The sequence below is a fragment of the Faecalibacterium sp. I4-1-79 genome (assembly GCF_023347235.1).
Lineage (GTDB): Bacteria > Bacillota > Clostridia > Oscillospirales > Ruminococcaceae > Faecalibacterium > Faecalibacterium tardum.
Genome location: NZ_CP094467.1, coordinates 1 through 56152 on the forward strand (window position 1 = coordinate 1; position 56152 = coordinate 56152).

Here is a 56152-nt window from a genome sequence, read left to right on the forward strand (position 1 = left end):
ATGGATTCTTTCAAGGACGTTTTAGAAGCGGCCCAGATGTACTGCAAGGCGCAGATGGCCGAGCCAACGTACAATCTCTATATCGACGGGTTGGAGCCCATCAGCTTTGAGGACTCCAGCCATATCACCCTGTCGGTGCGCAACGATTTTATCTGCAAGATCGTCACCGACCGGTACCTTGGCCTGCTCAAGGAGGCCTTCAAGTCCGTGCTGGGCTTTGATGTGGACATCACCCTTGTGGTGCCCAGCACCCCGCCCCACGAAGTAGTGCTGGCCCAGCAGTACGAGGCAAACCCCGCCTCCCCGCAGGGCAACTACGAATTCACCTTTGAAAACTTCATCAAGGGGCCGTCCAACCAGTTTGCGTTTGCTGCTGCGCAGGCTGTGGCGGCAAACCCCTCCGGGGCGTATAACCCCCTGTTCATCTACGGTGGCTCCGGTCTGGGCAAGACCCATCTGCTGACCGCCATTCAGACCGAGATCAAACGCACCCACCCCGATTTCGTCATCATGTATGTCACCTGCGAGCAGTTCACCAACGAGCTGATCGCCGCCATCCGCGCCGGCAGCACCGAGGACTTCCGCATGAAGTACCGCGTGGCAGATCTGCTGCTGGTGGACGATATCCAGTTCATCGCGGGCAAGGAGTCCACGCAGGAAGAATTCTTCCACACCTTCAACTCCCTGCACGACGCCCACAAGCAGATCGTCATTGCTTCCGATCGCCCTGCCAAGGAGATCAAGAGCCTCGAAGAGCGTCTGCGCACCCGCTTTGAGTGGGGTCTGACCGCCGATGTGCAGCCGCCGGATTTTGAGACCCGTGTTGCCATCGTGAAGCGCAAGGCAGAGCTGCTCCATCTGGACCTGCCCGAGGACGTGGCAGAGTTCATTGCCAACCACCTGAAAAACAACATCCGCCAGCTGGAGGGCGCGGTGAAAAAGCTGAACGCCTATTATATGCTGGAGGGCATCCAGCCGGTGATCAGCGTGGCGCAGAACGCCATCAAGGATATCCTCAACGAGACCCAGCCGGTACCGGTGACCATCGAAAAGATCATCGGCGAAGTGTCCCGCACCTTCAACGTGTCCCCTGCCGACATCCGGGGCACCAAGCGCAACGCCAACGTGGCTTCTGCCCGGCGCGTTGCCATCTATATCCTGCGGGAAGTCACCGGCATGAGCATGGAGGAGATCGGGCGGGAATTCTCCGGCCGTGACCATTCCACCATCGTCTACTCCCTCAAGACCATGGAACGGGACATGAAGAACGACCAGCACCTGCGCGAGACCGTGAGCGATATCATCAAGAACGTGAAGGCCTAAACCGGGGAAAACCGGGCAAAAGTCATACTCATTTCAGGGCGTGACCCCAAAATATGGGGAGAAACCGGAACAAAAAGGGGAAAATACGCCTATATCTTGTGGCAAAAAGGCGAAGCTTTCCACACTTTCCACTTAGTTTTCAACATTTAACATCAGTTCTTCACATCGGCTGTGGAAAGAATCACCGTTCCCCACCTTTCAACATTTCCTTCACGAGCCTTCCACAACCCGGTGGAAAGCCAAAGCCCCGCATCCCGGCAAGACATTTCCGGGTTTTCAACATCTTCCCCACCCCCTACTACGGTTACTACAACAAGTTCAATATATTACAGCCTTCCGGCAGCAGCCCAAAGGACAGATATCCCGCCGGAAGTGTGAAAAAAGGAGAGATACTGTTTTGAACATCGTCTGCGATAAAACGCTGCTCAGTGCAGCCATCGACGGCGTTTCCAAAGCTGTCACCATGCGCTCGTCCATCCCGGTGCTGGAGGGCATTCTGCTGAAGGCCGAAGGCTTTCAGCTCACCCTGACCGGCTACGATCTGGAAATGGGCATCGTGACCACCATCGAAGCCAACATCAAAGAACCCGGTGAGATCGTGCTGAATGCAAAACTGCTCAGCAGCATGATCAGCCGGATGCCGGCAGGTCAGATCAGCATCGTGGCTGCCGATAACGGCAAGACCACCATCCAGAGCGGCGTGGCACAGTTCGAGATCCAGTCCATGCCCGCCACCGATTTCCCGGATCTGCCCAACACCGGCGCAGAGCAGACCCTGACCATCAAGACCGGCGTGCTGCGGGACATGATCGAACGCACCTTGTACGCTGTCAGTCAGGACGAGAAAAAACCCGCCCACACCGGCGAGCTGTTCGAGATCGAGCTGGACAAGCTGACCATGGTGGCGCTGGACGGCTACCGCCTTGCCATCGTGGAGCGCCCCATCACTGCCGTGAAGGATATCCGCATCATCGTGCCCAGCAAGACCATGACCGAGGTGTCCCACCTGCTGGCCAACGATGACGAGGAGGATGTGCACATCAGTGCAAACCGCCGCTATGTGGTGTTCACCACCGCCGGTTACACCATCATGAGCCGCCTGATCGAGGGCGAATTCCTGAATTACCGCAATGTTATCCCCGCCGGAAGCCGCACCCGGGTGACCATCGACACCAAGGACTTCATCTCCACCATCGAGCGCGCCTCTCTGATTATTACAGAGCGTTTAAAAAATCCCCTCCGCATCTCCTTTACAGAGGGTAAAGTTGTGGTGCGCTGCCAGACCAACCTCGGCCGCGTGGTGGACGAGTTCAGCGCCGCCTGCGAGGGCGACGAGGTAGAGATCGGCTTCAATAACCGCTATCTGCTGGATGCGCTGCGCAACGCCCGCACCGAGCAGGTGCGCATGGAGATCAGCGGCCCGTTGAGCCCGGTGAAGGTGCTGCCGGTGGAAGGCAACGACTTTTTGTATCTGGTACTGCCGGTACGCTTTAAAAACGACTAAGGAGCGCGTTTTATGCAGAAGATTCTTATTCATACCGAGTTTATCAAGCTGGATGCCCTGCTCAAATTTGCCGGCCTGTGCGAGACCGGCGGCGAAGCAAAAGAGCTGGTGCAGGGCGGTGCCGTAAAGGTGAACGGCGAGGTGTGCACCATGCGGGGCAAAAAGTGCCGCGCCGGGGACGTCATCGAGCTGGACGGGCAGAGCGTAGAGATCGGGCAGGGTCAGTAAATGCGTCTGCTTTCGCTGGAAGTACAGAACTATCGCAATATTTGTGCGGCACGGCTGGAGCCCGGCCGGGAGCTTACCGTCATCTGCGGCAATAACGGCCAAGGTAAAACGAACCTTTTAGAGGCCATCTGGCTGCTGACCGGCGGCAAAAGCTTCCGGGGCGGCAAGGACGCCGAGCTTGTGCGCCGGGGAGAAGCATTTGCGGTGCTGGAAGCTGACACCCAGCGGGACCGGCCGGAAGGCTGTGAGCCCGCCGAGCCTGCCCACATCCGCATGACCGTGGGCACCCCGGAGGCCGCAAAGCCCGGCCGCTATGCGGCGGTGAACGGCGCAGCGCCCAAGCGGGCGGCGGCACTGGCGGGCAGCTTTCCGGCGGTGGTGTTCGACCCCGGCCACCTGAGCCTTGTCAAAGGGGCTCCGGAGGGGCGGCGCAAATTTCTGGACGCTGCGCTGTGCCAGCTGTACCCCGGGTATCTGGCCAGTTACCGCCGCTATGTACGGGTTTTGCAGCAAAAAAATGCGCTGCTGCGCCACTCTGCAACCGGGCAGGAGCGCCCCTATGCGGAAAAGCGCACCCTGCTGGAGGTACTCAACACCGAACTTGCCGCGCAGGGCGAAGCCTTGCAGCAGCGGCGGCGGGAGTATCTGACACTGCTGGCTCCCTGCGCCTGCGCCAACTACGCAGAGCTTTCCCACGGGGCGGAGCGGATGAGCATCCGCTATGCCGCCCAGTTTGCGCCGGGCGGGCTTGCCGACCTGCTGCGTCAGCGGCAGGAGGAGGAGCTGCGTGCCGGGCAGAGCCTGTGCGGCATCCACCGCGAGGACTTGGAGCTGCTGCTGGACGACCAGCCTGCCCGGGTGTATGCCAGTCAGGGACAGCAGCGCAGCGTGGTGCTGAGCCTGAAAATGGCGGAAGCCGCGGCGGCGGCGCAGATCACCGGGGAGCACCCGGTACTGCTGCTGGATGATGTGCTGAGCGAGCTGGACGAAGGGCGCAAGCAGTATCTGCTCACCTGCATGAAGGAAAAGCAGACCTTTGTGACCAGCTGCGATGACACGGACTTTTTAAAGACCGACGGCGAGGTGTACCGCATGGACGGCGGGGTGTTGAACCGGGTCTGACAGTATGGAGAAATGTTGTAAGCGATACTGCATAAAAGCTGAATTTTCGTGGACTTTATGCAAACAAAAGACACGGGAGAAAATACAGTATGTATATTCATCTGGGGCGGGACTATGTTCTGAACGACCGTGATATCATTGGCATCTTTGATCTGGAGACCACCACCACCTCCCCCCGGGGGCGGGAGTTTTTGAACTACGCCCAGAAGAACGGGGCGGTGGTCAGCCTTTCGGACGAGCTGCCCCAGTGCTATGTACTGGCAGACGGAGGGCTGGTGGATGCGGTGTATCTTTCGGAGCTGTCCAGCGCCGCCATGCGCCGCAGAGCGCAAAAGATGGTGGAGTGAAATTTGCGGAAAACGGGCGGAAGATCCACAGAAAAAAGAGGGATGGGAAAGCCCCGGAACCGCCCGGAAAGCCGCACCGTGCCAGCCGGAACGCCCGCTGCGGGCAGCGCGTGAAAACACAACAAAACGGCGAGAAAAAAGTACACCATGGTGTACCGGTTCCCGCTTTGCTATAATTTGAAAAAACAAACGCAAAAATGAACAAAAGGGAGAAAGGATATGGCAGAAGAAATCATTACCAGTACAAATGCCGATACCGCGACCGACCACGAGTATAACGCCAGCGAGATCCAGGTGCTGAAGGGTCTGGAAGCGGTGCGCAAGCGCCCGGGTATGTATATCGGCTCCACCGGTGAGCGCGGTCTGCATCATCTGGTGTACGAGATCGTGGACAACGCCATTGACGAGGCGCTGGCCGGTTACTGCAACCACATCGAGGTCAAGATCCTGAAGGACAATATCATTCAGGTCACCGATAACGGCCGCGGCATCCCCGTGGACATTCAGGCCGATACCGGTCTGCCCGCCGTCACCGTGGTGTACACCATCCTGCACGCCGGCGGCAAGTTCGGCGGCGAAAACTCCGGCTACAAGGTGGCCGGCGGTCTGCACGGCGTGGGCGCTTCGGTGGTCAACGCCTGCTCCGAGTGGCTCACCGTCAATGTGCGCCGCGACGGCAAGGAGTACGAGCAGACCTTCCGGCGGGGCGACCCGGACGGCGCACTCAAGTGCATCGGCACGGTAGCCGAGGGCGTCACCGGCACCCGGGTCACCTTCAAGCCCGACCCGGAAATGTTCAAGGACACCACCGTCTACGACTTCGACACGCTGGAAAAGCGCCTGCGGGAGGAAAGCTTCCTGAACGCCGGTGTCAAGATCACCCTGACCGATGAGCGCCAGCTGTATACCCCCGTGCTGGAGGATGGTCAGGAGGGTGAGCCCTGCTACCGCTCCGAGGTGATGTGCTACGAGGGCGGCATCAAGAGCTTTGTCACCTATCTGGGCGAAAAGCGCAAGCTGGAAGTGCTGCACCCCAACGTCATCTACCTCAAGGGACAGACCGACCGCGGCGTGGCAGAGATCGCCTTGCAGTACAATTCCAGCTACAACGAGCTGCTTCTGAGCTTTGCCAACAACGTCAACACCCCGGACGGCGGCACCCATGAAGAGGGCTTCAAGGCCAGCCTGACCCGCGTGTTCAACGATTACGGCCGCAGCCACGGCCTGCTGAAGGACAAGGACGAGAACCTGTCCGGCGCAGACGTGCGCGAGGGTCTGATCTGCGTCATCTCGGTCAAGCTGCAGGAGGCCGAATTTGAAGGCCAGACCAAGGCAAAGCTGGGCAATACCGAGATCCGCACCCTCGTTTCCAACATGGTCTACTCCAAGCTGATGGAGTTCTTTGAGGAGAACCCCGGCGTGGCAAAGGCCATTTTTGAAAAAGCAACGCAGGCCGCCCGCGCCCGCGCCGCCGCCAAAAAAGCCCGTGAGCTGGTGCGCCGCAAGAGCGCGCTGGAGACCAGCCGGATGCCCGGCAAGCTGGCAGACTGCCGCGAGAAAGACCCCAGCCGCACCGAAATCTTCATCGTCGAGGGCGACTCTGCAGGCGGCTCTGCCAAGATGGGACGCGACTCTGCCATTCAGGCCATTCTGCCGCTGTGGGGCAAGATGCTGAACGTGGAAAAGGCCCGCGCCGATAAAATTTACGGCAACGACAAGCTGATGCCGGTGGTGCTGGCGCTGGGCTGCGGCATCGGTGACGAGTTCGATATCTCCAAGCTGCGGTACGACAAGGTGTTCATCATGGCCGATGCGGACGTGGACGGCTCCCACATCTGCACCCTGATGCTGACCTTCTTCTTCCGCTATATGCGCCCGCTGATCGAGCAGGGGCATGTGTATGTGGCACAGCCGCCCCTGTTCAAGGTGCAGAAGGGCAACACCATCAAGTACGCCTACAACGACGCGGAAATGGCCATCCTCTCGCAGGAGATGCCCGGCGCAAAGGTGAACCGCTATAAGGGCCTTGGTGAGATGAACCCCGAGCAGCTGTGGGAGACCACCATGAACCCGGACAACCGGGTCATCGTGCAGATCACCATCGAGGATGCCGAAAAGGCCGATGAAGCCTTTACCATCCTGATGGGCGATCAGGTGGAGCCCCGCCGCCGCTTTATCGAGACCAACGCCCAGTACGCAAAGCTGGACGTGTAAGACACGGAGGAACAAATGGAAGAAGATTATGTGATGATACCGGGCAGCGGAACCAAAAAGATCATCCGCGACGTCAAAAAGGAGATCGAAACGGCCTTCCTGGATTATTCCATGTCGGTCATCGTGTCCCGCGCCCTGCCCGATGTGCGGGACGGCTTGAAGCCTGTCCACCGCCGCATTCTGTACACCATGCATGAGCGCGGCAACGACCCCAGCCATGCATACCGCAAATCTGCCGATACCGTCGGTGCGGTGCTGGGCTCTTACCACCCCCACGGCGACGCATCGGTCTACGACGCCATGGTACGTCTGGCACAGGACTTCTCGCTGCGCTATCCGCTGGTGGATGGTCAGGGTAACTTTGGTTCTGTGGACGGCGACCCCCCGGCTGCTTACCGTTACACCGAGGCCCGCATGAGCCGCATGGCGGTGGAGATGCTGACCGATATCGAGAAGGACACCATCGACTGGGACCCCAACTTTGACGAGACCAAAAAGGAGCCCAGCGTGCTGCCCTGCCGCTTCCCGAACCTGCTGGTCAACGGCAGTCAGGGCATCGCGGTCGGTATGGCCACCAACATCCCGCCCCACAACCTGAGCGAGGTCATTGACGGCTGCATCGCTTATATCGATGACCCGGACATCGACCTGCCCGGCCTGATGGAACACATCAAGGGCCCGGACTTCCCCACCGCCGGCATCATCATGGGACGCAGCGGCATCCGCGCCGCCTACGCAACCGGCCGCGGCAAGATCACCCTGCGCGGACGCGCCACCATTGAGGAGACCAAAAACGGCCGCACCCAGATCGTCATTACGGAAATTCCCTATATGGTCAACAAGGCGCGTCTCATCGAGCACATGGCAGACCTTGTCAAGGAAAAGCGCATCGAGGGTATCACCGGCCTGAACGATGAGACCAACCGCAAGGGTATGCGCATCGTGGTGGATATCCGCAAGGACGCCAATGCACAGGTCATCCTGAACCAGCTGTACCAGTACACGCAGCTGCAGGATACCGTGGGCGTCATTATGCTGGCTATCGACCATAAGGTGCCCAAGGTGCTCACCCTGAAGCAGATGCTGCAGAAGTATGTGGAGTTTCAGGACGAGGTGGTGCGCCGCCGCACCCAGTACGACCTGAAAAAGGCCAAGGAGCGCGCCCACATTCTGGAAGGTCTGAAAAAGGCCACCGACATCGTGGACGAGCTGATCGCCACCATCCGCGCCTGCAAGGGCGGCATGGCAGAAGCTAAAGCTGCCATCATGGAGCAGTTCGGCTTTGACGACCCGCAGGCAGACGCCATCGTTAAATTGCAGCTGGGTCGTCTGGCTGGTCTGGAGATCTTGAAGATCGAGGAAGAGCTGGCAAGCCTGCAGGCCAAGATCGAGGACTGGGAAGCCATTCTGGCCGATGACGCCCGGGTGCTTGCCATCGTCAAGGACGAACTGCTGGAAATGAAGAAGCGCTTCGGCGACGAGCGCCGCACCGAGATCCAGTCCGTGACCGGCGAGGTGGATATCGAGGATCTGATCGCCGAGGAGCAGTGCGTCTACACCCTGACCGAGGCCGGTTATATCAAGCGTCAGCTCAAGGCCACCTATCAGGCACAGCGCCGTGGTGGACGCGGCATCTCCGGCATGACCCGCAAGGAAGAGGACATCGTGCAGGAGATGTTCGTAGGCTCCACCCACGACTATGTGCTCTTTGTCACTGACCGTGGCCGTCTGTTCCGCATCAAGGGCTACACCATCGCCGAGGGCAGCCGCACCAGCAAGGGCATGAACATTGTCAACCTACTGCAGCTGGCTGAGGGCGAAAAGGTCACCAATATGATCTGCCAGAGCAAGGACGCTGAGCAGTCGGGCGGCTATGTGACCATGGTCACCAAGCAGGGTCTGATCAAGCGCACCCCGCTGGAACAGTACGCCAACATCCGCAAGAGCGGCCTGATCGGCATTGCCCTGAACGAGGGCGATGCCTTGGCATGGACCCGCCTGACCTCCGGCCACGATATGCTCATCGTTGCCACCCGCAACGGTCAGGCCATCCGCTTCAACGAGGAGGATGCCCGCCCGATGGGCCGTAACGGCCACGGCGTGCGCGCCATCCGTCTGGCGGAGGGTGATGAAGTTGTCGGCGTGTGCATCTGCCGCGAGGGCGGCACGGTGCTGACCGTGACCGAGAACGGCAAGGGACGCCGCTCGGATATCGACACCTACCGCATCACTGCCCGCGGCGGCAAGGGCATCCGCAACTACGATGTGAGCCGCGACAAGGTTGCCGCCGTGAAGATCGTGGACGATGTGGATGACGTGCTGCTGAGCAGTCAGGAGGGCATCATCATCCGTCTGCACGTCAACGAGATCCCGCTGCAGAGCCGCTATGGCTCCGGCGTGCGGGTGATGCGTCTGGGCGAAAACGACAAGGTGATGGTGCTGGCACGCACCGACCACGACGACGAAGCACAGACCGAGAAGATCGACGCTTCTGAGGCTGATGCCGAGCCCACCGCCGAGCAGCTGGCCGAGATGGAAGCCGCCGATGCTGCCGCCGCCACCGAAGCCCCGGAGGCAGACCCCGAGGAGAAGGAATGATTGACCTACCGTCAGGTTTGTCTGGACTTCCCCTTGAAACTGTGCTAGAATAAACGAAATCACAATACCCGTGGGGGAGTAGCAGGCGCTTTGCAGAGCGCAGCAAGTCAACATAATGACCGCTTTCCGGTCTGGCTTGCTTTCATTTGCGAGACTCATGTGTTTTGGTGCGTGTTTGCTGCGCCCGTGCACATGGAGTGGATCTCAAAAAATCACCCGGTCCCGGACGTACAATGCGCCCGGGGCCGGGTTTTGTTTTGGTTTGGATCACGGTCAACAAACAGGAGGCAGACAGAATGGAATGGAGTTTTGTGTTTTTTCTCAACAGCGTTTTGCTGGGCGTGGGGCTTGCGATGGATGCGTTTTCGGTGTCCATGGCAAACGGCCTGCACGACCCTAAAATGAACAAGGGCACCATGTGCAAAATTGCGGGCACTTTTGCCCTTTTTCAGGCTGCAATGCCCATGATCGGCTGGGTGTGCGTGCATACCATCGTGGAGCTGTTCTCGTCCTTCGAGACTCTGATCCCGTGGATCGCGCTGGCGCTGCTGAGCTACATCGGCGGCAAGATGCTGGCAGACGGCATCCGCGGCGAGGAAGCCGAAGAAGCGGCAGAGCTCAGCGCCGGGGCGCTGTTCATGCAGGGTGTCGCCACCAGCATTGATGCCCTCTCGGTGGGCTTCACCATCTCGGAGTACGGCTGGATGATGGCGCTTACCGCTGCCATCATCATTGCGGTGGTCACCTTCTTCCTCTGCATGGCGGGTCTGCGCATCGGCAAAAGATTTGGCACACAGCTTTCCGGCAAGGCCAATATCCTGGGCGGTGTCATCCTTATCGGCATCGGTCTGGAGATCTTCATCACCGGGGTGTTCTGAATATCAAAAGCCCGGAGCGTCTGCGGATGCTCCGGGCTTTTGCTTTTGTTTTAACTCCCTCAGTCGCGGCGTGCGCCGCGACAGCTCCCTCGGAGAGGGAGCCTCTGGCGAAACCGGAAACTTCACGGTTTGACAGAAAAGTTTACCGTCATGCCAAAGGCCCCATCCCAGAGGGGGCTGTCGCCGTAGGCGACTGGGGGATTTTTTTCTCTTTGTTCCCCGTGGAACAATTTGGCTTATTTCACATTTTCCGGCTCAAAAAAGTCGGCGTATTCCTCGGTCAGCTTGCTGCCAAGGCGGCGGATACCGCCGTACAGATGCCGCTCCACCAGCGGCTCAAAGGCGGCAAGGTCGCACCGCTCGATGGCGTTCAGCAGGTTGCGGTGGTCTGCGATCACCTCGTCCAGCCCGCCGGTGGTCATGGTGTCCAGCATACGGAACCGGCTGTAATCGGCGTGGGCGTTCTGTAAGGTGCTCCACAGGTACATCTTGTCCATGGCGGCAAACCATGTCTCGTGCAGGCGGCAGTCCACCTCGTACAGCTTGTTATAGTCCGGGTTCTCGGCACGCGCCAGCGCTTCGTAGGCGTCCACCCGTGCGCGGATCTGCGCACGCTGCGCCGGGGTGGCGATGGGGGCAAAGTCCCGCAAAATGCGCCCCTCCACGGCGGTGCGCTCGTAGATCAGCTCGTCCACGATGCGCCGGTTCAGCCGGGTGACGGTGGTGCCCTTGTAGGGCACGATGCGCACCAGTCCGTTTTCCTGCAATTTTTGCAGCACCACCCGGATCAGGGAGCGCGGCGCACCGAACCGGGCGCACAGCGGGTTCTCGCTCAGCGAAGAGCCGGGACGGATGGTCAGGTCGATGATCTCCCGCTCCAGCACGGTGTAAATTTCGGCATCAGTCTTGTATTGCTGTTCCATATCACTCACCTAATTCCAAAAACTCCCTCCACGGTGCAGCGGCGGGCAGGGGCAGAGAAAAGGCCATGGGCTTGCCGGTGTCCGGGTGCACAAAGCGCAGGCCGCAGCTTTGCAGGGCGATGCTGCCCTTCTGGCGGCTGCCGTATTTGCCGTCGCCGTACAGCGGGTGCTTGCGGCTGGCAAACTGTACCCGAATCTGATGGGTGCGCCCGGTGTGCAGGGTGATCTCGGCAAGGCTATTCTCCCCTGCCGTGGCAAGGATGCGGTATTCCAGCACCGCTTCCCGCACCCCCTTGCGGGGACGGCTGACCGGGAACACCCTGCCCTTGCGGCTGTCCTTGAACAGGTAGTCCCGCAGCACCCCTGCGGCGGGCAGCTGCGCGTCCGGCGCACCGGCAATGACTGCGCGGTACTGCTTAACGAACTGCGGCGCGGCGGCTTTGCCCTCGGCGCGGCCATCCTGCACGGCGTAGGCGTCCTGACTTTGGGTCACCTGACGGCTCAGGGCGGCGGCAGCCGCCGGGGTGCGGGCATAGACCATCAGCCCGGACACCCCGGTGTCCAACCGGTGCACCACCCCCACAAAGGCATCAGGTGCGTTCCAGTGCGCCCGCAGCGCGGCGGGCACGCCCTCCTCGCTGGAAAGCCCGGCAGGCTTGTCCAGCACCACAAGGGCGGCGTCCTCGTATAAGATCACAGCTTGCCCTCGGCCAGCAGAGCCTTCAGCTTCAGGATGCCCGCAATGGTCTTGCCGTCCTTGATCTCGCCGCTCATGACCATCTGATATGCCTTTTCCAGCGGCACACGGTCGGGGGTCAGAAACTCGTCTGCATCAAGGTGCATCTTGGTCTCGTGCAGACCGGTGGCTACCCAAGTATAGATGACCTCGGTATCGTAGCCCACGGTGGGGTAGAATTCGCCCAGAGAGATGTAGTTGTCGGCGGTCAGGCCGCACTCCTCTTCCAGTTCCCGCTTGGCGGCTGCAAAGGGGTCCTCGCCCTTTTCCAGCTTACCGGCGGGCAGCTCCCACAGCTGCTGCTGCATGGCATAGCGGAACTGCCGCACCATGCAGATGGTGCCGTCTGCAAAATAAGGCAGGATGCAGGCACCGCCGTGGTGATGCACCACCTCGCGGGTAGCGGTCTTGCCGTTTTCCAGCAGTGCGGTGTCCTTGGTCAGGGTGATGACCCGCCCCTCAAACAGGGTCTCGCTGGAGAGAGTTTTTTCAAAGTGTACTGTATCGTTCATTTGTTTTACGCCCCTTTTCCGGCGCAGCGCCGGTTTTATGCTCTCAGTTTACGGCAAAGTGCGGTTTGTTGTCAATAAAGATATGATAAATACAAGAGGGCGGGACGATTTGAAATGCGCTCCGCGTTCGCTTTGCGCATATTCAGCGGAAAGAATATTTATAATTTCGCGTTTGGCGCGCTCTGCGGAGCGCTCCAAACGCTATTTTCACGGGAGGGGTCGTAACGGCAAACGGCATTTGCAGCGCCGCTTTCTGCGAAAGCGCGGCGCTGCGGACGTGCCCGCTCCCCCGAGAGGGCCGACTTCCCCCGGCCGGGGGAAGATGTCACCGCAGGTGACAAAAAGGGGAATCTGTCGCGCAGCGACTGAGGGGCTATAAATGGAGAAGCGAAAAAAGCGTTAAAGCGATAGCGCCGACTGGCGCAGCGCTAGCTTTTTTGTGCTTCGACTTCTTCTTTAGGATTGTCAAGGGCGAGCAGCCCTTGGCCTGTTGCGGGGTGGGTGGAGTCCAGAGGTAGGGAGGGGGGAGTCGGAACACCCCTCCCTGCCTCTGGCCCAGCGGAGCGTCCTTGCACGCTGACGGCAGGCAAAAACTTTCCATCCAAACCGCAAACCTTCCGGTTACGCCAGGGGCTCCCTCCCCGAGGGAGCTGGCAAAACCGTCAGGTTTTGACTGAGGGAGTTCCCTCTTGCGAAAAAAATCACAATTTCTGGAAGCGACGGTGGGCAAAAACCGAAAATCAGCATCACTGCTTGCTTTAGCGCACTAAAGAAAGTACAAAACCGCTAAAAAATTTCTTAATTTTTGGTGCGTTTGTCGGGCGGTTTGCGTTTACTTTATTGCCGGAATCTGCTATTATAGTATACAAGCAATAGTGCCTTTTATGGGGTTCTCCGGTCCCAGCGGGCATATTGCCCCGCGCAAAAGGTACCAAATTCTGAATAATGGAGGAAGAAAAATGCCTAGAGCAAAGCAAACTATGGATGGCAATACCGCTGCCGCCCATGTAGCGTATGCCTACACGGACGTGGCTGCCATCTACCCCATTACCCCGTCTTCTCCGATGGCTGACTCTGTGGACCAGTGGTCTGCAGCCGGCCAGAAGAACATCTTCGGCAATCAGGTCAAGGTCGTTGAGATGGAGTCCGAGGCCGGCGCCGCTGGTGCTGTCCACGGCTCTCTGGGTGCAGGTGCTGTTACCACCACCTTCACCGCTTCTCAGGGCCTGCTGCTGATGATCCCCAACATGTACAAGATCGCTGCTGAGCAGCTGCCCTGCGTGTTCGATGTTTCTGCACGTACCGTTGCTACCCAGTCCCTGAACATCTTTGGTGATCACAGCGACGTTATGGCTTGCCGCCAGACCGGCTTTGCAATGCTGGTCGAGAGCAGCGTGCAGGAAGTTATGGATCTGTCCCCTGTCGCACATCTGTGCGCCATCGAGGGCAAGGTTCCCTTCCTGAACTTCTTCGATGGCTTCCGTACCTCTCACGAGTACCAGAAGATCGAGAAGTGGGACTACGCTGATCTGAAGGAAATGTGCAACATGGAGGCTGTTGAGGAGTTCCGCAAGAAGGCTCTGAACCCCGAAAGCCCCAAGATGCGCGGTTCCCACGAGAACGGCGACGTGTTCTTCCAGCACCGCGAGGCCTGCAACAGCGTTTACAACGCTCTGCCGGCTGTTGTTGAGAAGTACATGGCCAAGATCAACGCAAAGCTGGGCACCAACTACGATCTGTTCAACTACTACGGCGCAGCCGATGCTGACCGTGTGATCGTGGCTATGGGTTCCATCTGCGACGTTGCTGACGAGGTCATCGACTACCTGAACGCCAAGGGCGAGAAGGTCGGTATCATCAAGGTCCGCCTGTACCGTCCCTGGGTGTCCTCCGCTCTGCTGAAGGTCCTGCCCAAGACCGCCAAGAAGGTGGCTGTGCTGGACCGCACCAAGGAGCCCGGCTCTCTGGGCGAGCCCCTGTACCTGGATGTTGCCGCTACCCTGCGTGAGGCTGGCCTGAACGATATCGTTCTGACCGGCGGCCGCTACGGTCTGGGCAGCAAGGACACTCCCCCGTCCTCCATCTTCGCTCTGTACAAGGAGCTGGAGAAGGATCAGCCGAAGGAGCGTTTCACTCTGGGTATCACCGATGACGTCACCTTCCTGTCCCTGCCCGAGGTCAAGCCCGCTCCCATCACCGCAGCTGCTGGCACCAAGGAGTGCAAGTTCTGGGGTCTGGGCGGCGACGGCACCGTCGGCGCAAACAAGAACTCCGTCAAGATCATTGGCGACCATACCGACAAGTATGTTCAGGCATACTTCCAGTATGACTCCAAGAAGACCGGCGGCGTGACCATCAGCCACCTGCGTTTCGGCGACAAGCCCATCCGCAGCCCCTACTACATCAACCAGGCTGACTTCGTGGCCTGCCACAACCCCGCTTACATCCACATGGGCATGAAGATGGTTCAGGATGTCAAGCCCGGCGGCGTGTTCATGATCAACTGCCAGTGGTCCGATGAGGAGCTGGGCCAGCACCTGAACGCCGAGGCAAAGAAGTATATCGCTGACAACAACATCCAGCTGTATACCATCAATGCTATCGATAAGGCTATCGAGATCGGCATGGGCAAGCGCACCAACACCATCCTGCAGTCTGCATTCTTCAAGCTGGCTGACGTCATGCCTATCGATGACGCCGTCAACTTCATGAAGCAGGCCGCTCAGAAGAGCTACGGCAAGAAGGGTCAGGACGTCGTTGAGATGAACTGGAAGGCCATTGACGCAGGCGTTGACGCTATCCACAAGGTAGACGTGCCCGCATCCTGGTCCAACCCCGAGGCTGATCCCGCACCCAAGGCTCTGGCTGGCCGTCCGGCACTGGTCAAGCAGATCCGCGACGTCATGGAGCCCATTGCCCGTATGGACGGCGACAGCCTGCCTGTCTCCTCCTTCGTGGCAAATGCAAACGGCGAGTGGGAGCAGGGCGCTTCTGCATACGAGAAGCGCGGCACCGCTGTCAACGTCCCCGAGTGGGATGCTGCAAAGTGCGTTGGCTGCAACCAGTGCGCATTCGTGTGCTCTCATGCAACCATCCGTCCCTTCCTGCTGACCGCTGACGAGCTGGCAGCTGCTCCTGCCCAGACCAAGAGCCGCGATAACAAGCTGACCCCCGAGTACAAGTTTGTTATGGCTGTTTCTCCGCTGGACTGCATGGGCTGCGGCGAGTGCGTCACCGTCTGCCCCACCAAGGCTATCACCATGGTTCCTCAGGACAGTCAGGCCGATCAGCAGGCAGTCTTTGACTACTGCGTGGCCAACATCTCCAAGAAGGCTACCAAGATGGCCGACGACACCGTTATGGGCTCTCAGTTCAACCAGCCCCTGCTGGAGTTCTCTGGCTCCTGCGCAGGCTGTGCCGAGACCTCTTACGCTCGCCTGATCACTCAGCTGTTCGGCGAGAAGATGTACATCTCCAACGCTACCGGCTGCTCCTCTATCTGGGGCGGCACCGCTTCCATCTCTCCGTACACCGTCAACAAGGACAGCGGCCATGGTCCTGCATGGTGCAACTCCCTGTTCGAGGATAACGCAGAGCATGGTCTGGGCCTGTACATCGGCCAGAAGACCATCCGCGAGAACCTGATCAAGGAGATCGCAGAGGTTGCTGGTTCCGACAAGGCTTCTGCTGAGCTGAAGGCTGCTTACGAGCAGTTCATCGCAACCAAGAACAACACCAAGGCCAACGACGAGCCCGCAAAGGCCCTGATCGCTGAGCTGGAGAAGGCTGCTGCTGCCGGCTGCGAGAAGTCTGCAGAGATCCTGAAGAGCAAGCAGTACATCGCCAAGAAGTCCGTCTGGATCTTCGGCGGCGACGGCTGGGCATACGACATCGGCTTCGGCGGTCTGGATCACGTTCTGGCTTCCGGCGAGGATGTCAACGTGATGGTCTTCGATACTGAGATGTACTCCAACACCGGTGGACAGGCTTCCAAGGCCTCCAACATCGGCGAGGTCTGCCAGTTCGCTGCTGCAGGTAAGGAGATCAGCAAGAAGAGCCTGTCCGAGATCGCAATGACCTACGGCTACATCTATGTTGCTCAGATCGCTCTGGGCGCTAACATGAACCAGGCTGTCAAGGCTATTGCCGAGGCTGAGGCTTACCCCGGCCCCTCTCTGATCATCGGCTACGCTCCCTGCGAGCTGCACGGTGTCAAGGGCGGCATGACCAACTGCCAGAACGAGATGAAGAAGGCAGTCGAGGCTGGCTACTGGAACCTGTTCACCTTCAACCCCGCCAACAAGGCACAGGGCAAGAACCCCTTCACCCTGACCTCCAAGGCTGTGGACAACGAGAAGTATCAGGCTCTGCTGGCAAACGAGACCCGTTACAGCCGTCTGACCCGCGCCTTCCCCGAGCGTGCTAAGGAGCTGTTCGCTCGCAACCAGGAGGTTGCAAACGACCGCTACGAGCACCTGACCCGTCTGGTCGAGCTGTACAAGTAAGCTGTTTTTAAGCAGCGGCAGAGACACCAAATGAACCAGCGGCCCCTGCTCTTTCCCGTGTGAAGAGCGGCAGCCCCGCATCGGCGGTTACTGCGCAATGCAGCGGTGCGGAACTGTGGAATTTGCCTTTGCCGTGCCAGAACAGGCTGAACGTTTTGCCCTGTACCTGACAGAACGGTCGAAAAACCTGATTTCATTCCCCTCCTTTTGCGCAGGGGCTTGAGATACCAAAGCGCCCGCGAGGGTCCTTGAGAGCACACCCCGCGTGTGTCAGGAGCATAAGGTCTGCGTGCAGATACCTTGCTCCGTCTGCGGCATAAGACCTGCCTTGCAGGGATCTTGCCTCAGTGAAAAAACTGCATCAGTTTTTAGCGCCCCGCTCACCGCAAGGTGACCGGGGCGTATTTTTGTGTAAATGAAACTATAAGCCCGGAGCGTCCGCAGACGCTCCGGGCTTATAGTTTGACGAAATAAAAGTTATTTGTTTGTCACAAATTCAATTTTGACATTCATTCCCATACCAGCCGCAAGGCGCTGCAAGGTGCGCAGAGAAGGGTTTGCATTTCCCCGTTCCAACTTGCTGATATCGGCCTGTGCAATGCCGGTGCGCTCCGAAAGCTGTTTCTGGGTCAGACCGCTTTCCTTCCGGGCATCGATCATAGCTTGCGCAATGGTAAGCTCCGGCTGAAGAGCATCCCATTCGGCCTTAAAAGAAGGCCGCTGTAATTGTTCATTCAAATAATTCCGAAAATCACTCATGAGGAACTCTCCTTTCGATAAAAATAGTCCGCACGATACTTTTGCGCCAGTGCAATTTCCTCTGGCGGTGTTTTTTGCGTCTTTTTGACAAAGCCATTTGTCAGGATGATCTGATGCCCGACCACGAAGAAATACAAGATGCGCGTTATGTTGCTGCTTTGCTTGGCACGCAATTCAAAAATGCCATCTCCCAATGATTTGGAATAAGGCTCCCGCAGTTGTGTGCCATTGGTTTCCAATAGAGAGATCGTGCCTAAAAGCTTTGCCAGCATTTTGTCATCCAGCGTATCCAGAAAATCACGAACCGGGCAGCTGCCGTCTGCTTTATGATAAAAATTTACTTCAAAAGCAGACATTTTCAGCATCCTTTCCGGTCAATGACATCCTACGATTATAATATAGGATAAAACAAATATTGTCAAGAAAATTTTTTATCACAAAATCTTCCAGAATTTTCCGCTTCCTTTTTACAGTTTCTTCATAGCTTCTTAACGAAATGAATGGTGAAAGCTGTTATACTTTTGCCATGGGAAGCGGGGCCGCAACCACTTCCCAAGTAACATGATTCCTCCTCACACCAAGGCAATATCCAAGCAAAACACCCTTCTCTGTGCGCCGCAACACGGAGAAGGGTGTTTTGTTTCTGTAAGACGCCGTAAAAATCTTTGCAAAACCTCGCTTTAGGGTTGACCCCATTTTTTTGCGGCGCTATAATAAAAAAGGATATAGCCAGTGCAGCGCCCGGCGCGGGTGCTGCGGAATTTACGAAAACTGGGAGGTGAACGCAGGACAATGGACCCTGATCATAGTCGAAGTAGCTCCACCGATGCGGTAGATCGGACAACAAAAAGTACTGTGTTCGCCTTTTTGCATCCGGCGGCTTAAAAAGCCCCCGGAATAGGAAAGGCGCGGCTTTGCGTGCGCGGAAATGGCTGCATTTGCGGCATTCCGGCACCGGGCGGCGCGTTTTTTGTTTCCCGACCTGCTGCATCCTCCGGCGCGGAGAAAGCCCTCCGCGCCGTATAGTACCCAGAGGAGGTAGCCCATGGATATGGAAGAAAAGAAGCTGGAAACCAACACGGAACAGAACCTGCCGGTGCAGGAGCTGCCCGCCGATATCCCCGCCGAGGTGCGTCAGAAGCTGGCGGAGGATCTGAACGAGGAAGCCACCGAGGATCTGAAGCAGGATATGCGGGAGGCAGAGCGGGAGGAAGCCAATGACGAAGAGGTCAAGGCAAACCCCGAGATGCTGACCAAGAGCCGTCTGCTGAAGCTGCTGATCAAAAAGCAGTACGTCAAGCTGCGCGAGGTGACTGAGGAAGAGCAGCCCGCCGACCTTGCCGAGCTGCTGGAAGAGCTGGACGAGAACAACCGTCTGGTGGTGTTCCGCCTGCTGAAAAAGGAAGTTGCCACCGAAGCCTTTGCCTATATGTCCGACGAAGCCCGGGACGATCTGGTGAACGCTTTCTCGGACGTGGAGCTGGTGAGCGCCATCGAGGAGATGAGTCTGGACGATGCCGCCGACCTGCTGGAAGATATGCCCGCAGGCGTGGTCAAGCGGGTGCTGGAAAAATCCTCCCGGGAGACCCGCGAGAGCCTGAACAAGCTGCTGAACTACCCGGAAAGCTCTGCCGGCAGCCTGATGACCCCGGAATATGTGCGTCTGCGCATGGATATGACGGTGGAACAGGCCTTTGCCGCCATCCGCAAGCAGGGCGAGAACGCCGAGACCGTCTACACCTGCTATGTGGTGGAGAGCAACCGGCTGCAGGGCGTTGTCTCGGCCCGCAATCTGCTGTTGGCAGACCCCAAGACCCCCATCACGGAGATCATGGAGGACAATCTGGTCACCGTGAAGGTCACCGACGATCAGGAGTTTGTGGCCCGTGAGATGCAGCGCTACGACTTTACCGCCATGCCCGTTCTGGACAACGAGGGGATGTTCGTGGGTATCATCACCATCGACGACGCTATCGACGTTCTGACCGACGAGAGCACCGAGGATATGCAGAAGATGGCTGCTATTCTCCCGGATGACGACGCCACCACCTACTTCGGCACCAGCGTGTGGACCCACGCAAAGCAGCGCATCCCGTGGCTGCTGATTTTGATGCTGTCCGCTACCTTTACCGGCATGGTCACCACCCACTACGAGGAAGCCTTTGTCAGCCTGCCGCTGCTGGTCTCCTTCATGCCCATGCTGATGGATACCGCCGGTAACTGCGGCAACCAGATCAGCACCCTGATGGTGCGCGGTCTGGCACTGGGCGAGGTAGAGCCCGCCGACTTTATGCGGGTGCTGGCCAAGGAGCTGCGGGTGTCTGCCATCGTGGGCGCAGTGCTGGGCATCGTGAATGGCCTGCGCATCTACCTGATGTACACCTTCCTCTTCCCCGGCCAGTACGCCAACGTGATGGGCTACGCCATCGTGGTCAGCGTATCGCTGTTCTTCAGCGTCATTCTGGCAAAGCTGGTGGGCGGTATGCTGCCGCTTGCCGCCAAAAAGCTGGGTGCCGACCCCGCCATTATGGCTACTCCCTTCATCACTACCATCGTGGACGCTTGCAGCCTGATCCTCTATTTCCAGATCGCACAGCTGGTGTTCCGCAATATGATGTAAAGAAAAAAGCAATGCCGGACGGTCTGCGGACCGCCCGGCATTTTTTTGCGGGACGAACCCTCTCAGTCATCGCTGCGCGATGACAGCTCCCCCGAAGGGGGAGCTTATAGCACTGTCGGAAGCTTTTAGTATTCATCCGATACGTTTCAGTTATCGCAAAAAAGCTCCCCCTTCGGGGGAGCTGTCGCCGCAGGCGACTGAGAGGGTTCAGACGGGGTAAAAACCGTGTGGAAAACCACAGTTTGTGTCCGTTTTCCACACCGGGTTTTTCTCCCCGGCGGTTTGTGGAAAACTGCCCGGGGCAAGATTCCAGATTGGAGAAAAGCAAACCCGTAAGCCGGAGTAAACTGTAAAAACAAAAGAAAAACCTTCGACTTTCTTTTTTATAAAAGGCAGATTGCCCACATTTTTGCCCACAAATTTCCAGAATGCGGCGGCATCCATTACGGCTTGTATAGGGCTTTCCTCCACTGGATGTGGAAAACTATGTGGAAAAGGTGGAAAACATCGTTGGAAACTGCGCCTCTTTTTCACAAAAACGGTGGAAAACCCGGTGGAAAAAGTGAAAAGTTCATTCCAGACCGGATAGTCCATACAATTTTCGGTTGTCGTTTTGGGACTTGAAACCCGCATGAATGCTGTGCTTTTCCCGCCTTTTCCACACCCCGGCGGCTGCGGTGTGAAAAAACTGCGCGTGCAACCTGTCTGCCGGGAAAGAAAGTGCAGTTTCAACGCCTTCCGCGTGGATTTTCTTGAATGCGGGGGCCTGTCATGGTAAAATAGGGGTAACATGAAACTGGCGGGGCATCCCGCAACGGAGGCGAAACACATGAACAACTGGCTGAACAGGCTGGAGCGCAAGTATGGCCGCTATGGCATCCCGAACCTGACCAATATTCTGGTGGCGGGGCAGATCTTAGTGCTGGCCATCGAGCTGTTTGTTGACCGCACCATCACGGGCTGGCTGGGGCTCAGCCGCAGCCTGCTGCTGCAAGGGCAGGTCTGGCGGGTGATCAGCTTTATATTCATCCCCTTTTCCGGCGGCAGCATCCTCAGCGTGGTGCTGGGCATCTACTTCACATGGTTCGTCGGCACGGCGCTGGAGCGGGAGTGGGGCGATTTCCGCTACACGGTGTATCTGCTGTCCGGCGTGCTGGGCACGGTGCTGGGCTGTCTGCTCACCGGCGTGACCGCCAGCACCTACTGCCTGTCCCTCTCGCTGCTGCTGGCTTTTGCCATGCTTTACCCGGAGGTGCAGCTGCTGCTCTTCTTCGTCATCCCCATCCGGGTGAAATATTTCGGCGTTTTCGCGGCAGTGCTGTGGGTGTTCGGCTTTCTGGGCGCATCCCTGCCCGGCAAGCTGGACTACCTGTTGTCCATGCTCAACGTCTGGCTCTTCTTTGCCCCCATGGCCTACCGCTCCCTCCGCGCATGGGTGCGCCGGGAGCAGTGGAAGCGGAAGAATAGGAGGTAAGACCCCTCCCGTGAAAATGGAAACTGCCGAGGGGTGTTCTCTTTTGACACCAAAAGAGAACCGGAAAAGTGTGCGCTCTGCGGGGAAAGTTACTGCCTGCTTTCAGCGTGCAAAGACGCTCCGCTGGGCCAGAGGCAGGGAGGGGTGTTCCGACTCCCCCCTCCCTACCTCTGGACTCCACCCACCCCGCAACGGGTCAAGGGCTACACGCCCTTAACAATCCTAAAGAAGAAGTCGAAGCACAAAAAAGCTAGCGCTGCGCCAGTCGGCGCTATCGCTTTAACGCTTTTTTCGCTTCTCCATTTATAGCCCCTCAGTCGCTGCGCGACAGATTCCCCTTTTTGTCACCTGCGGTGACATCTTCCCCCGGCCGGGGGAAGTCGGCCCTCTCGGGGGAGCAAGCGCCCACCCGCAGCGCCGCGCTTTCGCAGAAAGCGGCGCTGCAAATGCTGTTTCCCTCCACGACCCCACCCGTGAAAAGGCAATTCTGGAAAATCCGCAGATTTTCCAGAATTGCGAAATATAAAATAATCTTTCCGCTGAACATGGCTAGAGCGCAGCGGAAGCCATTTTAAATCGTCTTACGTCTCACAAAAGGAGTACCCCCATCATGATGCTGGACCGCATGGAAGGCAACGCAGAACTGAAAACCAGCGTGCAGCAGATGCTGGCCACCCGTCGGCTGACTCATAGCGTGCTGCTGGTGGGCGAAGCCGGTCTTGGCACCGGCTTTGCCGCCCGCTGCATCGCCGCCGACTACCTCTACCCCGCCGGCGGTGCCGCCGCCGAAGCGCTGCTGCGGGGCGAGTGCTGCCGCGCCGTGGCAAAAGCCGGTAAGCGCGACAGCGGCACGGTGGAGACCGGCATCGTGCGGGAGGCCATCTCGGTGTCCGGCATGGGCAGCGGCGGAAAGTATCTGGTGGGTCAGGTCACTGCCATGCGCAGCGAAATTTTCAACACCAGCCTTTCCGCCGAGGGGCGCGCCGTGCTTTTGTATCATGTGGAGCGCATGAACGAGGAATCTGCCAACGCCCTGCTCAAGGTCATGGAAGAGCCGCCGGAAGGGGTGCTGTTTCTGCTCACGGCGGATTCGCTGGCCAGTGTGCTGCCCACCATCCGCAGCCGCTGCGTCAGCTTTGCGGTAGCACCGGTGTCCCCCGCCGACTGCACCCGCTACTGCGCGGCGCAGGGCGTGGACAAAAAAACAGCCGCACTGTACAGTGAGCTGTTCGATGGTCATATTGGCACGGTGCTGGCGGTCGCCCGGGACGAAGCCCGCGCCGCACAGGTGGAAAAGGCGCTGGAGCTTGCCCGCGCCGCCGCCGCCCGGGATAGCTACACCGCCGCTGTGCTGCTTGCCGCCTACGAAAAGGATAAAGCTGCCGCTTCCGCCCTGCTGACCGATTTCCGCGCCGTGGCAGCGGCAGGTCTGCGCAGCAGCCCCCGCGCCCCGGTACAGGGCACACAGGCGCAGCAGGCGGTGCGTCTGGCAGATGCCGCCCTGCAGCGGCTGGGCGCACAGGTAAACCCCAAGATAGTGCTTTCGGTGTTTGCGGCAAAGCTGCGCACCGTTTAAATAACGAAACAACAAGAAACCCCTCCGGCGCTTGCGGTACACCGGAGGGATTTCTTGTTTGGGGTATTGCTTTGGTGTGAGGAGGAATCATGTGCGGGGAAGTGGTTGCGGCCCCACTGTCCCTGCAAGATACAGTATACCCGATTTTACGAAAAAAGTCATTACATTTCTGTGAAAATTCAAGAAAGTCCTTGAAACTTTGTACCGCAGTGCGAAAAAAATACAAAATGAAACGTTTAAGAAGAAAAACTGAACTCCCTCAGTCAAAACCTGACGGTTTTGCCAGCTCCCTCGGGGAGGGAGCCTTTGGCGCGTCCGGAAGCTTTGCGCTTTAGTAGGAAAGCTTTTGCTTGCCATCAGCGTGCAGGGACGCTCCGCTGGGCCAGAGGCAGGGAGGGGTGTTCCGACTCCCCCCTCCCTACCTCTGGACTCCACCCACCCCGCAACGGGTCAAGGGCTGCACGCCCTTGACAAACCTTAAGAAGAAGTCGAAGCACAAAAAAGCTAGCGCTGCGCCAGTCGGCGCTATCGCTTTAACGCTTTTTTCGCTTCTCCATCTATAACCCCTCAGTCGCTGCGCGACAGCTCCCCCAAGGGGGAGCGGGCACGCCCGGAAGCTTTCTTATTGCACCTAAAACTTTAGTGGTAAACCTTACGGCTTGGCTCTCCCTGAGAGGAAAGACTTCCCCCGCTCCGGGGGAAGATGTCACCGCAGGTGACAAAAAGGGGAATCTGGCGCGGGAGCGCCTGAGAGGGCGTGGGTGACCCCGCCGCACTCTCACCCGTTTTTCATCTGCTCTGCGTGCAGTTTTCCGTGCTCCACATAATGGGCGGCGTTGTGCAGGTTGGCTTCCACCTGCGCGGCGCTCACCTGCTTGATGACCCGGGCGGGCACGCCCACCGCCACCGAGTTGTCCGGGATGACCATGCCTTCCGGCACCAGTGCCCCTGCCCCGATGATGCAGTTTTTGCCCACAACACAGTGGTTCAGTAATGTGGCGTGCATCCCGATGAGACTGCCGTCCCCTACGGTGCAGCCGTGCACCAGTGCGCAGTGCCCTACCGTGACGTTTTCGCCAAGGGTCACGCAGCCGCCGATGTCGCAGTGCAGCACCGCGTTGTCCTGCACGTTGCTGTTTTTGCCGATGGTCAGCGTGCCGTCATCCCCGCGCAGCACCGCACCGTACCAGACGGTGGAGCCGGGCTTTAAAACCACATCTCCCTGCACGGTAGCGCTGGGGGCTACAAAAGCTGCGCCCTCATCGCGGGGCGTTTTTCCACAAAAGGATAAGAACATTGTTAAAAACCACCTTTCTCTTTTGGTTCTTTTATGGTATTCTTATAAGTAAGGAACAAAAATGTGCGCGCCGGTTTTGCCGGAGCGGGATTCAAGGGGGTACCTTCATGCTTCACAACACGTTCTGCCGCCGGTTGGCGGCACTGGTGCTCACGCTGGCGGTCGCCGTCAGCGCAGTGCTGCCTGTATTTGCAGTATACCCCATGCCCGTCCAGACTGCAACAGAGACTGAGGCAGTGTATTTGTTCAACGCAGACACCGGCAAGACCATCCTGAGCCAGAACGCCGACCAGCAGAAATATGTGGCAAGCCTGACCAAGCTGATGACCGCCCTGCTGCTGGTGGAAAGCGGCAAGGACCTGAACGGTGAAGTGACCGTGCCCACCGATTTAACGCAGGAGTTCAAGGATATCCAAAACGCCAACGGCACCACCATGGGGCTGCGCATCGGCGAAACCGTGCGCCGCATCGACCTGCTGAACGCCATGCTCATCGTCAGCGCCAACGACGCCGCCAGCGTCATTGCGTGGGACGTGGGGGGCAGCGTGGTGGGCTTTGTGCAGCAGATGAACGCCCGGGCGGCAGAGCTGGGCTGCACCGGCACGAACTTTACCTGTGCCCACGGCCTGTTTGACTACGGCAACGTGTCCACTGCGCAGGATCTGGCAAAGATCGCCGCCGCCTGCGCGGAGAACCAGACCTTTGCACAGGTGGCGGGCACCGCCAGCTATGTGCTGCCAGCCACCAATCTGCGCAAGGCCGAGCACACCATCAGCAGCTCCAACAGCCTGATGAACAGCGAAAGCGCCAACTACCGGGAGTATGTCAAGTGGGTCAAGGGAGGCTTTACCACGCTGGCGGGCCGCTGCATCGTGGCCTTTGCCCAGCAGGACGGCCACAACTACGGGCTGGTGATCCTTGGCTGCGACACGCAGGAGCACCTGTTTGCCGCGTGTGACGACCTTTTTGACTGGGCCTTTGCCAGCTTTGCCGACCGTCCGCTGGTGGATACCAAGACCGTGCTGACCACCGTAGACCTGACCAAGTGCCGCACCGAGCCGTCCGTGGAGCTGTACGCCGCAGCCCCGGTCAGCGGCTACGGCCACAGCGACGATAAGGTGAGCTATTCCTTCGACCTGCCCGAGAGCGTCTCTGCTACCGTCAAGGAAGGCCAGAAGCTGGGCACTGCCACCGTCTATCTGGACGGCTACGAGGTGGGACAGGTAGACCTTGTGACCCACCGGGAGTATGTGTCGGACTTCCGCACCGATAGCAAGGCCACCCTGCTGCTGCTCTGCGCCCTGATCCTGATTTTGTGCGCGCTGGGCTTTGTCACCCTGCGCTGCGGCGGCGGGCTGACCCTCAACCAGCGCCGCCGCCAGATGAAACGGAGAAGATAAGAAAACCCTCTCAGGCTCACTGCGTTCGCCAGCTCCCCCGAAAGGGGGAGCTTTTTGCATCCGGTCAGCGCGAATAAAGCTCCCCCTTCGGGGGAGCTGGCACGCCGTCAGGCGTGACTGAGAGGGTTCAGGCGTCCCCTTGGGGGAGCTGGCTGCGAACGCAGTGAGCAGACTGAGGGGGTATCCTTGCGGCGCGCATTCCAAATCGTCAAAGATAAAAGGGGCTGGTGCACGGTTGTGCATCTGCCCCTTTTTTAATTATACTGCCCCGTAGATGCCGTGCACCGACACTTCCCCGGTGAAAACATGCTGCTCACCGGCATCGGTGCGCACCACTAAACGCCCCTCGGCGTCCACGTCCACGGCTTCGCCTGCGCCCTGACTGCCGTCCGGCAGGTCAAAGGTGACCCGGCGGCCCAGATTGATGCAGGCGGCCTTGTATTCCTCCCGGAAGGGCGCAAAGCCGTCCCGGGCAAAGGTGTACAGGTTGCGGTCAAAGCCAAAGTCGGTCAGCCCCTCCGCCAGCCATGCGGGGTCGGTGGCAAGATCCACCGCAGCGCCCTGCAAGGCCAGCGAGGTGCCGTGGGGCAGGTCGGCGGCGTCAAAATAGCTCTGGGGCTGGGCAAGGTTGATGCCGATGCCGCACAAAATGCCGCGCCCCTGCTGCTGGTAGCCGTAGCTCACGCTCTCGCACAGGATGCCCACGATCTTTTTGCCGTTCAGCAAAAGGTCGTTGGGCCACTTGATCTGGCAGTCCACGCCATAGCGCAGCTGTAACTGGCGGCGCACCGCAAGGCTTGCCAGCAGCGGCAGGGTGGCAGGCTGTGCCAGCGGCTCCTTGATGGCCACCGTGTAGTACAGCGCCTTGCCCTCGGCGTTTACCCAGCTGCGGCCAAGCCGCCCGCGCCCGGCGGTCTGGTTTTCGGTATACACCGCCGCAACGGGGCCAAACTCCTCGAAATGTTCCTTTACATAGGCGTTGGTGCTGCCGCATTCCGGCAGATAGCGCACCTCGTTGATGCTCATTGCTTGGGTACCTCTTTGTGCTCATAGGCGGTCACTGCGCCGTTTTCCAGCGTCAGCAGGCCGTAGGTGTCCGGGCCGGTGTAGCAGCGCCCGCAGGAGCCGGGGTTGAACAAAAATACATTGCCCCGCTGCTCTGCGTGGGGAATATGGGAGTGGCCGAACAGCGCCACCTCGGCCCCCCGGGCGGCGGCGGCGTCCGCCAGCGTATCCAGATCGTATTTTACACCGTACATGTGACCGTGCGTATAGAAAACCACCGTCTGATCGAAGCCCGCAAGGCCATCCAGCGGCTCCAGCGCACCGTAATCGCAGTTGCCGGCCACGGAGTACACCCGCAGATGGGGGAAAAAGGCCAGCGTCTGTTCCAGATCCCGCAGGCCGTCCCCCAAAAAGATCACAGCATCCACGTTGTTCTGCTCTTTGTTCAAAATGCGCTTAATGGCGTCACGCGCGCCGTGGCTGTCGCTCAGGACCAGTAGTTTTGTCACGGAAAGATATCCTCCTCTATACTCATTCGGTAGTCTGCTGCAACAACAGCAGCTGCTTGTAAACTTCGCTCTTGGAATAGGCTGTGCCCTGTGCAGCAGTCTTGGCGGCGGCAGAAGCGCTGAAACCCTCAATGGTCAGCGCAAAAGCGCGCTGCGCCGCCTGTTCCAGGGTCAGCTCCTCTTCCTCGGCGGCACCGGCGGGCGCACCCGCCATCACCAGCACATACTCGCCCCGGGGCTCGGCGGCGCGGTAGTGCTCCACGGCTTCGCCCAGAGTGGTTTTCCAGATCTCCTCGTGGAGCTTGGTCAGCTCCCGGCACAGGGTAATGCTGCGCTCTGCGCCAAAGGCGGCGGCCAAATCGTCCAGTGTGGTGCGCAGCTTGTGGGGTGCTTCGTAAAAGATGACGGTGCGCTTTTCCTGCAAAAGCTCGGCTAGACGCTCCTTTTTCTGCTTGCGGTTCACCGGCAGAAAGCCCTCGAACACCCAGCGGGAGGTGTCCTGCCCGGAGACTGCCAGTGCGGTAACGCAGGCAGAAGCGGCCGGGATGGGCACTACTTTGATGCCCCGCGCCAGTGCGTCCCGCACGATGACCTCGCCCGGGTCGGACACGCAGGGCATGCCGGCGTCGCTGCACAAGGCACAGCTCTCCCCTGCCTCGATGCGCTGCAAAATGGCTTCGCCCTTCTGCAAGGCGTGCTCATAGTAGCTGACCATGGGCTTTTTCAGCCCCAGATAATTCAGCAGCTTCATGGTCACGCGGGTGTCCTCGGCGGCAATAAAGTCTGCCGCGCCAAAGGTGGCAGCCACCCGGGGCGGCATATCCTCCAGATTGCCGATGGGGGTCGCCACGATGTAGAGAGTTCCTGCCATAATTACCTCCTGAATTTATCGTCCGTACAGCGCCGCACCGGCGCGGATGAGCACGTCCGGCTCTACCCGCAGGCCGGTTTTACGGTTCTTCTGGGCTTCCACAAGGAACAGCCACGGTGCGTTTTCCGGGCCGTTCTTTACAAAGGCCAGCCGCTTGGGCTCCAGCCGGTGCGCGCGCAGCACAGCCAGCACCTCAGCCAGCCGCTCGGGGCGGTGGCACAGCGCCAGCCGCCCGCCGTCCTTCAAAAGCCGGAAGCCGCAGGCACAGACATCCTCCAAAGCGCAGGTGTTTTCGTGCCGGGCAAGGGCGTGGGCGGCGTTTTTGCTCTGCGGCCCCTCGGTAAAATAAGGGGGATTGCACGCGCACACGTCAAATTGCCCCTCGTCCTGCCGCCATGTGCGCAGGTCGGCACAGGCGGGTGTAATGTGGGTGAGCTGCTGCTCTTCCACCGCTGCCGCCAGCAGGGCGCTGCCCTCGGGCTGCAATTCCAGCGCGGTGCAGGGGCCGCGGTGCCCCCGGTCGTGCCATTCCAGTGCCACGATACCGCAGCCGGAGCACAGGTCTGCGGCTTTCTGGCTGCGTTTCGGCTCACAGAAGCGTGCCAGCAGCAGCGCGTCCGAGCCGAACCGGTGCTCCGGGGTGCAGTAGACCATAGTTCTATTATACAAAACTTCCGTAGAATGTTCCATAGACAGTGTGCCGTTTCCCTTCCAAAAAATGCAGGGTATTTTCCTGCGGAATTTGTGCATGAAACAAAAAGCGGGGCGGCTGCACAGCATTTTGTGCAGTGCCTCTTTTGCGGTGGACGATCAGGAATGGCCGCCGCGTATGCTTTGGCCATGTGCAGCGGAAAAATATTTTTTGATTCAGCAGTTCGGCGCGTCTGCGGACGCGCCGAACTGCGTTTTTCATGAATTTACTTTATGATACCACAAAAAAGGACTGCTGCACAGATGTGCAACAGTCCTTTTTGATGCGTTTTCAGCAAAAACTACTGATTATTCAGCAGCGATTGCACCAGTGGGGCAAGCACCCTCGCAAGCACCGCAATCGATGCAGGAATCAGCGTTCACAACTGCAGCGCCGTTCTCGATGGTGATAGCGCCAACCGGGCAAGCGCCCTCGCAAGCGCCGCAGCCAACACATGCGTCAGAAACCTTGTGTGCCATAATAAACTCTCCTTTTTTATCCCGTGCCGATGTAATTATGAAGAAACGTACCTTGGCACGGCCACGCACGCCCCCCGGAATTTGTATCCTTGTCTGCATTCTAACAAAGCAGGCGGGAAAAGGCAAGACTAACCGTGCTGCCACAACCACAAAATAAAATATTTTGTGGGGTTGCACAAAAGCACGGCCTAACTTATAGCCAAAATTGCCGGAGATTTTTAGCGAAAATCACGAAGCCTAGTTAGTTTTATAATACTAACTGCAAGCAAACCCTCTCAGGCGCTCCCGCGCCAGCTCTCCCGAAGGGAGAGCCAAGCTGTAAAGTTTTGCGCTAAAGTATTAAGCGCAATGAGAAAGCTCCCGGCAGAGCTCTTGCCTCTCCCTTTGGGAGAGGTGGCATCGCGCAGCGATGACGGAGAGGGCGCACGCCATTATGCTTATTCCTTTTCATTTGCGCGGCGGCGGGGGCAGGCGGGGCGCTTTTCGTCGTCGGAGCTTGCCACCACCGGGGCGGGGTTGCGCACGCCGGAGTAATCATCGTCCGGGTCGGGACGGCGGGGCGGGCGCTTGCCGCCGCTCACATACTCGCACACGCCCACCTTGTAGTACCGGGGGGCAAGGCTCTCGGTGCCGCAGCGCACCCGCAGGTAGCCGGATACCGGATTCACCTCCAGCACAGTGCCCAGACCGTCCGGGGTGCGCACCGTGCTGCCCACCATGGGCATGATGCTGTTCAGGTACTCGTAGGCGCTCTCCTCGTAGGCAAGGCAGCACATCAGACGGCCGCAGGCACCGCTGATCTTGGTGGGGTTCAGCGAAAGCCCCTGCTCCTTTGCCATCTTGATGGAAACGGGCTGGAAATCCTTCAAAAAGCGGCTGCAGCAGAAAGGCTGGCCGCAGATGCCCAGACCGCCGATCATCTTGCTCTCGTCGCGCACGCCGATCTGGCGCAGCTCGATGCGGGTGTGGAAGATGCCGGCCAGATCCTTGACCAGCTCCCGGAAGTCCACCCGTCCGTCGGCGGTAAAGTAGAACATGATCTTGGAGCGGTCCAGCGTGTACTCGGCCTCCACCAGCTTCATCTCCAGCCCGTGGCGGGCGATGCACTCCTGACAGGTGTGGTAGGCGCGCTTTTCGTCCTCACGGTTCTGGCGCATCCGGCGGATATCCACGCTGTCCGCCATGCGGGTGATGGGCTTCAGCGCCTTGGGCACGGCGGCATCCGCCAGCTCCCGCACGCCCTGCACCACCTCGCCGCACTCCACGCCGCGGGCAGTCTCCACGATCACGAACTCCCCGGCATGGATGACAGCATCGCCGGGATCAAAATAATAGCTTTTGCCGTTTTCTTTGAAACGGACCGAAATGACTTTTTTCATAGTGTTCCTCGTTTTGTATCTGATAAGCCCCTTTCAAGGGGCGCTTTTTCAGTCTGCTGTTAGTATACCATAATCAAAAGCACATTTCTATGCAAAAAGAAAAGTCTTTATACACCTATGACGGGACGATTTAGAATGTGCTCCGCTGCGCTCTGCACATATTCAGCGGAAAGGATATTTATAATTTCGCAATTCTGGAAAATCTGCGGATTTTCCAGAATTGCCTTTTCACGGGAGGGGTCGTAAAGGCAAACGGCATTTGCAGCGCCGCTTTCTGCGAAAGCGCGGCGCTGCGGGTGGGCGCTCGCTCCCCCATGGGGGAGCTGTCGCGTAGCGACTGAGGGGCTATAAATGGAGAAGCGAAAAAAGCGTTAAAGCGATAGCGCCGACTGGCGCAGCGCTAGCTTTTTTGTGCTTCGACTTCTTCTTTAGGATTGTCAAGGGCGTGCAGCCCTTGGCCCGTTGCGGGGTGGGTGGAGTCCAGAGGTAGGGAGGGGGGAGTCGGAACACCCCTCCCTGCCTCTGGCCCAGCGGAGCGTCCCTGCACGCTGAAGGCAAGCAGAAAGTTACCCCGCAAAGCTTCCCTCCCCGAGGGAGCTGGCAAAACCGTCAGATTTTGACTGAGGGAGTAAAATTTCCCCTCCCCTGCAATGATCCACCCCGCTCAACCGTATGCAGTATGGAAAAGGTGTCGAAATTTTGTCCGGCGGCAGAGGGGAGGATGGCAGGCAGACTGCCGGTTTTGGGGCGGCAAAGTTGTGCGTTTTGCAGATTTTGACAGAACTTTCGCAAAAGATTCGCTGCCCCGCTATTGAAAGCACACGCCTTGCGTGTATAATAGGAATGTTAAGAGCCCCCATTGCCCCACGAAGGTGGAGAAACTGCTGCGCCGGGCGGTGCAGCAGAGAAACGGTAGGAGAAGATGGAAAAATTCAGTGTCAAAAAACCATTTACGGTGCTGGTTGCAGTCATCATGGTGCTGATGCTCGGCTTTGTGTCGGTCACCAAGATGAAAACGAACCTGCTGCCGGATGTCAGCACCCCGTACCTGATGGTGGTCACCGTGTATCCCGGTGCCAGCCCGGAGCGTGTGGAGAGCGAAGTCTCGGACGTGCTGCAAAACGCGCTTACAGTGCCCGGTGTGGAAAAGATCACCGCCACCTCGGCTGAAAACTACAGCCTGCTGCTGATGAAGTTCGTGGATGATACGGACATGAACAGCGCACTGGTGCAGGTGTCCAACAAGCTGGATCAGGCCAAAAGCGACCTGCCGGATACTGCCCTGACCCCTTCTGTGATACAGTACAGCATGAACATGAACGCCTTTATGACCGTGGCTGTCAGCCGCGAGGGCAGTTCGGTGTACGAGCTTTCTGACTTCATCAAGAACACCATGACCCCCTACGTCCAGCGCAAGGGCGGCGTGTCCAGCGTATCTGCCAGCGGCCTTGTGGAGCAGCTGGTGCAGGTGCAGCTGAATCAGGAAAAGGTGGATGACATCAACGAAAAGCTGATGGAACTCATCGACACCCAGCTGGAAGCGGCACATACCCAGCTGGAAGAGGCCGAGGCCAAGATCAAGGCCGGCCGCGCAGAATACGATAAGCAGTTCAAAAACTTCGGCAATACTGTGTCCAACACGGTCATGGGCACCCTGAGCTCTGATGTCGGCAGCGCCGTAGAGGTGGTGCGCAAACAGGCCGAAGCGCTGCTGCAAAGCGTCAACAACCTGATCGCCGTGGTCAAGGAGCCTGAGGTGCAGCAGGCCCTCATTGAGGTGCAGGCCGGCTTGCAGCGGGTGCTGGACAAGTTCAACAGCACCGGTATGCGGGATATCGACTCTCTGATCGAGATCGTGTCCGAGCTGCGCGATATCACGGATAAGCTCTCCTCTGCTTTGCAGACCCTGCAGAACCGCATCAACACCGAGACCGGCACGCAGGGCGAGGGCGCCGAGGATCTGGTAGACGAACTGCAATTGCAGGACAGCCTGAACGTCATCTATAAGACGCTGGAGGACACCATCAAGGCCATGGACAACGTGCCCGGCATGATGACCGAGTTCTCCAACGCACTGGGCAGCTTTACCCAGCAGCAGCTGGCTGCCTATATGCAGTTTACCGAAGCCCGCGAGCAGCTGAACGAGTACGAAAAGCAGCTCAGCGAGGCCAAGACCCAGTACGAGGCCGCCAGGGAAAAGGCGCTTGCCAGCGCCGATGTGACCAAGCAGCTGGATATCAAGACCCTTGCCAGCCTCATCTACGCCCAGAACTTCTCCATGCCCGCCGGTTATGTCAAGGACGAAAGCGGCGAGTCGTGGCTGCTGAAGGTGGGCGAGGAATACGACAGCGTGGAGGATATCCGCGGTGCACTGCTGCTCCATGTGGAGGGCTACGGCGATGTGCGCCTTTCCGACGTGGCAGACGTGGAGGTCATCGACAACGCCGCCGACAGCTATACCCGCCTGAACGGCGAGCAGGCTTCGGTGCTGAAAATTTACAAGGACGACAGTTCCAGCGCAGGTGACGTATCTGCCAACTGTCTGGATGCTTTCAAGGAGCTGGAAGCCCAGTACGATGGCCTGCATATTGTGGTGCTGTCCAATCAGGGCAACTACATCAGCATCCTGATCAAGAGCATCCTCACCAGTATGCTGGTGGGTGCCGCACTGGCCGTCGTCGTGCTGGCCATCTTCCTGAAGGACGTCAAGCCCACGCTGGTGGTCGGCGTCAGTATCCCTCTTTCGGTGCTGTGCGCCGTGGTGCTGATGTACTTCACCGGGCTGGACTTGAACGTCATGACGCTGGCAGGTCTTTCGCTTGGCATCGGTATGCTGGTGGATAACTCTGTTGTTGTCATCGAGAACATCTACCGTCTGCGCGGCCGCGGCGTGCCCGCTGCCCGCGCTGCGGTGCAGGGTGCACGTCAGGTGGGTATGTCCGTTGTGGCCTCTACCCTTACCTCGGTGTGCGTGTTCCTGCCGGCGGTGTTCTCTGCCAGCCTCATCCGCAACCTGATGGGCCCCATGTCCCTGTGCATCGGCTACTGCCTGATGGCTTCCCTCATCGTGGCACTGACCGTGGTGCCTGCTGCCTCGGCTACCGTGCTGAAGAATGCCCAGCCCAAAAAGCTGGCATGGTTCGATAAGATCCAGGACGCCTACGGCCGCAGTCTGGAAAAGGCGCTGAAAAATCGCTTTATACCGCTGGCAGCCGCCGTTCTGCTGCTGGTGTTCTGCTGCTGGCGGGTGGTCTCCATGGGCATCGTGCTGCTGCCCACCAGCACCAGCAACGAGGCCATGATCACCCTTTCCACCACCGACACCCTCTCGAAGGACGAGTCCTACGATGTGGCCGGTAAGGTGGTACAGGCTGTGATGGCTGTGGACGGCGTGGAGGAGGTAGGCATTACCCCCGACAACACTGTGGCGGGCATGGATGTTTCCAACCTTGGCCTGCCCTCCACCATCACCGACCTGCTGAACGCCGCCAACGGCTACGGCAAGTATAAGATCAACGTCAAGCTCAACGAGGAACTCTCTTCTTCCAAGATAGACGCCGCCTGCAAGGCCATGGAGGACGCTGTGGCCGGGGTGGCGGACTGCACCGCCACCGTCCAGCAGTACGGCATGACCGACGACCTGACCAGTCAGCTGTCCACCGGTCTGACCATCAAGATCTACGGCACCGATGCCGAGACCCTGACCGCCCTGTCCGAGAAGGTGGTAGACATCGTGAACAGCACTGATGGCTTCCAGAACGCCACCAACGGTCTGGGCGCGGGTGATTCCACCATCATCCTGCAGGTGGACCGCGATAAGGTGCGTGCCTACGGACTGACCGTTGCGCAGGTGTACCAGCAGATCGCGGCAAAGCTGACCACCACCACCACGGCACAGACCCCTGTTACCGTGGACGGCACCACCATGGATGTGCAGATCAGCAACAATCTGGACCCGCTGACCAAGGAAAACATGATGGATATGACCTTTGAGACCACCGTCATGTCCGCCGACGGCACCACCGCCACCGGCACCTGCAAGCTGTCGGATATCGCCAGCTGGACCACCGGCAACGCACCGGACTCCATCACCAGCGAGAACCGGAACCAGTTCGTCACCGTCACCGCCGAGACTGCCCCGGGCTACAACACCACGGTGCAGGCCCGTGCCGTGAAAAAGGCGCTGGATGCCTTTGCCCTCACCAACGAGATGCCGGAAGGCTGCTCCTTCTCCATGGGCGGCGAGAGCGACAGCGTCAACTATATGACCGACGAGATGATCCAGTGGATGGCACTGGCACTGCCCTTTGTGTACCTTGTCATGGTGGCACAGTTCCAGAGCCTGCTGTCCCCCTTCATCGTGCTGTTCACCGTGCCGCTGGCCTTTACCGGCGGTCTGCTGGGTCTGCTGCTCACCGGCCAGCAGCTGACCATGATCTCCATGATGGGCTTCATTGTGCTGATGGGTACGGTCGTCAACAACGGCATCGTGTTCGTGGACTACGCCAACCAGCTGCGCATGGGCGGCATGGAGCGCCGCGCCGCACTGGTGGCTACCGGCAAGACCCGTATGCGCCCCATTCTGATGACCACCCTGACCACCGTGCTGGCCATGCTGCAAATGGTGTTCAGCAACGATATGGCAAGCCAGCTGATGAGCGGCATGGCCATCGTCATCATCTGCGGCCTGAGCTACGCCACCCTGATGACCCTGTATATCGTGCCGATCCTGTACGATATCCTGTTCAAGAAGCCGCCGCTCAACGTGGATATCGGCAGCGACGAGGACTTGGACGACATTCCGGACGATGCCGCCGAGTTCATTGCCGCCCAGTCCTCTGCGGCACAGCCCCAGCCGGAGGCATAAGGCATACAGCCCGTGTAACCAAAGCGCCCCGCATTTCCACCGGAAGTGCGGGGCGCTTTTTGGTATTGTGGGCGCACGCCGAGGGATGTTCTCTTTTGACACCAAAAGAGAACCAGAAAAGTGCCAGCGATTTCGACGCGCTGGAGCCACGAAAAAGGGGCTGCTCGCCCCTTTTAACCCCAAAGCGGAGGGCTACACCGAAAAAAACTGAAGATTCACGCCTGTTCGGCGTGAAGATCTTTTAACCGTTTTTTCCGGCTCCGCCGATTTGCAGCCCCCTCAGGCGCTGCGCGACAGCTCCCCCCGGGGGAGCGGGCACGCCCGCAAGCTTTGCACTTTAGACGGAAACTGTGCCGCCATGCCAAAGGCTCCCTCCCAGAGGGAGCTGGCAAAACCGTCAGGTTTTGACTGAGGGAGTTCGTTCCCAACCCACCCGTGAAAATGGGGTTCAGGAAAGTCCGCAGACTTTCCTGAACCCCGAAATTATAAATAATTTTTCCGCTGAAGATGGCTAGAGCGAAGCGGAAGCCATTTAAAATCGTTTTTTCTCCGCAAACGCGCCGCCAGCAGCGCTATTGTGGGCACTTTCGATGATTCTAACAAAAAATCGCCGCAAAAATTGGATGGTAATTCTAAAAGGATTCCAACACAAAACTGTAAAACTGTGCTATAATCATAAATACAGACAAGATGCAAAAGGGGGCAGTCTGCCCCTTTTGCATTTCCGAAAAAAGCTTTAGGAGGCGAGGCCCAATGGCACAGATCCGTTCCAAGCCCTTCGGTGTGACCAAAGAGGGCGCTAATGTTACCGAGTACATCCTCTCGAACCCCGGCGGTATGTCCGTCAGCGTGCTGGATTACGGCTGCGTGATCAAAAATATCATCGTCCCGGCCAAAAACGGCCCGGTGGATGTGGTGCTGGGTCACGACACCATGGCAGATTACGAGAACGACTTCACCTCGTCCGGCAGCACCTGCTGCGGTGCTTTTGTGGGGCGCTACGCCAACCGCATCGAGAACGCCGTCTTTACCTTGGGCGGCAAGACCTACCAGCTGGAAAAAAACTGCGGCGAGCATCATCTGCACGGCTGTTTTTCCCGGAAAATCTATGAGGTGAAGTACTTCGGCGATACCCTGCTGATGGAGGCCGAAAGCCCCGACGGCGAGGACGGCTTTCCCGGTACGTTGAAGATCGCGGTGCGCTACACCCTTACCGATGACAACACCTTCCGCATGGACTACCGTGTGTCCTCGGACGCTGACACGATCGTAAACCTGACCAACCACAGCTACTTCAATCTGGATGGCGGCGGCGATGTGCTGAACCAGAAGCTGCGCATCTACGCCTCCCGCTATCTGGAGGGCAACAATACCACCTGCCCCACCGGCAACATCCTGCCCGTGGCAAACACCCCCATGGACTTTACCGCCGGTAAGCTCATCGGCAAGGAAATCGACACCGGCTTCCCCCAGACCACCATGGTGGGCGGCGGCTACGACCACTGCTATGTCATCGACCGCGCACGCGGCTCCAGCCAGAGCATCTGCGCATGGGCCACCAGTGATAAGACCGGCATCAGCATGAAGCTGTACACCACCCAGCCGGGCATCCAGCTGTACACCGGCAACTTTTTGCAGGACTGCCCCGCCCCGGGCAAGGGCGGCGAGCCGCTGCGCAAGTACGGCGGCTTTGCCTTGGAGACCCAGCACTATCCGTGCAGCCCCTCTCACCCGGAGTTCCCCTCCACGGTGCTGCGGGCAGGAAAGGTGTTCCGCGCCACCACCACCCTGCGGTTCTTCACCGGCAAGCAGTGCGGAAAACTTTAAAGAAAGATAGATCACGCAAAAAACGTCTGCTCCGGCAGACGTTTTTTTGCGTGATTCGTTTTGTTTATGGCGAGGACACTTTTGCCTCCACGAGTTCTCCAGTGAAAAAGGGTCCTGAAAAGCCTGCGGCTTTTCAGGACCCAAAAATCGAACCAGTATTTCAGAACACCGCCACGGCGACCAGACGCACCAGCAGGGCGCACAGCCATGCCACGGCGCACTGATTCACCACCATGATCGCAGCCCACTTGCCGCCAAGCTCCCGCTTGACCGAGGCTACCGCCGCGATGCAGGGGGTGTACAGCAGGCAGAACACCAGCAGCGGTGCGGCCTGTGCCGGGGTGAGGGCTGCGGTCAGGGCAGCCGTAGAGCCGAAGAGGACCAGCAGCGAGGACACCACGCTCTCCTTTGCCATAAAGCCGGAGATGAGGGCGGTGGAGATACGCCAGTCCGCAAAGCCCAGCGGGGCGAACAGCGGGGCGATATCGCCCGCGATGCGTGCCAGAATGCTGGTCTGCGGGTCAACGGTCAACGACAGGCGCAGGTCAAAGTTCTGCAAGAACCAGATGATGATGGTGGCACCAAAGATGACCGTAAAAGCTCTCTGCAAAAAGTCCCGCGCCTTTTCCCACAGCAGCTGCGCCACGTTTTTCAGGCCGGGCAGGCGGTAGTTGGGCAGCTCCATGACAAAGGGCACGGCTTCGCCCTTGAACACGGTGCTCTTGAGCAGCAGCGCCGCCAGCACGCCCACCAAGATGCCGGTGAAGTACAGCAGCACCATCACAAGCCCTGCGTACTTGGGGAAGAACGCCACCGCAAACAGGCTGTAAATAGGCAGCTTTGCGGAGCAGCTCATGAACGGGGTGAGCAGGATGGTCATTTTGCGGTCGCGCTCCGAGGGCAGGGTGCGGCTTGCCATCACGCCGGGCACGGTGCAGCCAAAGCCGATGAGCATGGGCACGATGCTGCGGCCGGACAGGCCGATGCGGCGCAGCAGCTTATCCATCACAAAGGCGACACGCGCCATGTAGCCGGTATCCTCCAGCATGGAGAGGAAGAAGAACAGCACCACGATGATGGGCAGAAAGCTCAGCACGCTGCCCACGCCGGTAAAGATGCCGTCGATGACCAACGAGTGCACCGCCGCGTTGACATTCCAGTTGGTCAGGGCGGTATCCACAACGCCGGTCAGGGCGTCGATGCCCATTTCCATGAGGTTCTGGAAGAACAGGCCGATGACATTGAAGGTAAGGAAGAACACCAGACCCATAATGGCGATAAACGCCGGGATGGCGGTGTATTTGCCGGTGAGGAACTTGTCGATGCGGTTGGAGCGCAGCTGCTCCTTGCTTTCGTGGGGCTTTACCACCGTCTGCGCCACCAGCTCCTGAATAAAGGAGAAGCGCATATCCGCAATGGCGGCGGCGCGGTCCAGCCCGCGCTCCTGCTCCATCTGCACGATGATATGCTCGATCATCTCTTTTTCGTTGGGGTCCAGTTTCAAGGCTTCCTCAATGCGGGGGTCGCCCTCCACCAGCTTGGTGGCGGCGAAACGCACCGGGATGCCCGCCGCCTTGGCGTGATCCTCGATGAGGTGCAGAATGCCGTGGATGCAGCGGTGCACCGCGCCGCCGTGGTCATCCTCGCTGCAAAAATCCATCCGCCCGGGGCGTTCCTGATACTTTGCCACATGGACGGCGTGGTCTACCAGCTCGTCCACGCCCTCGTTCTTAGCGGCGGAGATGGGGATGACCGGGATGCCCAGCATCGCCTCCATCTTGTTGATGCGTACCGTGCCGCCGTTGCCGCGCATTTCGTCCATCATGTTCAGCGCCAGCACCATGGGGATATCCAGCTCCATCAGCTGCATGGTCAGGTAGAGGTTGCGCTCAATGTTGGTGGCATCCACGATGTTGATGATGCCGGTGGGCTTTTCGCCGATGATGAACTGCCGGGTAACGATCTCCTCGCTGGAATAGGGGGACATGGAATAGATGCCCGGCAGGTCGGTGACCTCGGTCTCCGGGTGCCCCTTGATGGCGCCGCTCTTGCGGTCCACCGTCACACCCGGAAAGTTGCCCACGTGCTGGTTGGAGCCGGTGAGCTGGTTGAACAGGGTGGTCTTGCCGCAGTTCTGGTTGCCCGCCAGCGCAAAGGTCAGGGTCTTATCCTCCGGCAGGGGATGCTCCCCCTCCTTGGTGTGGTACTTGCCGCCCTCGCCAAGACCCGGATGCTCCACCATCTTTTCCGCCACCGGGGCGTGCACCGCCGGGGTCTTTTCGGTGGGGGTCACGGTGATCTGTGCCGCGTCGTCCAGACGCAGGGTCAGCTCATAGCCGTGGATGCGCAGCTCCATGGGGTCGCCCATGGGTGCCAGCTTTACCAGCGTGACCTCCGCCCCGGGGATCAGACCCATATCCAGAAAATGCTGCCGCAGTGCTCCTGCACCGCCCACGGCATCCACAATGGCGCTTTTGCCGATCTGTAACTCTTTTAACGTCATATCTGTTTGCCCTCTTTATATGTGCCATTCTTATGTGTTAGTCTGTGTTAACAAATGTAGTATAGGCTAACTGGCAGCGGATGTCAATAGAGAATATAGACACAAAAAAAGCACCGCATCTTCTCAGGCGAGAAAATGCGGTGCTCCGTTTTTTACAAGTTACTTCACGGTATGGTAGCCATCGGGGTTGTTCTTCTGCCAGTTCCAGCTGTCAGCGCACATTTCCTCGATGCCGTACTCGGCCACCCAGCCCAGCTCGTTCTTGGCCTTGGTGGGGTCGGCGTAGCACTCGGCGATATCACCGGGGCGGCGGGGATCGATGACGTAGGGGATCTCCTTGCCGCAGGCCTTGGAGAAGGCATGAATGACATCCAGCACGCTGTAACCCTTGCCGGTGCCCAGATTGCAGATGAAGAGGCCGCAGCCGGTTTCCAGCTTGCGGATGGCGCACACATGGCCCCGGGCCAGATCCACAACATGGATGTAGTCACGCACACCGGTGCCGTCCGGGGTGGGGTAGTCGTTGCCAAAGACGTGCACCTTTTCCAGCTTGCCCACAGCCACCTTGGCAATGTAGGGCATCAGGTTATTGGGGATGCCGTTGGGGTCCTCGCCGATCAGGCCGCTCTTGTGGGCACCGATGGGGTTGAAGTAGCGCAGCAGCGCCACGTTCAGGCTGGGGTCAGCCTTGCAGACGTCCTGCAGAATGCGCTCGGTAAAGGCCTTGGTGGTGCCATAGGGGTTGGTGGTAGCGCCCACGGGGAAGTCCTCGGTGATGGGCACACTGGCGGGGTCGCCGTAGACGGTAGCGGAGGAGCTGAACACGAAGTTGTGGCAGTCGTGATGGCGCATCACGTCCAGAATGACCAGCGTGCAGTTGAGGTTATTGTAGTAGTACTCGATGGGCTTGGACACGCTCTCGCCCACAGCCTTGTAGGCTGCAAACTGGATGACAGCGGTGATGTCCGGGCACTCGGAGAAGATCTTTTCCACGTCCTCACGGCGGGTCATGTCTGCCTTGTAGAAGCGGAAATCCTTGCCGGTGATCTGCTTGACCCGGTCCAGAACCACAGGAGAAGCGTTATAATAATTATCTGCCACCACGATATCGTAGCCAGCGTTCAACAGTTCGATGCAGGTGTGGCTGCCGATGTAGCCGGCACCGCCGGAAACCAAAATTGCCATAGCCGAGTACCTCTCTCACATAGTATTATCACTTTTATCTCTTTGCGCCGGGCGCTGCCCGGTCTGCTTAAAGCATACCGCTTTTTGCCGCCGACTGCAAGGGGCGCTTTCTTTATTCAGATATATTTTTGTTGCAGCTTTTTCCCGTGCACGTTTGATTAACAGAGATTTTTTGCACTTTTCACATGGAGAGAATGCGCCGTTTGTGCAAAACATAGAAATAGCACGGCTGCTTGCCTTGCACAACAGCACGGATTCTTTTTTCTCTTGACATCTCCCCTTATCTGTACTATAATGCTTCAAAAATGAACTATTCATAAAAAGACAAAAAGGAGCGCCGCATGAATCCTACCATAGAGATCAGTTTCAAGACCGCACAGGCGTACAGCGCCATGTGCAAGCCGCTGTGTCAGGAACTAAAGCTGCCCCAGACCGCCTTTGACATCCTGATGTTTCTGGCAAACAACCCGGACTGCACCACCGCCCGGGATATCGTGGAGATCCGCAAGATCAAGGCGAACCTTGTGTCGGTGAACGTGGATCGCTTGGTGCAGGAGGGGTATCTGGAGCGCCGCGCCGTGGCGGGCGACCGCCGCAAGACCCAGCTGCTGTGCACCGAAAAGGCGCAGCCGGTCATCGCACGGGGGCGCGAGGTGCAGGAGCGCTTTTTTGCCCGCCTGCTGGACAACACGGACGCTCCCACCCGGGAGGCGTTTTTCCACACCATGGAGGTCATCGGGAAAAATCTGGACGAGATCTTAAAGGAGAATGGATAAAATGCACTTGCTGTTTACGGTGCTTGTCACCTTTTTTGCCGGTATGGGTGCCGGCCTTGGCACCGGCTTTGCCGGTATGAGCGCGGCGGCGGTCATCAGCCCCATGCTCATCACCTTCCTGCACATGGACCCCTACATGGCGGTGGGCATTGCCCTTTCCTCGGATGTGCTGGCCAGCGCAGTGTCTGCCTATACCTACCATAAAAACAAGAATCTGGACATCAAAAACGGCCTGATCATGATGGCAAGCGTGCTTACCTTTACGGTGGTGGGCAGCTGGGTGGCCAGCAAGGTGCCCTCCGCCACCATGGGCGGCTTCTCGGTGTTCATGACCTTTTTGCTGGGCGTCAAGTTCATTCTGCGCCCGGTCATGACCACCAAGGAAGCCATGCAGGGGGTCAGCGCAAAAAAGCGTGCGGTGCAGTCGGTGGTGTGCGGTGTGCTCATCGGCTTCATCTGCGGCTTTATCGGCGCAGGCGGCGGCATGATGATGCTGCTCATCCTCACCAGTGTGCTGGGCTACGAACTGAAAACTGCCGTGGGCACCAGCGTGTTCATCATGACCTTTACCGCCCTGACCGGTGCGGTGTCCCACTTTATGATCGGCGGCACGCCCGACTGGCTGGTATGGGTGCTGTGTGTGGTGTTCACCCTGCTGTGGGCGCGCATTGCCGCCGTGTTTGCCAACAAGGCCGCCCCCAAGACCCTGAACCGCGCCACCGGCGTCGTGCTGGTGGTGCTGGGCGTGGTCATTATGGGGTTCAACCTCTTGACCTGAAAAACGATTTAAATGCGCGTCGCGCTGCTCTGCGCATCAATAGAGGAAAAAACAATTTTAAATTTGAGAACCGGGAAAATCTGCGGATTTTCCCGGTTCATTTTTCACAGAAGGGAATGCAGTTCTCCTTTACGGCCTTTCCCGTGAAAATGCAATGCCGGGCGGTCCGCAGACCGCCCGGCATTGCTCTATTAAAAATAATAATTCCGCTGTGTATGCGCAGAGCAAAGCGGAGCGCATTCCAAACCGTCGGCGCTTACTTGCTCTCTACCTTTTCCTCGATGGTGGAGTGGTCGATGACCCAGTCGGCAGCCTTGCGGATGCCCTCGTTGCGGCGCAGAGCAGCGATATCGGTGCCCGCCTTGATCTCTTCCACCGTCTTTTTAGTCTTTTCAGCGCGCTCAGCCAGCTGCTTGTCGATCTCCTCATCGGTGGGCAGCAGGTTCTCCTGCTGTGCGATCTGCAGCAGTGCCATGCGGGCGCGGGTGTTCTTTTCTGCGGCGGCACGCACCTTGGCAGTAAAGCTCTCGCGGGTCTCATGGATCTGGCTCAGGTAGGTGGTCAGGCTCATGCGCTGCATCTGCAGCTGCTGCTGGATGACCTGCATCTGCTGCTGGTAGGCGTTTTCCACCAGAATGCTGGGGATCTCGCCCTCTGCGGCATCCGCCAGCTGACCAAGGATCATGTCCTTGGCGTGGTTCAGCGCACCGCCGTGGCGACCGTCGAACAGCTGCTGCTTCACGAAAGCGCGGTACTCTTCCATGGTCTCCTTGCCCATCTTCTTGGCAAAGTCGCTGTTCAGGGCGGGCAGCTGACGCACGCACACGTCATGCAGCTTGATCTTGAACACGACAGGCTTGCCGGCCAGCTCCTTGTTGGGGTAGTTTTTGGGGAAGGTGACGTTGATCTCGAACTCGTCCCCTGCCTTGTGGCCCAGAATGCCGTCCTCGAAACCGGGGATCATGCGGCCGCTGCCCAGCTGCACCGACTGGTCCTTTGCCGTGCCGCCCTTAAAGGCCACACCGTCCAGAAGACCTTCAAAGTCCATGTGCACCACATTGCCCTTTACAGCGGGGCCCTTGTGGGGCACCAGCTCTGCGGCATAGTTGCGGCGGCGCTCCAGCACCGTGTCGATCTCCTTGTCGGTCACCTCCGGGGTGACGCACTGGGAGGTAAAGCCGGTGGTCTTGGTCAGTGTCAGCTCGGGCTGCAGTGCCACGGTGGCGGTAGCCACAAAGCCCTCGTCCTTCTTCACGCTTACCAGATCGTAGCTGGGATCATCTACCGGCGCAAAGCCGTGTTCCTTCAAAGCAGCCTCGTACAAAGCAGGCACATCCTGATCCATCAGGTCGTTGATGGCATCGTACCAGAAGGTGTGCTCGCCGCGGTCAGCCTCGATCTGTGCGCGGTCGGCCTCGCCCTTCTGGAAGCCCTTGATGGTGTAAGTGGCGCGGGTGCGCTCATAGACCGCATTGGAGGCGGCCTCCAGTTCCTCAGCCGTAGCGCTGAAGGTCATTTTGCAGACACTCTTTTCAGGAGTTTCCACGCTTACCAGTTTCATAGGATCTACCCTCCGTGTTGTTCCCTTGGCGGCGGGGCGGCGCTGCCAAGGCAGCAGCCGGAACGCCATTTTGGGGACATTTTCAAACATTAATAAAGTTATTATAGCACAAGTGCAGCAAAAGCGGTATAATAAACTTGATAAAAATGTGCCGTTTTGGCAATTTTTGTCCATTCAAACAGGAAAAAAGCGCGTTTTGCGGCAGCAGCTGCCGCGCAAAAGTGGGAAAACCCTCAGGAAAGGAAGGCTGTCCCCTATGCGATTATTTGATGTTCTGGGCCCGGTGATGATCGGACCCTCTTCCAGCCACACCGCCGGTGCGGCAAAGATCGGCTATACCGCACAAAAGCTTCTGGGCGAGGTTCCGGCGCAGGCAGACATCGGCCTGTACGGCAGCTTTGCCACCACCGGCAAGGGGCACGGCACCGACCGTGCACTGGTGGCGGGGCTGCTGGGTCTGCGCCCGGACGACCCCCGCCTGCCGGACAGCTTTGCGCTGGCCGCGCAGCGGGGGATGCAGTTCAGCATCCACCCGGTAGAGCTGCGCTCTGCCCACCCCAACACCGCCGTGCTCACCCTGACCAGCCGCACCGGGCGGCAGCTTTCGCTCAAGGCGGCATCGGTGGGCGGCGGACGCATCCGCGTCACGGAAATCGACGGCGTACCGGCAGATTTTGGCGGGGACAGCAACACCCTCATCATCCACAACGAGGACACCCCCGGCTGCATTGCCGAGGTGACCATGGCGCTGGCACTGCGGCGCATCAATATCGCGTCCATGCAGGTGTTCCGCGCCGCTGCGGGCGGCTATGCGGTGATGGTGCTGGAGTGCGACTCCCACATCCCCCACGCGCTGGAGCGGCAGCTGGCGGTGATGCCGGGTCTGCTGAAGGTGACCTGCCTGAACGTGGACGAGCCGGAAGAAACGGAGGAATGAGCCATGGCATTTTTGTCCTGTGAAGAGATGCTGGCCGCTGCCCGCAGCCAGAAGATCACGCTGGCAGAAGCGGTGCTGCGCAGCGATTTGGAGGAGAGCCGCCTGACCGAGGCGCACAGCCGCGCCGCCATGCGGCACCTGTGGCAGGTGATGCAGGCCACCAGTCAGGAATACGACCCCGCACAGCGCAGCCGCAGCGGCCTTTCCGGCGGCGATGCCGCCAAGGTGGAGCAGGCGTGGCAGCAGGGGCGCCTGCTGGGCGATGATTATCTGGCCGCAGTAACAGCGGAAGCCCTGAAGACCGCCGAGTGCAACGCCTGCATGAAGCGCATCGTAGCCGCGCCCACGGCGGGCAGCTGCGGGGTGCTGCCGGCGGTGCTGCTGCCGCTGGCCCGCGCCGGGCAGGCAGACGAGGACGCCGTCTGCGATGCATTGTATGTAGCGGCGGGCTTCGGACAGGTCATCGCCGCCCGCGCCACGCTGGCGGGCGCAGAGGGCGGCTGTCAGGCCGAGGTAGGTGCAGCCAGCGCCATGGCCGCCGCCGCCCTGTGTAACCTGAAGGGCGGCACCCCGGAGCAGTGCGCCGCTGCCGCCGCCATGGCGCTGGGCAACCTGCTGGGTCTGGTCTGCGACCCCGTGGCGGGTCTGGTAGAGGTGCCCTGCATCAAGCGCAACGTGGTGGGCGCGGTGAACGCGGTCTCCTGCGCCAACATGGCACTGGCTGGGGTGGACTACGCCATCCCCTGCGACGAGGTCATCGATGCTATGGGCCGCGTGGGCAGCCTGCTCTCCCCCGACCTGCGCGAGACCGGTCAGGGCGGCCTTGCCGCCACCCCCACCGGCGTAAAAATTGCCCGCCAGCTGGCACAGGAGGACTGAGCGCCACGCCCACTCTCCCCCGCCCGGCGGGCGAAAAGCGGCCGTAGAAGCCGCTTTTTGCGCCGGGACGGCAGAAGGAATGCAGAAAAACCGCAGTAAAATCAAAGAAAAGACGTTCTTTTTCGGAAAATATAAAAATATTTCAAAAAAGCTGTTGACAAACCCCGCCCTTCGTGATAAAATACATCATGTTCCGAGCGGAACGTATGCGTTGGTAGCTCAGCTGGATAGAGTGACTGACTACGAATCAGTAGGCCGGGGGTTCGAGTCCCTTCCATCGCACCAAGTAAAATCCCACGATTGACCGTTGAAAATACGGTGTAAATCGTGGGATTTCTTGCTTTATATAGGATTCAAAAGGACTGGAAAGTGCCTCATTTGTGCCTTGCTGCCCCAAAAACTACCTCTCGTGTGCCTTACAGAGTGCCTTGTGCTGGATGCCCGGCGGGGCGGGTGCTTTTGCCTGTTCATCGCCTGTTTGGGGCAAAGAAAAAGCCTGTCCGGTGTGTAGCCGGGCGGGCTTTCGTGCTGTCTGTAGGTGCTGCGGCTCTATCGTAGGTCATGCACTCTGGGCAGTTGGCTTCTCCTTCTCCGTCTTGGCGAGATAGTTGTAGGCCATCTTGCACACGCCGGCATCGGTGTAGTAGTCCCCCATGAGGTCAGCGACCTCCGTCCATGTCAGACAACGAACAAAGCGTAGACGGAAAATCAGATACAGGCGCGCGTCCTGAATCGTATCGCAAAAGGCAATGGCTTTATCTCGCTCCTGCTCGGCCTGTTCCTCAAGGTAGGTTATCCGTGCATCCATGTCGGCAATCTCAACGGCCAGTCGCCCGGTGCTGTCTTTCACACCGGATGCGTGGGGCATACCGTTTAGCGAGGGTGCAGCGGGTTCAGCTCTCTGGCGCAGGAACTTCAAAGCCTCACGGTTCTTTTCGATGGTTTCATTCAGGTGGAAGTAGCGAGAGATTTCTTGGAGTGTCATGGTTTCCCCTTTCATCAATTCGACTGCACCCATTTTACCACAGTGGGCGCAGAGAATCCATCATAGAACGATGAAAAATGCCCCCTGCGGCCGTTTGTGGGCCGCAAGAGGGCGTTGCTGTTACTGTTCGGCGGTCAGGGTCTTGCGCTTCCGCCGGGCACGTTCTTCCCGGATGCCCTGCACCCTGCCAGCGTTCCAGAGGGCTGCAAATTGGGACATAACCGTCAGAGAACCGCAATCATCAACCGGCTGCGGAATCTTCAAAAGAGCCTGATACAAATCGCTGACGGCTTTTAGCGTCTGCGCTGTGCTCCATGTCCATGACAGTTTCATGGCTTCTTCTGCGGTGATGGTGGGGATTCTAGGGGCGTCATCATGGTGCTGCATGGTATTCCTCTCTTTCAAAATTCAATTAAAGTGGTCAGAATTTTCCCGGATGACTGGGTAAAGATAGGGCTTGGAAAGCCCGCTGATAGCCCGGTGGGGCTGTTACAGTATCTTGAGTGTATTCGGTGTTCCCTCGGCGTTCGAGGAATGCTGTGCTGCATCGTGCAGCGCGTGGAGATAGGTCAATAGGCGTTCTTTGTTGGCCGCTGACAGGCTGCGGACACGGCAGAGGACTTCTTGCCACTGGGCCGCGGTCATACTGCTGCACCTCTTTCCCGTTCAGTGCGCAGGTGGGCGGCTTTCATTGCTGCTTGTTGGTAACTCATGCCCACTGGAACCAGCACATAACAACCATCCTCGTGCTTTGCCTTCGCTGCAACAAATCGGCGGCCTCGTCGAACAAAGTAATCTTCCTCGCCGATGCGGAAGCAGTGAACGGATTTGCCCTTGAATGTTCCAATCAACATCCCACTGCACCTCCTTCCAACAGCTTGGCTACGCTTTTGCCGGCCTTTGTTGCGGCTGCATCCAGTGCGGCCAGCTTCCACAGAAACCCGGTGTCTACCTTGGCGGTCAGGCTGTCGCCCTTGTGAATGGCTGCCACGGTGTAGCCCTGCTGGGCGTACTGCTGCCGGATCCAGCTCTGCGGGGTCTGGTTCAGGTGGTCAAGCGTGTTAATCCGGCCGCCGTCCAGCACGATGCTCTCTCGGTGCAGAGTGCGGGGCTTGGCTTCCCGCTGGTCGATGTACTCAACCTCAAAGGCGTGTAAGCTGATTTTCTTTTCTATCTTCATGGTCATATCCTCCTATCATGCCCGGCGGGCTTCCATCTTCCCGCCGGGGTCCTCTGTGCGTGTTACTGGGCTTCTAGCGGCTTCACCTGCGATGCACCGAAGAACGATGCGCGGTAGGTCTGGCCGTCACCCCTGCTGCTGTGGATGAGCACCGCCTGAAACAGAGCCTTTGCACCGTGTTCCACCATGTACCCGGCGGCTTTCCAGCCTGCCCAAGTGTTCACAGGCTCGGTGATCCCGGCGGTCTGCTGCGCTTCCTCGATGCGCTGGGCGTTGACCGGGGCGGCCTTTGCGCTGTTCCATGCCCGGTGCAGGGCCTCGGCAAAGCTGCCCACACCCTTGCGGTACAGCTTCCATGCCTTATGCATGATCTCGGAGAGATTGTACTTTTTCATACTGTCCTCGCTTTACTTTGAGGGTCAGCTCCTGTATAATGGGCTTGACCCTTTGGTGGGTTTGGCTCGGTGGTTCGTTGGTAGCGGTCGCCGGGCCATTTTCTTTTATACAGCTTTCAGGAAGTGGGTTACTGACTTAGCACGCGCTCACGACTTACTGCGCTCCCGGTTCTTACTTCGCCCCTTGCCTTCCGGTCGTGCTTCCCTTGCTGTGTCTTCATTATAGCACTCAAACAAAGTGCAGTCTATTGATAAAATGCACAAGAATTGAGTGCTATAATTATCACTTTTTGCACTTGTAAATAGTGCAAAGATGAAGTAAAATAAATCATAGAAAGGAAGGGATCAGAATGATTCGGTATAGGATGGAGATTCTACCTGCGCTCAAGGCAGCAGGATACAGCACCAACAAAATTCGTACAGATAAACTCATGGGACAGGCTACCTTGCAGCAGCTGCGGCATGGTGAACTTGCATCATGGAAAACGATTGATACGGTATGTCGTTTGCTCGACTGCCAGCCGGGTGATCTGCTGGAATATGTGCCCGATGAGATTCCGAACGCTGAAACGCAAGCGGCGATGGATGAAGTGAACGAGATGATTCAGACAGGCAGCGGTGAGCACTTCACAGGCTCCACAGAGGAATTTGTCAAGAAGCTGCTGGATGAACCCGCCGGGGAGGAATGAACATGGAAGAACTGTATAAGCAGCTGGCAGCACTCGCCCGCCAGCACGGTGCCCGGCGGCTCGTGCTGTTCGGCTCCCGCGCCAGAGGTGACAACCGCTATAACAGTGACGTGGATCTGGCCGTGTATGGGATGCCAGAGAGCAACCGGGCAAACTTCTGGATGGACTGCGAGGACTTGCCCACGCTGCTGAAATTTGACATCGTGCATATCACAGACGGGATGAACCCGGCGTTTATCGAAAATATCAAGAAGGACGGTGTAGACCTCTATGTTGCAGAAGATTGAACACTATATCAGCGCGCTGGCACAGCTGGAACAGGCGGTAGCCATCTACCAGAAGAGCCAGCCGGATGCCCTTTACCGTGACGGCCTGATCCAGCGATTTGAGTTCACGGTGGAACTGGCATGGAAGTCCATCAAGGAATATCTGGAAGATCAGGGCAGCACAACGCCCATTGCCACCCCGCGCGCTGTGCTGAAAGAAGCCTTTGCCGCTGGTATCATTCAGGACGCGGACGAATGGAACAAGATCATCACGGCCCGTAACATCACTTCTCACGTCTACGATGAAAAGACCGCCGAGGATGTGGCCGCGCAGATCTGCAACGACTTTCTGCCCCTGCTGAAAGCACTGAGCAAGTTCTACCGCGATTGATAGCCCGCCGGGGGCTGTCAGAGTGTGGATAGAGCCACGGCAAGGAAAAATACCCACAAGCAACAAGAAAAGCCCTCAGACGTGCGCTGTCACGGTCTGGGGGCTTTGTGCTGTCTGCGATTTTGTTGGCGTTACCATTTTCGTGGTGTCACGAAGATGTACGCGAGTGAACAACATGCCGGTGACGCCGCCGGGATGGTGTGGCAGCTGAAGTGTTGCGCCCGGCGGGTGCTGCACGGTCAAAGGGTTTGGGATGCTTCCCAACAAGGCCGCTTTGTATAGACAAAGACATTGCTTGCAAGGCTTTGTGCGTACAAAAGCACTGCTTGCCGCGCTTGTGTTGGTACCACGGCGCACTGATTGCGAATGCTAGGCCCCCTGCAAGGGTGGCTGAACGGCTTGATGAAGATGAAGTGAGCCAGACTCACATCATCGACAGTGTTGGCCGCCAGCAGGGTGTAAGTTATTCGGAACTGCTGTCAGCGGATGGGGATGCGGCTTCAGTGTTTTTCCGCTGCTGATATTTTTCCCATTCATTGTCCAGCAGTTCTCGACCGTTTGGCATGGCGATGATCCGATAATAGAGCCGTAGACAGCCGCGCGCTAGAGTGGCAGCTACTTCCGGGGGGATTTCGTCAAGATGAATGTGAATATCATTGCCCATAGTCTTACCTCCTGAAATATCCTTTGTTTGTTTCATCAGCGGGTGCAAAGAGGATACAGGGTCGGGTGCAGGATGCGTAACGAAACGGTCAAAATTTTCCTATAAGACTAGCCCACAACAGGGGTCAGCGAGCCCGCTAAGGGCTAGGGTACCCGTTCACAGTACCTTGAGGGGGGCGCCGGGCTTGAGATGGGGTGCTGGGTGTGATAGAATGGCTGCGGGATGTGGTCTGTCAATCGCTCCCGCTAGGCTGCCTTGCGAGTTCGCTGCTTGCATGGCGGCCTTTTTGTTTGTCGGTGTCACTTAATCATCGTGAGTGATCAGCTCGTCCGTGGTGATAGCTGCCTGCATCTCTGCCGCCTTGTCAAAGGCGTTCTCTTCGGCTGCAAAGACAGCATCAACGGCACGCTCGTACAGCTTGGAGCGGGTTTCCGGGTCGATGCCGTCCAGATGGTTGATTGCGCCCAGCAGCTTGGAAAGCTTCTTCATCAGCGGACGGTTGCTGCTGCGGTCGGTGACGAGTGCGAATAGGTTCGGGTTGGAAGTGTGATTGATAATCATGGAAAGTCCTTTCTGCACCCTTACTGGGCGCGTTCAAAATCAACACCGCCGGGGTGTGGTCAGTTGGTCAACTGTGCATATAAGGCAGCAGCATGTGATAGACTACCTGCAAGACGTGCAGCGGGATGCTCTGGCCATGCTGCAAGGCTGCTTCGATACAGGCGATGTACTGCGCGCCGGTTGCATCATAGTGGTACGGCTCCCGGCGGCGCGGGCGGTTTGGGTTGCGTTTCATGCGTTCACCTCCCTTCAAGTTCGCTGGTGACAGTGAGAAAACGCTGGCGGGTTTTATCAAAGGTCAAGGGGATTTCACCAACACGGCCCTCTTTGTTTTTGGCAAGGATGGCTTGAAACTTCTCATCATCGCCAGACAGGAGCAAAATAGCGTCCGCGTCCTGTTCTAACTGGCCAGATTCCTTCAGATCGGCGGTGCTGGGGGATGCGTGTGCAGCGTTGCGGTTCAACTGGGCAAGGGCTATCACAAGGATTCCTGTGGTTTGTGCAAACTCGTGCAACCCGATGGAAATAGACGTGATTTGCTGATAGCGGTCTTTTGCCTTGCTGGCGGCCAGAAGCTGCAAATAGTCGATGAAAACAACTTGCGCCTTCATTCGCTGGGCCTGCGCCTTGACCCAACCGACCCCCTTGCCGGATGCAGACCGGATGAACAGCGGCAGCTTGTGCAGATCCGCAAGACTGTCAAGGTCAGACTGCGGCACAGTCTTTGCCTTCACATCGGCCAGAGGAACCGCCAGACGGTTCGCAATAATGCGGGAGGTCAGGGTGTCCGGGTCGGTTTCCAGCGAGAAATAGCACACCCGGAAGCCCCGCCGGGCTTGTTCACAGGCTATTTGCAGGGACAAGGCCGTTTTGCCGGCACTGGGTCGCCCGCCGATGATGAACAGATTGCCGGGTGAAAGGTGTAGGTGCTTGTCCAAAACAGAAATTCCGCTGGGAAGGTAGCGCGGCTTTTCATCCAGTTTTCGGATATAGGTGTCTACCAGTTCCCCGATTGGCTTGAAATCCTGTTCTTCCCGGTCAAGGGTCAAGGCTTCGCCCATCTGGCTATACAGGTCGGGCAGGTCTGCAAAGGTGGTCAGGTTGCTGCCAGCCTGAAGGGCCAAACTCTGGAACTGGGTCAAGGCCGCCCGTTCCCGGACAAGCTGCGTCCATTCTTCCACGCGGTCGCGGGTTATGGCGATATACTCACCCTCGCATTCCTCTACGCACTCCATAATGGCCGTTCGCTGCTCTGGATATCGGGAACAGGCTTCCACCGCGTCCAGCTGGCCCTTTGCATTCCAAAGGCCGGACAGCGCGGCAAACACCGGCTGAAGGTCTGCCGGGAAGTGTTCAATCTCCAAATCCGGCAGCGAATAGGGCGCAAGGTCTGGTTTAATGAGGATTGCACCCAGTAAAACCTTGTGAATGTTCATGTCAACACCTCAAACTTTCTTTCCTGCGGCTGTTCGGACTTCTTCCGGGCTGCACGGCGGGCTTCTACATCGCCAAGAGTACGGACACCATCCGCTTGCCAACCTCTCAGGATCCCGTCTACATACTTCCACGACCGATGCCCGCTCTCGGCGGCTTCATCAATCGCGGCTCGGATGATCTCCGCTGGGTAAATTTTCCGCCAGCGTTGCAGCTTGTCTAGTGCGGACGGTGGGAAAACGCCTATAATCTCTTGAAAGTGCTGCATGATCTCGGCAAGGCCTGAATCTGTGCGAGGAGCAGCGGGTGCAGCATTATCTACAGCTACAGCTGTAGAATCATAATCATATCCATATTCATATTCATATAAGCCATTTTTGCCATCTTCGGAATGGCATTTGCTATTTTTGCTATCGTTTGCCATTCCATCAGAATCTTTATTCCAACGCTTTTCAGCACCTTTCTCTCCTGCTTTTTTGCGCTTTCTTGATGTTTCAGCGTATTTTTCGCGGTTCTTGTCGTCAAATGCCTTGATGGTCTTCCACATCATCCGCATAGAACGATCAGAGAAATTTGGTTCAACGCCAGTTTCAATGTAACTAGCGTAAGCACGGACGAACTTTCCAAACTCTTCGTCTGTCAGTTCATCCATTGTATGAACGTGCTCTAGGAGCATGATGAAACTTCCTCTTTTCTCAATCGGCATTGGTTCACACTCGTTTCTTTTTATGGTTCGGTGTGTTCAAGAATATCACCTCCCAGAAACCCGGCGGATACCGCCAATGGTTTCATCCAGCCCTGCCGGGCCGGGGTCGCCTGCTTCAAAATATCGGGCAAGGCTATCCATGTTGACCAACCAGCGGTGACCTGCATTGACGAAACGCACTTTGCCAGTTCGGCAAAGGCGGCGGATATAGGCCGGAGATAAGCCGTAAATTTCGGCTGCATCCTTCACCGATTTCATAATCGGATAACGGATTGAATCGCCCATTTTATGCACCTCCTTGGTATACTCAAAGCGTTGCTTTTTGTGATGTGTCAGCAGTAAAGCACAAAACGAAAATCTTTGCAATACCGACAAATTTCGATTGAAAATTGATGCCATGAACCATTGTTGAAATGAAGTCCTTTGCGTCAAAATCCATCTAGTATTATCTGGTGATATCCAGTGTCATGCTTTGCAATGGATTACCTTGTTTTGCAATAGATTTACAGAGGGATGCCCACCTGATTTATGGATAAATGCTGCCGATTTTGTACATCAAAAATTATTGATGAAATTGAATCATTAACACGGTGAATCTTGTTCACTGCGCGTTAGCCCTCATCTTCAATAATTTCGGTCACGTCCACACCCAGCGCGGCGGCGATCTTGCCCACAGTGGCGGGCATGATTTCCTTTCCCTTGTTGATGTTCAAGATTGTCTGGCTGGACACAACGGCGTTATCGCGCAGGTCGCGCTGATTCCACTGCTTACGAGCAAGGGCAACATTAAGCTTGTTTTTTGAAATCTTCACAATTATCACCTCGGTTCAGACCAATAGTGGTCTGCTAGAAAGTATAACAGCTTTGTTTTGGTCTGTCAACAGGTGAAATAGATGCTTTTTGGTCTGGACTTTCAAACCGAGAACTGTTATAGTATGATTGAGGTGATTTCATGGCAGTTAGTGATAAAACCACTGGTGAAAAAATCAAACAAGCGCGGCTCAACTCTCACATGACGCAAAAACAGCTTGCTGAAAAATGTGGAATGGCTGATTCTGCAATCAGAAAATACGAGTCGGGAAAGGTCATCCCTAAGGTTGAAACGGTTCAAAAAATTGCAAAGGCTCTTGGTGAGAGATGGAATTGGTTTTATGCTTTGACAGCTGAAGATGGTGGAATAGATATTCGGAGTGAAAGGTTGAAAAAGGAAGGAACTTATGAAGAGCGTTTGTCTGCTGCGTGTGAATGGCTTGAGATAATTGAATCCGATGCAGAGAGAAAGACAAAAAGAATCTGGAGAGCAGATGAAGAAAATCAGTGGATAAAAAAACATCTCGAAGAGGTGGCTACAGAATACGATGTAAAACCCTGTGACCTAGAGCGTGTCTATCCATTTATTGACGATTCTTTGCAGCAACAGGTAAAGCGCATTGAGAACATGCTCAATAATGGTCCACTTAACTTAATGGCTGTTGAAAAAATATGCAATGCACTTGAACAGATGAACCCAAGAGCGCAGAATCTAGCGGCGGAACGTGTGCAAGAACTAGCTAGGATACCGGAATACCAATGGCAAAAAGAAAATGATGTAGAATAAAACTGTCGGCAAGAAGCAAATAGAACAAAAATGCTCACCCACAAAGGAGGGGTGACAGATGGCGAAAATCATAAAGCGCGCAAAGAAGGACGGCACCTGCTCCTACTGCATCCGGGTCTCCAACGGCTATGATCGGCAGGGCCGTCAGGTGCTGGTAAACCGCACCTATACACCCCCGCCGGGCATGACTGGGAAGAAGCTGGAAAAGGAGCTGCAACGTCAGGCAGATGCCTTTGAACAGGAAGTGCACGGCGGCATTTCGCTGGATGCGTCCATGAAGCTGGATGACCTGATAGAACGCTGGTTCACAGAGTATGCAGACCGCCAGCTGAAGCCCAAGACGGCCACAGAGTACAGGAAGCTGGTGCCGCGCGTGTCCGCTGCTCTGGGTCACATGAAGGTCAACCAGATACGCCCGGCGCACCTCATGGCGTTCTATGCGAATCTGTCCGAGGGTGGAGTGCGGCAGGATTCCACCTATACGGCAACGGCCGCGCTGCTGAAGCTGCTGCCGAAAGGCCAGCGGGCAAGGATCCGGGAGACCGCCGGGGTGGGCGAGGAAACCATGCGGGGGCTGTGCAGCGGCAAGGCTGTCAGCCGCAAGACAGCCGAGAAAGTAGCCGATGCCGCCGGGATGCCCTTGTCCAAAGCATTCACCGAGAACGTCAGGGCGGGCGGGAAGCTGGGCGGCAACACACAGCTGCACTATCACCGCTTCCTGTCCAGCGTGTTTGAAAAGGCGGTCAAGTGGCAGCTGATTGATGAAAACCCCTGTCGGCGCACAGAAGCCCCCAAAGCGGCAGAAATCGAAGTGGAAGCCTTACAGGAAGAGGACGTTGCAAAGCTGCTGGAAGCCCTGCAAGACGCGCCAGCACAGTACAGCGTTATCACACAGCTGGCCTTGCTTACAGGTGCCCGCCGGGGCGAGATATGCGCCTTGCGCTGGTCGGACATTGACCTTGACGCGGGTGTGATCTCCATCAACAGGACAGTGCAGAACATCGCCGGGCGCGGTACGGTA

At 57.9% G+C, this 56152-nt stretch carries 55 protein-coding genes and 1 tRNA gene (1 of these 56 cut by a window edge); 25 read left to right on the plus strand and 31 right to left on the minus strand.

The genetic code is table 11. The annotated features are described in order from the left end of the window. From dnaA to MTP36_RS00040, 8 genes are all read left to right on the plus strand, one after another. Complete coding sequence (gene dnaA / locus MTP36_RS00005) at nucleotides 1-1323, plus strand: chromosomal replication initiator protein DnaA (RefSeq protein ID WP_005924255.1); 1323 nt, start codon at nucleotides 1-3, stop codon at nucleotides 1321-1323. A 397-nt stretch (nucleotides 1324-1720) separates the two neighbouring features. Continuing rightward, nucleotides 1721-2827, plus strand: a complete 1107-nt coding sequence (gene dnaN / locus MTP36_RS00010) for a DNA polymerase III subunit beta (protein ID WP_112091464.1) — start codon at nucleotides 1721-1723, stop codon at nucleotides 2825-2827. Nucleotides 2828-2839: 12 nt separating this feature from the next. Beyond that, a complete protein-coding gene (locus tag MTP36_RS00015; protein ID WP_005924246.1) occupies nucleotides 2840-3055 on the plus strand; it encodes an RNA-binding S4 domain-containing protein in 216 nt (71 codons plus the stop codon). Beyond that, a complete protein-coding gene (recF, locus tag MTP36_RS00020; protein ID WP_249252512.1) occupies nucleotides 3056-4177 on the plus strand; it encodes a DNA replication/repair protein RecF in 1122 nt (373 codons plus the stop codon). Between the two features lie 89 nt (nucleotides 4178-4266). Beyond that, nucleotides 4267-4524, plus strand: a complete 258-nt coding sequence (gene remB / locus MTP36_RS00025; RefSeq protein WP_005924242.1) for an extracellular matrix regulator RemB — start codon at nucleotides 4267-4269, stop codon at nucleotides 4522-4524. 219 nt (nucleotides 4525-4743) lie between these two features. After that, nucleotides 4744-6738: a DNA topoisomerase (ATP-hydrolyzing) subunit B gene (gyrB, locus tag MTP36_RS00030; RefSeq protein ID WP_055186813.1), complete on the plus strand. Its 1995-nt coding sequence runs from the start codon at nucleotides 4744-4746 to the stop codon at nucleotides 6736-6738. 15 nt (nucleotides 6739-6753) lie between these two features. After that, the gene (gene gyrA / locus MTP36_RS00035) at nucleotides 6754-9336 is read left to right on the plus strand and encodes a DNA gyrase subunit A (RefSeq protein ID WP_249252521.1); all 2583 of its coding nucleotides are present in this window, start codon (nucleotides 6754-6756) and stop codon (nucleotides 9334-9336) included. 296 nt (nucleotides 9337-9632) lie between these two features. Continuing rightward, on the plus strand, nucleotides 9633-10214 hold the full coding sequence (locus MTP36_RS00040) for a manganese efflux pump MntP (protein ID WP_249252523.1): 582 nt from the start codon (nucleotides 9633-9635) through the stop codon (nucleotides 10212-10214). Between the two features lie 236 nt (nucleotides 10215-10450). Here the strand turns inward: MTP36_RS00040 and MTP36_RS00045 are convergent, their stop codons facing one another. From MTP36_RS00045 to MTP36_RS00055, 3 genes are read right to left on the minus strand one after another with little or no spacing between them, the layout of a single operon-like run. Continuing rightward, the gene (locus MTP36_RS00045) at nucleotides 10451-11137 is read right to left on the minus strand and encodes a GntR family transcriptional regulator (RefSeq protein ID WP_249252525.1); all 687 of its coding nucleotides are present in this window, start codon (nucleotides 11135-11137) and stop codon (nucleotides 10451-10453) included. Between the two features lies 1 nt (nucleotide 11138). After that, nucleotides 11139-11834 (minus strand): RluA family pseudouridine synthase, encoded by a 696-nt coding sequence (locus MTP36_RS00050; RefSeq protein WP_249252527.1) that lies wholly within the window; start codon nucleotides 11832-11834, stop codon nucleotides 11139-11141. Next, complete coding sequence (locus MTP36_RS00055; protein WP_113991702.1) at nucleotides 11831-12385, minus strand: NUDIX domain-containing protein; 555 nt, start codon at nucleotides 12383-12385, stop codon at nucleotides 11831-11833. Before MTP36_RS00055 ends, MTP36_RS00050 begins: the two co-directional genes overlap by 4 nt. 959 nt (nucleotides 12386-13344) lie before the next feature. Here MTP36_RS00055 and nifJ point away from each other — a divergent pair. Next, nucleotides 13345-16890, plus strand: a complete 3546-nt coding sequence (gene nifJ / locus MTP36_RS00060) for a pyruvate:ferredoxin (flavodoxin) oxidoreductase (protein WP_249252536.1) — start codon at nucleotides 13345-13347, stop codon at nucleotides 16888-16890. A gap of 477 nt (nucleotides 16891-17367) precedes the next feature. On the opposite strand, the gene MTP36_RS00065 is transcribed toward nifJ, so the two are convergent. Both MTP36_RS00065 and MTP36_RS00070 read right to left on the minus strand, forming a co-directional pair. Further along, nucleotides 17368-17649 carry a helix-turn-helix domain-containing protein gene (locus tag MTP36_RS00065; RefSeq protein ID WP_005924206.1) on the minus strand — a complete coding sequence of 94 codons (282 nt, stop codon included), beginning with the start codon at nucleotides 17647-17649 and terminating at the stop codon, nucleotides 17368-17370. After that, nucleotides 17646-18005 (minus strand): type II toxin-antitoxin system RelE/ParE family toxin, encoded by a 360-nt coding sequence (locus tag MTP36_RS00070; RefSeq protein WP_249252538.1) that lies wholly within the window; start codon nucleotides 18003-18005, stop codon nucleotides 17646-17648. The genes MTP36_RS00065 and MTP36_RS00070 overlap by 4 nt, the downstream gene beginning before the upstream one ends. A 689-nt stretch (nucleotides 18006-18694) precedes the next feature. Here MTP36_RS00070 and mgtE point away from each other — a divergent pair. After that, on the plus strand, nucleotides 18695-20269 hold the full coding sequence (mgtE, locus tag MTP36_RS00075; protein WP_113620572.1) for a magnesium transporter: 1575 nt from the start codon (nucleotides 18695-18697) through the stop codon (nucleotides 20267-20269). 207 nt (nucleotides 20270-20476) lie between these two features. On the opposite strand, the gene MTP36_RS00080 is transcribed toward mgtE, so the two are convergent. Continuing rightward, a complete protein-coding gene (locus MTP36_RS00080; RefSeq protein ID WP_249252539.1) occupies nucleotides 20477-21001 on the minus strand; it encodes a hypothetical protein in 525 nt (174 codons plus the stop codon). A 97-nt stretch (nucleotides 21002-21098) separates the two neighbouring features. Between MTP36_RS00080 and MTP36_RS00085 the strand changes: the two genes are divergently transcribed. Both MTP36_RS00085 and MTP36_RS00090 read left to right on the plus strand, forming a co-directional pair. Continuing rightward, nucleotides 21099-21743 (plus strand): rhomboid family intramembrane serine protease, encoded by a 645-nt coding sequence (locus tag MTP36_RS00085; protein ID WP_249252550.1) that lies wholly within the window; start codon nucleotides 21099-21101, stop codon nucleotides 21741-21743. 610 nt (nucleotides 21744-22353) lie between these two features. After that, nucleotides 22354-23319: a DNA polymerase III subunit delta' gene (locus tag MTP36_RS00090; RefSeq protein WP_249252552.1), complete on the plus strand. Its 966-nt coding sequence runs from the start codon at nucleotides 22354-22356 to the stop codon at nucleotides 23317-23319. Nucleotides 23320-24097: 778 nt separating this feature from the next. On the opposite strand, the gene MTP36_RS00095 is transcribed toward MTP36_RS00090, so the two are convergent. Continuing rightward, nucleotides 24098-24616: a gamma carbonic anhydrase family protein gene (locus MTP36_RS00095; RefSeq protein ID WP_015537101.1), complete on the minus strand. Its 519-nt coding sequence runs from the start codon at nucleotides 24614-24616 to the stop codon at nucleotides 24098-24100. A gap of 107 nt (nucleotides 24617-24723) precedes the next feature. On the opposite strand from MTP36_RS00095, the gene MTP36_RS00100 reads away from it, so the two are divergent. Then, nucleotides 24724-26016, plus strand: a complete 1293-nt coding sequence (locus tag MTP36_RS00100; protein WP_249252554.1) for a D-alanyl-D-alanine carboxypeptidase family protein — start codon at nucleotides 24724-24726, stop codon at nucleotides 26014-26016. 258 nt (nucleotides 26017-26274) lie between these two features. Here the strand turns inward: MTP36_RS00100 and MTP36_RS00105 are convergent, their stop codons facing one another. The 7 genes from MTP36_RS00105 to MTP36_RS00135 all read right to left on the minus strand — a co-directional run bounded on the left by MTP36_RS00105 (nucleotide 26275) and on the right by MTP36_RS00135 (nucleotide 30950). Further along, nucleotides 26275-27042 carry a biotin--[acetyl-CoA-carboxylase] ligase gene (locus MTP36_RS00105; protein ID WP_097782775.1) on the minus strand — a complete coding sequence of 256 codons (768 nt, stop codon included), beginning with the start codon at nucleotides 27040-27042 and terminating at the stop codon, nucleotides 26275-26277. Continuing rightward, nucleotides 27039-27530: a metallophosphoesterase family protein gene (locus MTP36_RS00110; protein ID WP_249252563.1), complete on the minus strand. Its 492-nt coding sequence runs from the start codon at nucleotides 27528-27530 to the stop codon at nucleotides 27039-27041. The genes MTP36_RS00105 and MTP36_RS00110 overlap by 4 nt, the downstream gene beginning before the upstream one ends. Nucleotides 27531-27552: 22 nt before the next feature. Continuing rightward, entirely contained in the window at nucleotides 27553-28401 is an 849-nt protein-coding gene (rsmI, locus tag MTP36_RS00115; protein WP_249252572.1) for a 16S rRNA (cytidine(1402)-2'-O)-methyltransferase, read from the minus strand. A 15-nt stretch (nucleotides 28402-28416) separates the two neighbouring features. Continuing rightward, nucleotides 28417-29091: a tRNA1(Val) (adenine(37)-N6)-methyltransferase gene (locus MTP36_RS00120; RefSeq protein WP_249252573.1), complete on the minus strand. Its 675-nt coding sequence runs from the start codon at nucleotides 29089-29091 to the stop codon at nucleotides 28417-28419. Next, nucleotides 29063-29314, minus strand: a complete 252-nt coding sequence (locus MTP36_RS00125) for a hypothetical protein (protein ID WP_249252575.1) — start codon at nucleotides 29312-29314, stop codon at nucleotides 29063-29065. The genes MTP36_RS00120 and MTP36_RS00125 overlap by 29 nt, the downstream gene beginning before the upstream one ends. A gap of 86 nt (nucleotides 29315-29400) precedes the next feature. Then, entirely contained in the window at nucleotides 29401-29571 is a 171-nt protein-coding gene (locus tag MTP36_RS00130) for a DUF362 domain-containing protein (RefSeq protein ID WP_006735241.1), read from the minus strand. A 437-nt stretch (nucleotides 29572-30008) separates the two neighbouring features. Continuing rightward, the gene (locus MTP36_RS00135; protein ID WP_249252577.1) at nucleotides 30009-30950 is read right to left on the minus strand and encodes a PSP1 domain-containing protein; all 942 of its coding nucleotides are present in this window, start codon (nucleotides 30948-30950) and stop codon (nucleotides 30009-30011) included. Nucleotides 30951-31872: 922 nt separating this feature from the next. Here MTP36_RS00135 and MTP36_RS00140 point away from each other — a divergent pair. Beyond that, nucleotides 31873-35817, plus strand: coding sequence for an efflux RND transporter permease subunit (locus MTP36_RS00140; RefSeq protein WP_249252594.1), 3945 nt, complete (start codon nucleotides 31873-31875; stop codon nucleotides 35815-35817). A 753-nt stretch (nucleotides 35818-36570) separates the two neighbouring features. Continuing rightward, complete coding sequence (locus tag MTP36_RS00145) at nucleotides 36571-37644, plus strand: aldose epimerase family protein (protein ID WP_249252595.1); 1074 nt, start codon at nucleotides 36571-36573, stop codon at nucleotides 37642-37644. Between the two features lie 160 nt (nucleotides 37645-37804). On the opposite strand, the gene feoB is transcribed toward MTP36_RS00145, so the two are convergent. After that, nucleotides 37805-40147: a ferrous iron transport protein B gene (gene feoB / locus MTP36_RS00150; RefSeq protein ID WP_055186614.1), complete on the minus strand. Its 2343-nt coding sequence runs from the start codon at nucleotides 40145-40147 to the stop codon at nucleotides 37805-37807. Between the two features lie 159 nt (nucleotides 40148-40306). Continuing rightward, complete coding sequence (galE, locus tag MTP36_RS00155; RefSeq protein WP_006735254.1) at nucleotides 40307-41332, minus strand: UDP-glucose 4-epimerase GalE; 1026 nt, start codon at nucleotides 41330-41332, stop codon at nucleotides 40307-40309. A 341-nt stretch (nucleotides 41333-41673) separates the two neighbouring features. On the opposite strand from galE, the gene MTP36_RS00160 reads away from it, so the two are divergent. Together MTP36_RS00160 and MTP36_RS00165 are read left to right on the plus strand one after the other, a co-directional pair. Continuing rightward, the gene (locus MTP36_RS00160; RefSeq protein WP_249252597.1) at nucleotides 41674-42108 is read left to right on the plus strand and encodes a MarR family winged helix-turn-helix transcriptional regulator; all 435 of its coding nucleotides are present in this window, start codon (nucleotides 41674-41676) and stop codon (nucleotides 42106-42108) included. A 1-nt stretch (nucleotide 42109) separates the two neighbouring features. Then, nucleotides 42110-42886, plus strand: a complete 777-nt coding sequence (locus MTP36_RS00165; RefSeq protein WP_249252599.1) for a sulfite exporter TauE/SafE family protein — start codon at nucleotides 42110-42112, stop codon at nucleotides 42884-42886. A 256-nt stretch (nucleotides 42887-43142) separates the two neighbouring features. Here the strand turns inward: MTP36_RS00165 and tig are convergent, their stop codons facing one another. Beyond that, nucleotides 43143-44447: a trigger factor gene (gene tig, locus MTP36_RS00170; RefSeq protein WP_249252608.1), complete on the minus strand. Its 1305-nt coding sequence runs from the start codon at nucleotides 44445-44447 to the stop codon at nucleotides 43143-43145. A 256-nt stretch (nucleotides 44448-44703) separates the two neighbouring features. Between tig and sdaAB the strand changes: the two genes are divergently transcribed. The 3 genes from sdaAB (at nucleotide 44704) to MTP36_RS00185 (ending at nucleotide 46548) form a co-directional block, all read left to right on the plus strand. Next, complete coding sequence (gene sdaAB / locus MTP36_RS00175; protein WP_006735266.1) at nucleotides 44704-45384, plus strand: L-serine ammonia-lyase, iron-sulfur-dependent subunit beta; 681 nt, start codon at nucleotides 44704-44706, stop codon at nucleotides 45382-45384. Between the two features lie 3 nt (nucleotides 45385-45387). Then, nucleotides 45388-46263, plus strand: a complete 876-nt coding sequence (gene sdaAA, locus MTP36_RS00180) for an L-serine ammonia-lyase, iron-sulfur-dependent, subunit alpha (protein ID WP_249241005.1) — start codon at nucleotides 45388-45390, stop codon at nucleotides 46261-46263. Nucleotides 46264-46471: 208 nt separating this feature from the next. Beyond that, nucleotides 46472-46548, plus strand: a tRNA-Arg gene (locus MTP36_RS00185). 274 nt (nucleotides 46549-46822) lie between these two features. Here MTP36_RS00185 and MTP36_RS00190 read toward each other — a convergent pair. The 6 genes from MTP36_RS00190 to MTP36_RS00215 all read right to left on the minus strand — a co-directional run bounded on the left by MTP36_RS00190 (nucleotide 46823) and on the right by MTP36_RS00215 (nucleotide 48823). Then, on the minus strand, nucleotides 46823-47248 hold the full coding sequence (locus MTP36_RS00190) for a hypothetical protein (RefSeq protein WP_249252610.1): 426 nt from the start codon (nucleotides 47246-47248) through the stop codon (nucleotides 46823-46825). Between the two features lie 120 nt (nucleotides 47249-47368). Beyond that, the gene (locus tag MTP36_RS00195) at nucleotides 47369-47635 is read right to left on the minus strand and encodes a hypothetical protein (protein WP_249252612.1); all 267 of its coding nucleotides are present in this window, start codon (nucleotides 47633-47635) and stop codon (nucleotides 47369-47371) included. A gap of 102 nt (nucleotides 47636-47737) precedes the next feature. Further along, nucleotides 47738-47893, minus strand: a complete 156-nt coding sequence (locus MTP36_RS00200) for a hypothetical protein (protein WP_249252614.1) — start codon at nucleotides 47891-47893, stop codon at nucleotides 47738-47740. Further along, nucleotides 47890-48102, minus strand: coding sequence for a hypothetical protein (locus MTP36_RS00205; RefSeq protein ID WP_249252616.1), 213 nt, complete (start codon nucleotides 48100-48102; stop codon nucleotides 47890-47892). The genes MTP36_RS00200 and MTP36_RS00205 overlap by 4 nt, the downstream gene beginning before the upstream one ends. Next, nucleotides 48096-48428, minus strand: coding sequence for a hypothetical protein (locus MTP36_RS00210; protein ID WP_249252618.1), 333 nt, complete (start codon nucleotides 48426-48428; stop codon nucleotides 48096-48098). Before MTP36_RS00210 ends, MTP36_RS00205 begins: the two co-directional genes overlap by 7 nt. Before the next feature lie 62 nt (nucleotides 48429-48490). Continuing rightward, nucleotides 48491-48823 (minus strand): hypothetical protein, encoded by a 333-nt coding sequence (locus MTP36_RS00215; protein ID WP_249252620.1) that lies wholly within the window; start codon nucleotides 48821-48823, stop codon nucleotides 48491-48493. Between the two features lie 350 nt (nucleotides 48824-49173). Between MTP36_RS00215 and MTP36_RS00220 the strand changes: the two genes are divergently transcribed. Genes MTP36_RS00220 through MTP36_RS00230 form a run of 3 tightly spaced genes read left to right on the plus strand, consistent with a single transcriptional unit; the run spans nucleotide 49174 to nucleotide 50169 of the window. Beyond that, nucleotides 49174-49512 (plus strand): helix-turn-helix domain-containing protein, encoded by a 339-nt coding sequence (locus MTP36_RS00220; protein WP_249252622.1) that lies wholly within the window; start codon nucleotides 49174-49176, stop codon nucleotides 49510-49512. A gap of 2 nt (nucleotides 49513-49514) precedes the next feature. Next, entirely contained in the window at nucleotides 49515-49799 is a 285-nt protein-coding gene (locus MTP36_RS00225) for a nucleotidyltransferase family protein (protein WP_249252624.1), read from the plus strand. Beyond that, the gene (locus tag MTP36_RS00230) at nucleotides 49783-50169 is read left to right on the plus strand and encodes a nucleotidyltransferase substrate binding protein (protein ID WP_249252626.1); all 387 of its coding nucleotides are present in this window, start codon (nucleotides 49783-49785) and stop codon (nucleotides 50167-50169) included. The genes MTP36_RS00225 and MTP36_RS00230 overlap by 17 nt, the downstream gene beginning before the upstream one ends. A gap of 463 nt (nucleotides 50170-50632) precedes the next feature. Here MTP36_RS00230 and MTP36_RS00235 read toward each other — a convergent pair whose 3' ends face one another. The 8 genes from MTP36_RS00235 to MTP36_RS00265 all read right to left on the minus strand — a co-directional run bounded on the left by MTP36_RS00235 (nucleotide 50633) and on the right by MTP36_RS00265 (nucleotide 54346). After that, the gene (locus MTP36_RS00235; RefSeq protein WP_249252628.1) at nucleotides 50633-50833 is read right to left on the minus strand and encodes a hypothetical protein; all 201 of its coding nucleotides are present in this window, start codon (nucleotides 50831-50833) and stop codon (nucleotides 50633-50635) included. Between the two features lie 303 nt (nucleotides 50834-51136). Further along, on the minus strand, nucleotides 51137-51394 hold the full coding sequence (locus MTP36_RS00240; protein WP_249252629.1) for a hypothetical protein: 258 nt from the start codon (nucleotides 51392-51394) through the stop codon (nucleotides 51137-51139). A gap of 67 nt (nucleotides 51395-51461) precedes the next feature. Then, nucleotides 51462-51629: a hypothetical protein gene (locus MTP36_RS00245; RefSeq protein ID WP_249252631.1), complete on the minus strand. Its 168-nt coding sequence runs from the start codon at nucleotides 51627-51629 to the stop codon at nucleotides 51462-51464. Nucleotides 51630-51633: 4 nt separating this feature from the next. Further along, the gene (locus tag MTP36_RS00250) at nucleotides 51634-52830 is read right to left on the minus strand and encodes a replicative DNA helicase (RefSeq protein WP_249252633.1); all 1197 of its coding nucleotides are present in this window, start codon (nucleotides 52828-52830) and stop codon (nucleotides 51634-51636) included. Then, nucleotides 52827-53534, minus strand: a complete 708-nt coding sequence (locus tag MTP36_RS00255; RefSeq protein WP_249252635.1) for a DnaD domain protein — start codon at nucleotides 53532-53534, stop codon at nucleotides 52827-52829. Before MTP36_RS00255 ends, MTP36_RS00250 begins: the two co-directional genes overlap by 4 nt. 45 nt (nucleotides 53535-53579) lie before the next feature. Continuing rightward, a complete protein-coding gene (locus MTP36_RS00260; RefSeq protein ID WP_249252637.1) occupies nucleotides 53580-53819 on the minus strand; it encodes a helix-turn-helix domain-containing protein in 240 nt (79 codons plus the stop codon). 22 nt (nucleotides 53820-53841) lie between these two features. Then, nucleotides 53842-53973 (minus strand): hypothetical protein, encoded by a 132-nt coding sequence (locus MTP36_RS15915; protein WP_256466532.1) that lies wholly within the window; start codon nucleotides 53971-53973, stop codon nucleotides 53842-53844. 172 nt (nucleotides 53974-54145) lie between these two features. Further along, on the minus strand, nucleotides 54146-54346 hold the full coding sequence (locus MTP36_RS00265; RefSeq protein WP_249252639.1) for a helix-turn-helix domain-containing protein: 201 nt from the start codon (nucleotides 54344-54346) through the stop codon (nucleotides 54146-54148). Between the two features lie 140 nt (nucleotides 54347-54486). On the opposite strand from MTP36_RS00265, the gene MTP36_RS00270 reads away from it, so the two are divergent. Together MTP36_RS00270 and MTP36_RS00275 are read left to right on the plus strand one after the other, a co-directional pair. Continuing rightward, the gene (locus MTP36_RS00270; RefSeq protein ID WP_249252641.1) at nucleotides 54487-55131 is read left to right on the plus strand and encodes a helix-turn-helix domain-containing protein; all 645 of its coding nucleotides are present in this window, start codon (nucleotides 54487-54489) and stop codon (nucleotides 55129-55131) included. Between the two features lie 58 nt (nucleotides 55132-55189). After that, nucleotides 55190-56152, plus strand: partial view of a site-specific integrase gene (locus MTP36_RS00275; RefSeq protein WP_249252643.1) — the 5' portion only. It continues 468 nt past the right edge of the window; only the first 963 of its 1431 coding nucleotides appear in the window; it begins with the start codon at nucleotides 55190-55192; the stop codon falls past the right edge of the window.

Bases quoted from the DNA above. Each gene is read 5' to 3' on its own strand.
- gyrA (WP_249252521.1), top strand. From the start codon at position 6,754: ATGGAAGAAGATTATGTGATGATACCGGGCAGCGGAACCAAAAAGATC.
- gyrB (WP_055186813.1), top strand. From the start codon at position 4,744: ATGGCAGAAGAAATCATTACCAGTACAAATGCCGATACCGCGACCGAC.
- nifJ (WP_249252536.1), top strand. From the start codon at position 13,345: ATGCCTAGAGCAAAGCAAACTATGGATGGCAATACCGCTGCCGCCCAT.
- MTP36_RS00210 (WP_249252618.1), bottom strand. From the start codon at position 48,428: ATGAAGATAGAAAAGAAAATCAGCTTACACGCCTTTGAGGTTGAGTAC.
- MTP36_RS00100 (WP_249252554.1), top strand. From the start codon at position 24,724: ATGCTTCACAACACGTTCTGCCGCCGGTTGGCGGCACTGGTGCTCACG.
- MTP36_RS00055 (WP_113991702.1), bottom strand. From the start codon at position 12,385: ATGAACGATACAGTACACTTTGAAAAAACTCTCTCCAGCGAGACCCTG.
- MTP36_RS00215 (WP_249252620.1), bottom strand. From the start codon at position 48,823: ATGAAAAAGTACAATCTCTCCGAGATCATGCATAAGGCATGGAAGCTG.
- recF (WP_249252512.1), top strand. From the start codon at position 3,056: ATGCGTCTGCTTTCGCTGGAAGTACAGAACTATCGCAATATTTGTGCG.
- sdaAA (WP_249241005.1), top strand. From the start codon at position 45,388: ATGGCATTTTTGTCCTGTGAAGAGATGCTGGCCGCTGCCCGCAGCCAG.
- galE (WP_006735254.1), bottom strand. From the start codon at position 41,332: ATGGCAATTTTGGTTTCCGGCGGTGCCGGCTACATCGGCAGCCACACC.
- MTP36_RS00240 (WP_249252629.1), bottom strand. From the start codon at position 51,394: ATGATTATCAATCACACTTCCAACCCGAACCTATTCGCACTCGTCACC.
- MTP36_RS00145 (WP_249252595.1), top strand. From the start codon at position 36,571: ATGGCACAGATCCGTTCCAAGCCCTTCGGTGTGACCAAAGAGGGCGCT.
- MTP36_RS15915 (WP_256466532.1), bottom strand. From the start codon at position 53,973: ATGGATTTTGACGCAAAGGACTTCATTTCAACAATGGTTCATGGCATC.
- MTP36_RS00015 (WP_005924246.1), top strand. From the start codon at position 2,840: ATGCAGAAGATTCTTATTCATACCGAGTTTATCAAGCTGGATGCCCTG.
- MTP36_RS00195 (WP_249252612.1), bottom strand. From the start codon at position 47,635: ATGCAGCACCATGATGACGCCCCTAGAATCCCCACCATCACCGCAGAA.
- MTP36_RS00065 (WP_005924206.1), bottom strand. From the start codon at position 17,649: ATGAGTGATTTTCGGAATTATTTGAATGAACAATTACAGCGGCCTTCT.
- MTP36_RS00160 (WP_249252597.1), top strand. From the start codon at position 41,674: ATGAATCCTACCATAGAGATCAGTTTCAAGACCGCACAGGCGTACAGC.
- MTP36_RS00095 (WP_015537101.1), bottom strand. From the start codon at position 24,616: ATGTTCTTATCCTTTTGTGGAAAAACGCCCCGCGATGAGGGCGCAGCT.
- MTP36_RS00190 (WP_249252610.1), bottom strand. From the start codon at position 47,248: ATGACACTCCAAGAAATCTCTCGCTACTTCCACCTGAATGAAACCATC.
- MTP36_RS00260 (WP_249252637.1), bottom strand. From the start codon at position 53,819: ATGGGCGATTCAATCCGTTATCCGATTATGAAATCGGTGAAGGATGCA.
- MTP36_RS00085 (WP_249252550.1), top strand. From the start codon at position 21,099: ATGAACAACTGGCTGAACAGGCTGGAGCGCAAGTATGGCCGCTATGGC.
- MTP36_RS00125 (WP_249252575.1), bottom strand. From the start codon at position 29,314: ATGAAAAACGCAGTTCGGCGCGTCCGCAGACGCGCCGAACTGCTGAAT.
- MTP36_RS00225 (WP_249252624.1), top strand. From the start codon at position 49,515: ATGGAAGAACTGTATAAGCAGCTGGCAGCACTCGCCCGCCAGCACGGT.
- feoB (WP_055186614.1), bottom strand. From the start codon at position 40,147: ATGACGTTAAAAGAGTTACAGATCGGCAAAAGCGCCATTGTGGATGCC.
- MTP36_RS00235 (WP_249252628.1), bottom strand. From the start codon at position 50,833: ATGGGCAATGATATTCACATTCATCTTGACGAAATCCCCCCGGAAGTA.
- MTP36_RS00250 (WP_249252633.1), bottom strand. From the start codon at position 52,830: ATGAACATTCACAAGGTTTTACTGGGTGCAATCCTCATTAAACCAGAC.
- remB (WP_005924242.1), top strand. From the start codon at position 4,267: ATGTATATTCATCTGGGGCGGGACTATGTTCTGAACGACCGTGATATC.
- MTP36_RS00130 (WP_006735241.1), bottom strand. From the start codon at position 29,571: ATGGCACACAAGGTTTCTGACGCATGTGTTGGCTGCGGCGCTTGCGAG.
- MTP36_RS00135 (WP_249252577.1), bottom strand. From the start codon at position 30,950: ATGAAAAAAGTCATTTCGGTCCGTTTCAAAGAAAACGGCAAAAGCTAT.
- dnaA (WP_005924255.1), top strand. From the start codon at position 1: ATGGATTCTTTCAAGGACGTTTTAGAAGCGGCCCAGATGTACTGCAAG.
- MTP36_RS00040 (WP_249252523.1), top strand. From the start codon at position 9,633: ATGGAATGGAGTTTTGTGTTTTTTCTCAACAGCGTTTTGCTGGGCGTG.
- MTP36_RS00270 (WP_249252641.1), top strand. From the start codon at position 54,487: ATGGCAGTTAGTGATAAAACCACTGGTGAAAAAATCAAACAAGCGCGG.
- MTP36_RS00230 (WP_249252626.1), top strand. From the start codon at position 49,783: ATGTTGCAGAAGATTGAACACTATATCAGCGCGCTGGCACAGCTGGAA.
- MTP36_RS00120 (WP_249252573.1), bottom strand. From the start codon at position 29,091: ATGGAACATTCTACGGAAGTTTTGTATAATAGAACTATGGTCTACTGC.
- MTP36_RS00255 (WP_249252635.1), bottom strand. From the start codon at position 53,534: ATGCCGATTGAGAAAAGAGGAAGTTTCATCATGCTCCTAGAGCACGTT.
- tig (WP_249252608.1), bottom strand. From the start codon at position 44,447: ATGAAACTGGTAAGCGTGGAAACTCCTGAAAAGAGTGTCTGCAAAATG.
- MTP36_RS00070 (WP_249252538.1), bottom strand. From the start codon at position 18,005: ATGTCTGCTTTTGAAGTAAATTTTTATCATAAAGCAGACGGCAGCTGC.
- rsmI (WP_249252572.1), bottom strand. From the start codon at position 28,401: ATGGCAGGAACTCTCTACATCGTGGCGACCCCCATCGGCAATCTGGAG.
- MTP36_RS00200 (WP_249252614.1), bottom strand. From the start codon at position 47,893: ATGACCGCGGCCCAGTGGCAAGAAGTCCTCTGCCGTGTCCGCAGCCTG.
- MTP36_RS00045 (WP_249252525.1), bottom strand. From the start codon at position 11,137: ATGGAACAGCAATACAAGACTGATGCCGAAATTTACACCGTGCTGGAG.
- MTP36_RS00205 (WP_249252616.1), bottom strand. From the start codon at position 48,102: ATGTTGATTGGAACATTCAAGGGCAAATCCGTTCACTGCTTCCGCATC.
- MTP36_RS00220 (WP_249252622.1), top strand. From the start codon at position 49,174: ATGATTCGGTATAGGATGGAGATTCTACCTGCGCTCAAGGCAGCAGGA.
- MTP36_RS00105 (WP_097782775.1), bottom strand. From the start codon at position 27,042: ATGAGCATCAACGAGGTGCGCTATCTGCCGGAATGCGGCAGCACCAAC.
- mgtE (WP_113620572.1), top strand. From the start codon at position 18,695: ATGGATATGGAAGAAAAGAAGCTGGAAACCAACACGGAACAGAACCTG.
- sdaAB (WP_006735266.1), top strand. From the start codon at position 44,704: ATGCGATTATTTGATGTTCTGGGCCCGGTGATGATCGGACCCTCTTCC.
- MTP36_RS00140 (WP_249252594.1), top strand. From the start codon at position 31,873: ATGGAAAAATTCAGTGTCAAAAAACCATTTACGGTGCTGGTTGCAGTC.
- MTP36_RS00090 (WP_249252552.1), top strand. From the start codon at position 22,354: ATGATGCTGGACCGCATGGAAGGCAACGCAGAACTGAAAACCAGCGTG.
- MTP36_RS00245 (WP_249252631.1), bottom strand. From the start codon at position 51,629: ATGAAACGCAACCCAAACCGCCCGCGCCGCCGGGAGCCGTACCACTAT.
- MTP36_RS00165 (WP_249252599.1), top strand. From the start codon at position 42,110: ATGCACTTGCTGTTTACGGTGCTTGTCACCTTTTTTGCCGGTATGGGT.